Annotated in this window: 60 protein-coding genes and 1 pseudogene; 34 read left to right on the top strand and 27 right to left on the bottom strand. The window is 62.6% G+C overall.

Features of this window, described 5'->3' with window-relative positions; translation table 11 throughout:
- Window positions 1-197: 197 nt before the first annotated feature.
- The 6 genes from AC1MLZ_RS25065 to AC1MLZ_RS25040 all read left to right on the top strand — a co-directional run bounded on the left by AC1MLZ_RS25065 (window position 198) and on the right by AC1MLZ_RS25040 (window position 4,785).
- Complete coding sequence (locus AC1MLZ_RS25065; RefSeq protein ID WP_170271951.1) at window positions 198-368, top strand: hypothetical protein; 171 nt, start codon at window positions 198-200, stop codon at window positions 366-368.
- Window positions 369-504: 136 nt separating this feature from the next.
- Window positions 505-1,143 carry an RNA polymerase sigma factor gene (locus tag AC1MLZ_RS25060; RefSeq protein WP_480962523.1) on the top strand — a complete coding sequence of 213 codons (639 nt, stop codon included), beginning with the start codon at window positions 505-507 and terminating at the stop codon, window positions 1,141-1,143.
- Entirely contained in the window at window positions 1,140-1,661 is a 522-nt protein-coding gene (locus AC1MLZ_RS25055; RefSeq protein ID WP_480962522.1) for an alpha/beta fold hydrolase, read from the top strand. The genes AC1MLZ_RS25060 and AC1MLZ_RS25055 overlap by 4 nt, the downstream gene beginning before the upstream one ends.
- A gap of 102 nt (window positions 1,662-1,763) precedes the next feature.
- The gene (gene istA, locus AC1MLZ_RS25050) at window positions 1,764-3,272 is read left to right on the top strand and encodes an IS21 family transposase (RefSeq protein WP_151989758.1); all 1,509 of its coding nucleotides are present in this window, start codon (window positions 1,764-1,766) and stop codon (window positions 3,270-3,272) included.
- Complete coding sequence (gene istB, locus AC1MLZ_RS25045) at window positions 3,269-4,030, top strand: IS21-like element helper ATPase IstB (protein WP_159513485.1); 762 nt, start codon at window positions 3,269-3,271, stop codon at window positions 4,028-4,030. The genes istA and istB overlap by 4 nt, the downstream gene beginning before the upstream one ends.
- Window positions 4,021-4,785 carry an alpha/beta fold hydrolase gene (locus AC1MLZ_RS25040; RefSeq protein WP_480962524.1) on the top strand — a complete coding sequence of 255 codons (765 nt, stop codon included), beginning with the start codon at window positions 4,021-4,023 and terminating at the stop codon, window positions 4,783-4,785. The genes istB and AC1MLZ_RS25040 overlap by 10 nt, the downstream gene beginning before the upstream one ends.
- A gap of 103 nt (window positions 4,786-4,888) precedes the next feature.
- Here the strand turns inward: AC1MLZ_RS25040 and AC1MLZ_RS25035 are convergent, their stop codons facing one another.
- Window positions 4,889-5,431: a TetR/AcrR family transcriptional regulator gene (locus tag AC1MLZ_RS25035; RefSeq protein ID WP_480962521.1), complete on the bottom strand. Its 543-nt coding sequence runs from the start codon at window positions 5,429-5,431 to the stop codon at window positions 4,889-4,891.
- A gap of 76 nt (window positions 5,432-5,507) precedes the next feature.
- Between AC1MLZ_RS25035 and AC1MLZ_RS25030 the strand changes: the two genes are divergently transcribed.
- Together AC1MLZ_RS25030 and AC1MLZ_RS25025 are read left to right on the top strand one after the other, a co-directional pair.
- Window positions 5,508-6,692, top strand: a complete 1,185-nt coding sequence (locus AC1MLZ_RS25030; RefSeq protein ID WP_480962520.1) for a cytochrome P450 — start codon at window positions 5,508-5,510, stop codon at window positions 6,690-6,692.
- Between the two features lie 117 nt (window positions 6,693-6,809).
- Window positions 6,810-7,388 carry a DUF4142 domain-containing protein gene (locus tag AC1MLZ_RS25025; RefSeq protein WP_480962519.1) on the top strand — a complete coding sequence of 193 codons (579 nt, stop codon included), beginning with the start codon at window positions 6,810-6,812 and terminating at the stop codon, window positions 7,386-7,388.
- A gap of 64 nt (window positions 7,389-7,452) precedes the next feature.
- On the opposite strand, the gene AC1MLZ_RS25020 is transcribed toward AC1MLZ_RS25025, so the two are convergent.
- The 7 genes from AC1MLZ_RS25020 to AC1MLZ_RS24990 form a co-directional block, all read right to left on the bottom strand.
- Window positions 7,453-7,734 (bottom strand): hypothetical protein, encoded by a 282-nt coding sequence (locus tag AC1MLZ_RS25020; RefSeq protein ID WP_480962518.1) that lies wholly within the window; start codon window positions 7,732-7,734, stop codon window positions 7,453-7,455.
- Window positions 7,731-8,048 carry a DUF7673 family protein gene (locus AC1MLZ_RS25015; RefSeq protein ID WP_480962517.1) on the bottom strand — a complete coding sequence of 106 codons (318 nt, stop codon included), beginning with the start codon at window positions 8,046-8,048 and terminating at the stop codon, window positions 7,731-7,733. The genes AC1MLZ_RS25020 and AC1MLZ_RS25015 overlap by 4 nt, the downstream gene beginning before the upstream one ends.
- A 31-nt stretch (window positions 8,049-8,079) precedes the next feature.
- Window positions 8,080-8,733, bottom strand: coding sequence for a hypothetical protein (locus AC1MLZ_RS25010; protein WP_480962516.1), 654 nt, complete (start codon window positions 8,731-8,733; stop codon window positions 8,080-8,082).
- A complete protein-coding gene (locus AC1MLZ_RS25005) occupies window positions 8,730-9,647 on the bottom strand; it encodes an ArdC family protein (protein ID WP_480962515.1) in 918 nt (305 codons plus the stop codon). Before AC1MLZ_RS25005 ends, AC1MLZ_RS25010 begins: the two co-directional genes overlap by 4 nt.
- A gap of 329 nt (window positions 9,648-9,976) precedes the next feature.
- Complete coding sequence (locus AC1MLZ_RS25000) at window positions 9,977-10,267, bottom strand: hypothetical protein (RefSeq protein WP_480962514.1); 291 nt, start codon at window positions 10,265-10,267, stop codon at window positions 9,977-9,979.
- 204 nt (window positions 10,268-10,471) lie between these two features.
- Window positions 10,472-11,071 carry a thermonuclease family protein gene (locus tag AC1MLZ_RS24995; protein ID WP_480962513.1) on the bottom strand — a complete coding sequence of 200 codons (600 nt, stop codon included), beginning with the start codon at window positions 11,069-11,071 and terminating at the stop codon, window positions 10,472-10,474.
- The gene (locus tag AC1MLZ_RS24990; protein WP_480962512.1) at window positions 11,068-11,949 is read right to left on the bottom strand and encodes a DUF7146 domain-containing protein; all 882 of its coding nucleotides are present in this window, start codon (window positions 11,947-11,949) and stop codon (window positions 11,068-11,070) included. The genes AC1MLZ_RS24995 and AC1MLZ_RS24990 overlap by 4 nt, the downstream gene beginning before the upstream one ends.
- Before the next feature lie 92 nt (window positions 11,950-12,041).
- Between AC1MLZ_RS24990 and AC1MLZ_RS24985 the strand changes: the two genes are divergently transcribed.
- The 15 genes from AC1MLZ_RS24985 to AC1MLZ_RS24915 all read left to right on the top strand — a co-directional run bounded on the left by AC1MLZ_RS24985 (window position 12,042) and on the right by AC1MLZ_RS24915 (window position 25,435).
- The gene (locus AC1MLZ_RS24985; protein WP_480962511.1) at window positions 12,042-12,329 is read left to right on the top strand and encodes a hypothetical protein; all 288 of its coding nucleotides are present in this window, start codon (window positions 12,042-12,044) and stop codon (window positions 12,327-12,329) included.
- Between the two features lie 99 nt (window positions 12,330-12,428).
- Entirely contained in the window at window positions 12,429-12,824 is a 396-nt protein-coding gene (locus tag AC1MLZ_RS24980; RefSeq protein ID WP_480962510.1) for a hypothetical protein, read from the top strand.
- Window positions 12,824-13,510, top strand: coding sequence for a lytic transglycosylase domain-containing protein (locus tag AC1MLZ_RS24975; RefSeq protein WP_480962509.1), 687 nt, complete (start codon window positions 12,824-12,826; stop codon window positions 13,508-13,510). Before AC1MLZ_RS24980 ends, AC1MLZ_RS24975 begins: the two co-directional genes overlap by 1 nt.
- Window positions 13,507-13,881, top strand: coding sequence for a TrbC/VirB2 family protein (locus AC1MLZ_RS24970; protein WP_480962508.1), 375 nt, complete (start codon window positions 13,507-13,509; stop codon window positions 13,879-13,881). Before AC1MLZ_RS24975 ends, AC1MLZ_RS24970 begins: the two co-directional genes overlap by 4 nt.
- Window positions 13,882-13,944: 63 nt before the next feature.
- The gene (locus AC1MLZ_RS24965) at window positions 13,945-14,289 is read left to right on the top strand and encodes a VirB3 family type IV secretion system protein (protein WP_480962507.1); all 345 of its coding nucleotides are present in this window, start codon (window positions 13,945-13,947) and stop codon (window positions 14,287-14,289) included.
- Complete coding sequence (locus AC1MLZ_RS24960; RefSeq protein ID WP_480962506.1) at window positions 14,282-16,672, top strand: VirB4 family type IV secretion/conjugal transfer ATPase; 2,391 nt, start codon at window positions 14,282-14,284, stop codon at window positions 16,670-16,672. The genes AC1MLZ_RS24965 and AC1MLZ_RS24960 overlap by 8 nt, the downstream gene beginning before the upstream one ends.
- A gap of 62 nt (window positions 16,673-16,734) precedes the next feature.
- Window positions 16,735-17,400 carry a type IV secretion system protein gene (locus AC1MLZ_RS24955; protein ID WP_480962505.1) on the top strand — a complete coding sequence of 222 codons (666 nt, stop codon included), beginning with the start codon at window positions 16,735-16,737 and terminating at the stop codon, window positions 17,398-17,400.
- Window positions 17,397-17,702, top strand: coding sequence for a hypothetical protein (locus AC1MLZ_RS24950; protein WP_480962504.1), 306 nt, complete (start codon window positions 17,397-17,399; stop codon window positions 17,700-17,702). The genes AC1MLZ_RS24955 and AC1MLZ_RS24950 overlap by 4 nt, the downstream gene beginning before the upstream one ends.
- Window positions 17,703-17,730: 28 nt before the next feature.
- On the top strand, window positions 17,731-18,744 hold the full coding sequence (locus tag AC1MLZ_RS24945) for a type IV secretion system protein (RefSeq protein ID WP_480962503.1): 1,014 nt from the start codon (window positions 17,731-17,733) through the stop codon (window positions 18,742-18,744).
- Between the two features lie 414 nt (window positions 18,745-19,158).
- Entirely contained in the window at window positions 19,159-19,851 is a 693-nt protein-coding gene (locus AC1MLZ_RS24940; RefSeq protein ID WP_480962502.1) for a VirB8 family type IV secretion system protein, read from the top strand.
- Window positions 19,848-20,687: a TrbG/VirB9 family P-type conjugative transfer protein gene (locus AC1MLZ_RS24935; protein WP_480962501.1), complete on the top strand. Its 840-nt coding sequence runs from the start codon at window positions 19,848-19,850 to the stop codon at window positions 20,685-20,687. Before AC1MLZ_RS24940 ends, AC1MLZ_RS24935 begins: the two co-directional genes overlap by 4 nt.
- Before the next feature lies 1 nt (window position 20,688).
- Entirely contained in the window at window positions 20,689-21,885 is a 1,197-nt protein-coding gene (virB10, locus tag AC1MLZ_RS24930; protein ID WP_480962500.1) for a type IV secretion system protein VirB10, read from the top strand.
- Complete coding sequence (gene virB11, locus AC1MLZ_RS24925; protein WP_480962499.1) at window positions 21,882-22,895, top strand: P-type DNA transfer ATPase VirB11; 1,014 nt, start codon at window positions 21,882-21,884, stop codon at window positions 22,893-22,895. The genes virB10 and virB11 overlap by 4 nt, the downstream gene beginning before the upstream one ends.
- A complete protein-coding gene (locus AC1MLZ_RS24920; RefSeq protein WP_480962498.1) occupies window positions 22,885-24,687 on the top strand; it encodes a type IV secretory system conjugative DNA transfer family protein in 1,803 nt (600 codons plus the stop codon). Before virB11 ends, AC1MLZ_RS24920 begins: the two co-directional genes overlap by 11 nt.
- 1 nt (window position 24,688) lies before the next feature.
- Entirely contained in the window at window positions 24,689-25,435 is a 747-nt protein-coding gene (locus tag AC1MLZ_RS24915) for an LPD7 domain-containing protein (RefSeq protein ID WP_480962497.1), read from the top strand.
- A gap of 33 nt (window positions 25,436-25,468) precedes the next feature.
- On the opposite strand, the gene AC1MLZ_RS24910 is transcribed toward AC1MLZ_RS24915, so the two are convergent.
- From AC1MLZ_RS24910 to AC1MLZ_RS24865, 10 genes are all read right to left on the bottom strand, one after another.
- Entirely contained in the window at window positions 25,469-25,828 is a 360-nt protein-coding gene (locus AC1MLZ_RS24910; protein WP_480962496.1) for a hypothetical protein, read from the bottom strand.
- A 113-nt stretch (window positions 25,829-25,941) separates the two neighbouring features.
- Window positions 25,942-27,009 (bottom strand): relaxase/mobilization nuclease domain-containing protein, encoded by a 1,068-nt coding sequence (locus tag AC1MLZ_RS24905; protein ID WP_480962495.1) that lies wholly within the window; start codon window positions 27,007-27,009, stop codon window positions 25,942-25,944.
- Window positions 27,010-27,047: 38 nt separating this feature from the next.
- Window positions 27,048-27,572 (bottom strand): hypothetical protein, encoded by a 525-nt coding sequence (locus AC1MLZ_RS24900; RefSeq protein WP_480962494.1) that lies wholly within the window; start codon window positions 27,570-27,572, stop codon window positions 27,048-27,050.
- Between the two features lie 240 nt (window positions 27,573-27,812).
- On the bottom strand, window positions 27,813-28,835 hold the full coding sequence (locus AC1MLZ_RS24895) for a ParB/RepB/Spo0J family partition protein (RefSeq protein WP_480962493.1): 1,023 nt from the start codon (window positions 28,833-28,835) through the stop codon (window positions 27,813-27,815).
- Window positions 28,832-29,572 carry a ParA family protein gene (locus tag AC1MLZ_RS24890; protein ID WP_480962492.1) on the bottom strand — a complete coding sequence of 247 codons (741 nt, stop codon included), beginning with the start codon at window positions 29,570-29,572 and terminating at the stop codon, window positions 28,832-28,834. The genes AC1MLZ_RS24895 and AC1MLZ_RS24890 overlap by 4 nt, the downstream gene beginning before the upstream one ends.
- Before the next feature lie 3 nt (window positions 29,573-29,575).
- Window positions 29,576-29,773 (bottom strand): hypothetical protein, encoded by a 198-nt coding sequence (locus AC1MLZ_RS24885; protein ID WP_151992086.1) that lies wholly within the window; start codon window positions 29,771-29,773, stop codon window positions 29,576-29,578.
- A 295-nt stretch (window positions 29,774-30,068) separates the two neighbouring features.
- Complete coding sequence (locus tag AC1MLZ_RS24880) at window positions 30,069-30,389, bottom strand: single-stranded DNA-binding protein (RefSeq protein WP_480962491.1); 321 nt, start codon at window positions 30,387-30,389, stop codon at window positions 30,069-30,071.
- Between the two features lie 530 nt (window positions 30,390-30,919).
- Entirely contained in the window at window positions 30,920-31,891 is a 972-nt protein-coding gene (locus tag AC1MLZ_RS24875; RefSeq protein ID WP_480962490.1) for an RNA replicase, read from the bottom strand.
- Window positions 31,892-32,172: 281 nt separating this feature from the next.
- Entirely contained in the window at window positions 32,173-33,051 is an 879-nt protein-coding gene (locus AC1MLZ_RS24870) for a replication initiator protein A (protein WP_480962489.1), read from the bottom strand.
- A gap of 186 nt (window positions 33,052-33,237) precedes the next feature.
- Complete coding sequence (locus AC1MLZ_RS24865) at window positions 33,238-33,858, bottom strand: recombinase family protein (RefSeq protein ID WP_151992082.1); 621 nt, start codon at window positions 33,856-33,858, stop codon at window positions 33,238-33,240.
- A gap of 238 nt (window positions 33,859-34,096) precedes the next feature.
- On the opposite strand from AC1MLZ_RS24865, the gene AC1MLZ_RS24860 reads away from it, so the two are divergent.
- The 6 genes from AC1MLZ_RS24860 (at window position 34,097) to AC1MLZ_RS24835 (ending at window position 37,749) form a co-directional block, all read left to right on the top strand.
- Window positions 34,097-34,516 carry a LexA family protein gene (locus AC1MLZ_RS24860; RefSeq protein ID WP_480962488.1) on the top strand — a complete coding sequence of 140 codons (420 nt, stop codon included), beginning with the start codon at window positions 34,097-34,099 and terminating at the stop codon, window positions 34,514-34,516.
- 5 nt (window positions 34,517-34,521) lie between these two features.
- Complete coding sequence (locus tag AC1MLZ_RS24855) at window positions 34,522-34,686, top strand: hypothetical protein (RefSeq protein ID WP_480962525.1); 165 nt, start codon at window positions 34,522-34,524, stop codon at window positions 34,684-34,686.
- Window positions 34,620-35,081, top strand: a complete 462-nt coding sequence (locus tag AC1MLZ_RS24850; protein ID WP_480962487.1) for a DUF4113 domain-containing protein — start codon at window positions 34,620-34,622, stop codon at window positions 35,079-35,081. Before AC1MLZ_RS24855 ends, AC1MLZ_RS24850 begins: the two co-directional genes overlap by 67 nt.
- A 178-nt stretch (window positions 35,082-35,259) precedes the next feature.
- On the top strand, window positions 35,260-36,372 hold the full coding sequence (locus tag AC1MLZ_RS24845; RefSeq protein ID WP_480962486.1) for a hypothetical protein: 1,113 nt from the start codon (window positions 35,260-35,262) through the stop codon (window positions 36,370-36,372).
- Window positions 36,373-36,703: 331 nt separating this feature from the next.
- Window positions 36,704-37,210, top strand: coding sequence for a helix-turn-helix domain-containing protein (locus AC1MLZ_RS24840; protein ID WP_480962485.1), 507 nt, complete (start codon window positions 36,704-36,706; stop codon window positions 37,208-37,210).
- Window positions 37,211-37,212: 2 nt separating this feature from the next.
- A complete protein-coding gene (locus tag AC1MLZ_RS24835) occupies window positions 37,213-37,749 on the top strand; it encodes a hypothetical protein (protein ID WP_480962484.1) in 537 nt (178 codons plus the stop codon).
- Between the two features lie 372 nt (window positions 37,750-38,121).
- Here AC1MLZ_RS24835 and AC1MLZ_RS24830 read toward each other — a convergent pair whose 3' ends face one another.
- From AC1MLZ_RS24830 to AC1MLZ_RS24820, 3 genes are all read right to left on the bottom strand, one after another.
- Window positions 38,122-39,414 carry a Fic/DOC family protein gene (locus AC1MLZ_RS24830; RefSeq protein WP_480962483.1) on the bottom strand — a complete coding sequence of 431 codons (1,293 nt, stop codon included), beginning with the start codon at window positions 39,412-39,414 and terminating at the stop codon, window positions 38,122-38,124.
- A 2-nt stretch (window positions 39,415-39,416) separates the two neighbouring features.
- Window positions 39,417-39,674: a hypothetical protein gene (locus AC1MLZ_RS24825; RefSeq protein WP_480962482.1), complete on the bottom strand. Its 258-nt coding sequence runs from the start codon at window positions 39,672-39,674 to the stop codon at window positions 39,417-39,419.
- Between the two features lie 129 nt (window positions 39,675-39,803).
- Window positions 39,804-40,190, bottom strand: coding sequence for a DUF3768 domain-containing protein (locus tag AC1MLZ_RS24820; RefSeq protein WP_480962481.1), 387 nt, complete (start codon window positions 40,188-40,190; stop codon window positions 39,804-39,806).
- Between the two features lie 363 nt (window positions 40,191-40,553).
- Between AC1MLZ_RS24820 and AC1MLZ_RS24815 the strand changes: the two genes are divergently transcribed.
- Together AC1MLZ_RS24815 and AC1MLZ_RS24810 are read left to right on the top strand one after the other, a co-directional pair.
- Entirely contained in the window at window positions 40,554-40,829 is a 276-nt protein-coding gene (locus tag AC1MLZ_RS24815; RefSeq protein ID WP_480962480.1) for a hypothetical protein, read from the top strand.
- A gap of 260 nt (window positions 40,830-41,089) precedes the next feature.
- A pseudogene (locus AC1MLZ_RS24810) lies at window positions 41,090-41,491 on the top strand (hypothetical protein); the annotation flags it as partial.
- A 65-nt stretch (window positions 41,492-41,556) separates the two neighbouring features.
- On the opposite strand, the gene AC1MLZ_RS24805 reads toward AC1MLZ_RS24810, so the two are convergent.
- The 6 genes from AC1MLZ_RS24805 to AC1MLZ_RS24780 all read right to left on the bottom strand — a co-directional run bounded on the left by AC1MLZ_RS24805 (window position 41,557) and on the right by AC1MLZ_RS24780 (window position 49,496).
- Window positions 41,557-42,078 carry a Ros/MucR family transcriptional regulator gene (locus AC1MLZ_RS24805; RefSeq protein ID WP_480962479.1) on the bottom strand — a complete coding sequence of 174 codons (522 nt, stop codon included), beginning with the start codon at window positions 42,076-42,078 and terminating at the stop codon, window positions 41,557-41,559.
- Window positions 42,079-42,663: 585 nt separating this feature from the next.
- Complete coding sequence (locus AC1MLZ_RS24800) at window positions 42,664-44,511, bottom strand: ParB/RepB/Spo0J family partition protein (RefSeq protein ID WP_480962478.1); 1,848 nt, start codon at window positions 44,509-44,511, stop codon at window positions 42,664-42,666.
- 46 nt (window positions 44,512-44,557) lie between these two features.
- Complete coding sequence (locus AC1MLZ_RS24795) at window positions 44,558-44,749, bottom strand: hypothetical protein (RefSeq protein WP_480962477.1); 192 nt, start codon at window positions 44,747-44,749, stop codon at window positions 44,558-44,560.
- Between the two features lie 535 nt (window positions 44,750-45,284).
- Entirely contained in the window at window positions 45,285-46,781 is a 1,497-nt protein-coding gene (locus AC1MLZ_RS24790; RefSeq protein WP_480962476.1) for an efflux transporter outer membrane subunit, read from the bottom strand.
- Window positions 46,782-46,788: 7 nt separating this feature from the next.
- Window positions 46,789-48,345: an MDR family MFS transporter gene (locus AC1MLZ_RS24785; protein ID WP_480962475.1), complete on the bottom strand. Its 1,557-nt coding sequence runs from the start codon at window positions 48,343-48,345 to the stop codon at window positions 46,789-46,791.
- Window positions 48,346-48,347: 2 nt separating this feature from the next.
- Entirely contained in the window at window positions 48,348-49,496 is a 1,149-nt protein-coding gene (locus AC1MLZ_RS24780; RefSeq protein ID WP_066485706.1) for an HlyD family secretion protein, read from the bottom strand.
- Between the two features lie 140 nt (window positions 49,497-49,636).
- Between AC1MLZ_RS24780 and AC1MLZ_RS24775 the strand changes: the two genes are divergently transcribed.
- From AC1MLZ_RS24775 to AC1MLZ_RS24765, 3 genes are all read left to right on the top strand, one after another.
- Window positions 49,637-50,068 (top strand): MarR family winged helix-turn-helix transcriptional regulator, encoded by a 432-nt coding sequence (locus AC1MLZ_RS24775; RefSeq protein ID WP_051519962.1) that lies wholly within the window; start codon window positions 49,637-49,639, stop codon window positions 50,066-50,068.
- On the top strand, window positions 50,061-51,674 hold the full coding sequence (locus AC1MLZ_RS24770) for an ABC1 kinase family protein (protein WP_150412019.1): 1,614 nt from the start codon (window positions 50,061-50,063) through the stop codon (window positions 51,672-51,674). Before AC1MLZ_RS24775 ends, AC1MLZ_RS24770 begins: the two co-directional genes overlap by 8 nt.
- Before the next feature lie 98 nt (window positions 51,675-51,772).
- Window positions 51,773-52,637: MlaD family protein (locus AC1MLZ_RS24765; protein ID WP_480962474.1), on the top strand; the 865-nt coding region annotated here is incomplete at its 3' end.

Below are 52,637 nucleotides of genomic sequence, written 5' to 3'. Positions count from 1 at the left end.
CGACCAAATTGCCTGATTTCAAACCCTCGCCTGCTGGTCAACCAAGCGAGATCGAGACTCCTGCGGCGAAAAATGGATCGAAGCCATGAACAGCGTGTGCCGATCCCCGGCACGGTTTTGCTGGCGAGTGGTTCGACCCGGGATCGATGCGAGAAGGTGCTATTCCCGAACAACGGCAGCAACCATCGGAGTGATCGATGCCGAATACCGACCCAAAAGACAAAGCGGCGACACTCATCGCTGCGCTGCTCGTCCTCCTTGCGGAAGCCGATGCGTTCGGATTCACGCTACCGGCGATACAATTCGAAGCTGCGATCACAGCGTTGAGTGGGATTGGCGGCGTGGCTCAAATATCGACCAAAGGCTGACTCGACGGCATCCCGCGTCGATGCGTTTGCCCAGTCCGACCTCCTCTAAAAGGCCACAGAATAATGGGATCGCGTCGGCTTTCGTGGTTGGAGCGGTCTTCTCATCCAATTTGCATATTCTGCAAAGGTGACGAGGATGACACTTCCCGCCGCCATTGATCAGACTGATCCGTTTATAAGCCAGCGCGGTTTTAGCCATGCTGTGCGCAGGGTGATGCCAAACCTGCGGATTTATGCGCGTCGACTGACGCGTAACGAGGCAGATACCGATGACCTCGTTCAGGATACATTGGTGCGCGCCTGGGCCGCGCGAGAGCGTTTCGAGATCGGGACGAACCTTAAGGCTTGGCTTATGCGGATCGCACGGAACAGCTTCCTGTCTGGGAAGCGAAAGGATCGGCGCTCGGTATCGTGGGATCCGGCAATCGCAGAACGTCTTTTAATTGCCCCTGCCACGCAGGACGAAGGGATTTTCTCCAATGAACTCAACCAAGCCGTGTCGTCGCTTTCTGATGGACAACGCGTAGCCTTCGAGCTGGTGACACGAGACGGGCTGACATTCGAGGAAGCCGCGGATCGTCTCGGCGTACCGCTTGGCACCGTTAAAAGTCGCGTATCGCGAGCCCGTCGGGTGCTCGTTGACGGCTTTGAAACCGATCCGCCTCTCCTGGGCCAGCTACCAACGCTCCCCGCGCCCGCGTGCGAAGCTCCTGAAACAAGCGATGCTAACGTATACCGAAACTGGAAAAGATCCGGTTCGAGAACAATAGGATGAATACGCCGCAGCCTGGACAGTTCGGTTTCAATCGCGTCACGCCGGATCAAGGCCACATAATTGATTCAGTCAAAGAAAGGCACTGGAACACCATGCGTGAAATCCCGTCCGATATCGTACAGACGTGGGCGCCAGACCCTGCATACCTGCCCGATTGGTTTGTCGACGCGCTATCCGTGCCGCGGGAGGAAGGCTTCGTCGAGGTCTCTGGTGTGAGAATGCATTACTTCCGCTGGGGAGATCGTTCCGCGCCTCCTTTACTGATGACCCACGGCTTTCTCTCTCATGCACGGTGCCTGGCGTTCGTCGCGCCTTACCTAGCTGAAAATTACCATGTGATCGCCTACGACCATTCAGGAATGGGCGACAGCGACGTTCGCGAGAATTGTGACATGGTCGCGCGAGGACGGGAGATGATCGGGGTCGCGGAGGCCCTTGGACTTTTTGTGCTGCGCGGCGATGAAGGTGAGACAGCAGCGTCAATCAAGATGAGACTCCGTTTGGGGCTGTCGGCGTAGGGCGTAGCCCGGAGCCGACAGCCCCAAACGGAAGCCCTTTCGAAGGGCTTTGGTGGTCGTGACCGGCCTACATCTGGGCTTTTCCTTGGGGGAAGAGCGCAGGTGAGCGGTCGACACGTCAACGATCATCAAACGAGGCTCTTTATGAAACATCGTCAAAGCGACCCGGTGCCCGTGGCAGCGGCCAAGGCCGGTATCAGCCGGGCGACCGCCTATCGACTGCTCAAGGGCGGCAAACTCCCGTCCCAGAAGGCGGAGCCGCGAGGTCGGCGCCGACCAGACCCGCTGGCAGAGATCTTCGACACCGAGATTGTCCCACTTCTCCAGGCGGCTCCCGGCCTGCGGGCCGTTGCCATATTTGAGGAGATGCTTCGCCGGCATTCGGATCTGTCGCCCGGTATCCGGAGGACCCTGGAGCGGCGCATCCGGACATGGCGTGCGCGGCATGGTCAGGACCAGGAAGTCATTTTCCGTCAGACCCACGAGCCCGGCCACATGGGCCTGTCGGACTTCACCGATATGGGCGACCTCGATGTGCCCGTCACGGTCGCCGGCGAGCCGCTCAAGCATCTCCTCTATCACTTCCGGTTGGTCTGGTCGGGTTTCGAGCACGCCCATGTCATCCTCGGCGGCGAGAGCTATGTCGCCTTGGCCGAGGGACTGCAGAACGCCCTGTGGGCGGTAGGCGGCGCGCCACGCCTACACCGCAGTGACAGCCTGTCGGCCGCATTCCGCAATCTCGACGCTGACGCCAGAGTTGACCTGACGCGGCGATATGATGCGCTTTGCGAGCATTATGCGATGGAGCCGACGCGCAACAATCGCGGTGTCGCCCATGAGAACGGCGCTATCGAAAGCCCCCACGGCCATCTCAAATATGCCGTAAACGACGCACTGTTGATGCGCGGATCCGGCGACTTCGACGATTTGACCGCCTATCGCGCCTTCATCGACGAGATCGTCGCGCGCAAGAACCGACGCAACGCGGCTCGTATCGATGCCGAGCGCGCAACGCTGCAGCCGCTCCCGCAGCTTCGCACCGGCGACTATGAGGAGAGCATTGTCCCCGTCACCTCGACCAGCAGCTTCACGCTGAAGAAGGTCTTCTACACGGTCCCGTCGCGCCTCATCGGCCACAGGCTGAGGGTCCGCCTGTATGACGACCGCCTCGATATCTTCCTCGGCGCGACGCGTCTCATGACGCTCCGTCGCGGACGAACGCCCAGCGACGGCAAGCACGGACACGTCGTCGACTACCGGCACGTCATTCACAGCCTGCGGCGCAAACCTATGGCGCTGATGAACCTCGTCTACCGCGACCAGATCTTTCCGCGCGAAGCGTATCGCCGGACATTCGACCGTCTTATCGAACAACTGCCCGAGCGCGTCGCCTGCAAGATCATGGTCGAGTTGCTCTCGCTCGCGCATGAGCGGGGTTGCGAAGCAGAGCTGGCAGATGTTCTGGCAGCGGATCTGGACGCCAGGCGCCTGCCAGACCTCACGCAGCTACGAGCACGCTTCTCACCAGACCCGGCCAGCTTGCCGGTCGTCTCGGTGCAATTGCCCTCGCTTGCCGTCTACGACACTCTGCTGACGGGAGCGGCCGCATGAACCCCGCTGTCGACACCCAGCGCCTCGCATTCATCCTCAACGAACTGCGTCTGCCTGCCATCAAGCAGGCCTGGCTCCAGTTCGCTGAACGCGCCGACAAGGAGGCGTGGCCGGCCACCCGCTTCCTCGCCGCGCTCGCCGAGCATGAGATCGCCGAACGCGACCGGCGACGCATCGAGCGGCACCTGGCAGAAGCACGCCTGCCACCAGGCAAGACCCTCGACACCTTCGACTTCACCAACGTGCCGATGATCTCGAAGGCTCACATCATGGCGCTCTGCGCCGGCGACAGCTGGCTCGAGAAGGGGGCCAACCTCATCATGATTGGCGGACCGGGCGGCGGGAAGAGCCATCTCGCCGCTGCAATCGGCATGGCACTCATCGAGGCGGGCTGGCGCGTCCTGTTCACCCGTACCTCGGATCTCGTCCAGAAACTGCAGATCGCGCGCCGTGAGCTCGCCCTCGAAAGTGCGATCGCCAAGCTCGACAAATATCACCTGCTCGTGCTCGACGATCTCGCCTACGTCACCAAGGACCAGGCCGAAACCTCCGTCCTCTTCGAACTGATTAGCGCCCGCTACGAACGCCGATCAACCCTCATTACCGCCAACCAGCCATTCGGCGACTGGTCGCGCGTATTCCCTGACCCCGCCATGACGCTCGCCGCTGTCGATCGCCTCGTTCATCATTCCACCATCTTCGAGATGAACGTCGAGAGCTACCGACGCCGCGCAGCCCTCCAGCGACAATCAAGCTGAGACACCGTCTGTCGCGGAGCGGCGATCAAGACCAAAGTTGGCCTTGCATTGCCTGTCGCGCCGCGACAATCTCGCTCCCGTCACGGCCGCAGAGTCTCATCCTGATCGCCGCTACTGTCTCATCCAGATCGCCGCTCAATATTTTTGGCCACGAGCACAAGCCGATCATCGTCGCACACAGCTTTGGCGCGGCAGTCGCGCTCCAGGCGATCACGCTGGCGCCGGATGCCTTTGCCGGTACGGTGATTTGCGATCTGATGGTGCTGCGTCCGTCCAGCTTTGACGCCGTTTGGGGCGGCGGCCGCACCGGCCCGGGATCAGGCGACCCCGATCGCCCGCATAAGCGCTACCCCGATTACGCCAGCGCGCGCGAGCGGTACGTTCTATCTCCGCCACAGCCCGTTGGTGAGGCGTTCCTGATGGATTACATGGCCTATCACTCACTTCGACGCGAAGGCGAAGCGTGGACCTGGAAGTTTTCGCCATCAGTGTTCAAGCGGGATAATGTGCCCAGCGAATGGCTTGAAATGGGCAGAACGCTGGTCGAGGCACCAGGCCGCAAGGCGATAGTACACGGCGAGCAAAGCCTCCTTTTTACAAACGATTCCAGTGATTACGTGCGCGAGCTCGGCGGTATCGATATTCCGATCATCGCTGTACCCGAAGCTCGGCACCATCTGATGCTGGATCAGCCGCTGGCGTTCGTCGCCGCCTTGCGCGCGTTGCTGGCGGGCTGGAGCATCGAGCGTAATTAGACCGGTTTGATACCAGGCTATACGCCTGCGTCCGAGCAGGTTGTAGGGGAGCGTTTGGCACGCGTTCGCCAATCTTGGGAGCACACCGACCAGTACTCCGGTATTACGTCTGCGGCTTCACAAGAGCGCGTATCGTCAATCGTTCGATCAAGCTGCTGACGTCATCGGCTGAACTGGTCAGTCCCTCCGTCAACCACCAGCTTAAAATGGTGATTATTCCGCCCACTACGACGCGAACAGCGAGTCCGCGAGGCACGGATGAATCAAACGGGAGATCGAGCCCCTCTGCGTATTGAATGGCGCGAGCCGTCACTTCCTGTCGCACTGCATCGCCACCGCCAACCAGCAGAGCTGCCGACGCGTGCCGGTGTAGATCGACGAACTCCACGACCGATCGCACGGCGTTTCCCACATCTCCACGTACGAGAGCCGGGGCCACCTGCTTAACCAACCGTCCCATCAACTCGTCCGCCACGTCGAGCAACAGCATGTCGACGCCGGGATAATGGCGAAAGAAGGTCGCGTAGCCGACTCCGGCCTGGGCGACGATACGTTGCGCAGTGATCGAATGCGCGTCGCCGTCTTGCAACAGCGCCAGCATCGCGTCGCGCAGCAGCGAACGGGTTCGCGTGACACGAGCGTCCACGCCCTTTTCGCTATTACCCCTTTTATGAGCCACAGTAGATCATATATAGCGGACCTTGGAGTAAAGGAGCAAAGCGATGAGTTCGTATTCCACGCTATCGCGCAAACCGTCCAGCGGGGTCGACGATCTCCGTGACGATCGAAAAAGCATTCCATCGCAGCCCATGGGTCGCGGTTGCCCAGTCCAGTCTTTTTCAGAAGCACGCGCGCTACTCCGGGACGATGAGCTGCATCAGGCCAGTTTCCGCGCTGATCTGATGGCAAGGTTCAGCGACGAGCGCTTTGCGCCAATCATTTTCCAGCACGGTGAGCGCCATCGCCGTCAGCGTGCTGCGACCGCTCGGTTCTTCACCCCCAAAACCGTCGACACCAGCTACCGTGCGATTATCGAACGTGAATCCGATGCGTTAATCGGCGACATGCAGCGTCGCGGCCACGCAAAGCTTGACGACATGAGCATGCGGCTGGCGGTGTCCGTTGCGGCCGAGGTTGTCGGTGTTACCGATAGTAATCGCACCGGGATGGCGCGTCGGCTTGAACGCTTTTTTCAGGCTGGCAATGTCGCGCTCGGCAAGTCGATCCTCGATCTGCCACGCTTCGCGCGGGCTCAGATCCACATGCTTAATTTTTACGTTCGAGACGTGTTCCCAGCGGTTCTCGCGCGTCGCCGTGCCCCGCGCGAAGACGTGATCTCGCATTTGATCGCCGAAGGCTATTCGGACCGCGCGATACTTACCGAGTGCGTGACCTACGCTGCCGCCGGCATGGTGACGACACGCGAATTCATCACGATGGCGGGATGGCATTTGCTCGAGCGCGAGGAGCTTCGGAAACGCTTCCTTGCCACAGATGAGACCGGGCGGATCGCCATCTTGGAAGAGATCCTTAGGCTCGAACCTGTCGTCGGGGAGCTTTCGCGACGGAATCCAAATACGGGCCAGATTTTCAAAATCGATATTCGACAGGCGAACGCTGATGTTGCGGCGGTGGGCGCGTGTCCGCATGCAGTCGATCCTGATCGCGCCTTGGCAGCGCGGGTCGGTAGCGCGGGGCTTGCGTTCGGTGATGGTTCGCATCGATGCCCTGGTGCGAGCATCGCAATTCTCGAAACCGCAATCTTTCTCGATCGCCTGCTGCGCATTGCGGACTTAACGCTGCAAGCACCGCCGAAGATCAACTGGAACGCGTTGATCACAGGGTATGAACTTCGCGATTGTCGCCTTCGCATTGCACCCACAATCAGCTTGAGTTCCGGAACCTGACCCGGCGCTGCCGCATTGCTTCCCGCAGCCATCATATGGCTCGGTAGCCCCCCCTTGCCTGACGGAACCGGCAAGAATGACGAGACGTTCAAAAGAACATATTAACAGGAGAAAACGATGCTTCGAGCTCTTATACTTTCCAGCGCTGCCGCAATCATGATGGCTACGCCTGTCGTCGCTCAGGACATGATGGCTTCTACCGGATCCCTGACGCCGACAGAGGTGGGGGTGTCGCCCCTCTCGGCAACATCAGCGACCGACTATGTCAAATTGGCGGCTGACTCGGACAATTACGAAATTCAGTCCAGCCGTCTGGCTCTGACGAAAAGCAAGCGCGATGACATCAAGTCTTTTGCCCAGCAGATGATCACCGATCATACCGGCACGACGAAGGCACTGATGGCAGCGCTGAAGAATGACGACCGCACGATCGCACGGCCCTCGACAAAGCTGTCCGCGGCCAACGCGGCCAAAATCGCGTTGCTGAAAAAAGCGCCCAAGGCGACGTTCGATGATCTTTATCTGCAGCAGCAGGCACAGGCGCATCAGGCGGCTTGGGCTCTGCACAAGGGTTATGCCACTGACGGGACTGATGCTGCCCTGAAGCAGGTGGCTTCCACCGCAGTTCCTGTGATCGAACGGCATTTGCAGCATGCCAAGCAAATGCTGCCTGCGGGCCTGACGCCTGCGCAATAACGCAGTGCGTCCATCGTTTGTTTAGAATGCCCGCTCGGTTGTCTGTGAGGCAAAAGTTTCCAGGTTATTTCATGAGTGGGACGCCCAAGTCCCGGTTAACGCTATCGCGCCGCTCCCCCGCTTGCGGGGAGCGGCGCGACTTTAAGGGCGGTCGGCTATTGAAGGAGCCGAGCTTGCCACGGAACGCGCCGACGACGCTCCCCTGATCCCAATGGCCGGACAGAACGCCGCGCCGGGTGATGTTGCCGATCGGCTTTCGGCGCGCGGCGAGTAGCCGGGCGCGCCGGGTGTCGCGATCGACCGGCTCGCCGGTGATGAAGTGGATCGCGGTGCGCAGCGCGATCATGGCTCGCGCCACTGTTCGACTAGCGCCACCATCGCGTCGCGGTAGCCCCAGGCATCGGGATAGACGGTCGGCTCCTGCGCGAGATACGCCATGACGATCAGCATATCCTCGGCAATGATCGCGTCGCAGTTGCAAAGGTGAAGGACCGGGAAATGGCCGTTGTCGCCACCATTCCACCACGCCAACAGGAAGTCGGCCGCGCGCGCCGCTTGGCCAGCGTCGGACCCCGCGACGACGATCAGGCGGGTGATAGCCTCGCCTACCTCATCGAAGGCGACGGCGCGGATCGCGGGACGGCGTTGGGGTGGTGACATAGCGGCGGCTCCAACCGGCATCTTGGCGCGCTCATGCGGAGAAGGGAACGGGGACCAACAGCGCGTCCTCGATCGGCGCGATGTCGCGCAGCTCGACTTGCGCGATCTTCTCGGCGCGTTCCGCGCCGACCGGATCAAGATAGACGTAGGTGCGGTCGGCAAAGACGGGGCTGCACAAGCGCCAGATGACGCCCTTGCGCCCGACGCGGCGATCGGCGCGGCCATCATAGGAGGCGAACGAACCGACGATCCGGACGCGCTGCCCTAGCCGTAGCCAGTTGGCAGCACCGCTTATGACGGCGGCTTTTTCATCCTCGCTCAAGTCGGGGCGGCCGATGCCGAACGTCGCGCTGTGGTCGAGCGCGAACCGCGACAACTTCTCCTCGACGGGTTCGGGTTTCCAATCCGAGACCGGCCCCGGCTTCGCCTTGTGCATGTGCGTCGTCGACTTCGCGCCGAATAGATCGTGCTGCACTCCCACCAAGCGCAGGTTGAACATCGCCTCATGGTAGGCGCGCCGCCACAACGCGCCGGGGGTCGGCGGCTTGCGGCGCGCGCCGTCGCGCATAAGCGCGACCAGCTCGTTGAACTCCTCCTCGCTCACGGTAGCGAAGCTCGGGTCATAGATCAGTCGCCCCGCGACTGCCCGGCCCCCCTCGGGGCCGGGGTCGTCGGGGTCGGTCACGCCGCCTGCTCCATTTCGGCAGCGGTCTCGATCGCCATGCTGCTCAACAGCCAATCGGCTGCGGCCTGCGCCTGCGTCGCGGCGGCGAAGATCGCGCGCTTGTCGCTGCGGAGGGTTTGGAGCCAGTTCGCCAGATAGGCGGCATGGTCCTCGCGATCGTGAAGCTTGATCCCGGTCGCGCCGCTGATGAACGCGGCCCCTAGCTCGGCAACCAATTCCTCGCGGGCATAGTCCTCGCGCTTCGTGGAAATGAGTGACGGACGGGCAAGACGATCGACGTGGCCGGTCGCGTGGGTCAGCTCGTGCGCCAAGGTCGAATAGTAATCGTCGCTGGTGTGGAAATCGGCAAACTCGGGCATGACGACGTGATCGCCGCTCGGCTGATAATAGGGCTGCGAGCCGTGATGCTTGAGCGTGACGGGAACGCGACCGAAGAGCGCGTCTAGTTCGGCGTCCCGCTCGTCGGGATTGGTCGCGGTGATGATTGGCGCGGGAGCGGGATATTTCGCCTCGATGCCGTCGATCTGCTCGGCGTTGAAAACGGTATAGCGTTTCAGGAAGGGGATGCCGCGCTTGACCTCCTCGCCCGCATTGTTCTCTTCGGTCCGCTCGATCCGGTTGGCATAGACTACAACGGAACCCTTCTCGCCCTTGCGGACGCAACCGCCCATCGCGATCGCCTGCTTGAAGGTCAGCCAGTGCGGGGCGGCGTAACCCTTGGTCATGGCGGCAACCCAAAGGGTCAGGACGTTGATGCCACGGTAGGCAACGCCGGTGCTGCGAAGCGGGATATTCGGCGCGGTGCTGCCGTTCCACGATTTCGACCAAGGCCGGGTGCCAGCCTCGATCATGGCGATCATCTGATCGGTGATTTCCTGATAGACGTCAGCTCGGTTGTCGGTGATCCGTCCCATGATTTTGTCCTTCCTTTGAGGCAGTAAGCCGGTCGCAACAGCAACCGGCTCTGCCTTTCCGGCGAGGAACGGGATGGGGAGGGAGGGCGAGAATCTACCGCTGGCGCGGGCGAGCCGCCCTAGCGCGGCCGACGCCGGTAAGGCGTCGGGTGCCGCGCTTGGCGGATTACTCGGGCGGTCGATTGTCGTTCGGGAACGAAAGGGCAGCCGCCCTTGGTGTTCCCTCTGCGTCGATTGGCCTCCGGGGGAGGGCATTGGCGCCAACAGGTCCACGTCGCGCCCTGGGCGCGTCTGTAGGTGTGCCACGTGGCACACCCGCTACGCTGCGGTTAGATCCACTGCCTCTGAAGGATCTCGGCGAACTCCCATCCCAACACGGCAACGCCAGCGACGACCGCGGCGAGCGCGAACAGCGCGAACAGCGCGAGCCGCTTCGGCGCACGAAGGCGCGGGCTGCTGTCGCCGGTGATGATGACCGCCGCGCCGATCGCGAGTGCGAGGACCAGGCCGGGCCCCAACTCGTAGAGGACGAGGCCGGGCAGACGGTTCGGTAGCAGGTAGGGGAAGCGGCGAATGACGCGCCCGACGAGGACAGCGCCGATCACGAGAGTGACGGCCATCCCCCAGCGGCCGATCACGACCGCAATCGGGGAGCCGGGTTTAAACACCCGCATGATACCATGAACAGATTACGCCCGCCCGCCAGGGCGGTCCTCGCCAGCCTAGTCGATCGTTACCCGCATGGGCGGAAACCCGCTCGCGGGGTTCCGTGGAGCGCCGCGAAAGCGGCGCGGAATAGAGCGCGGGCCGAAGGCAGGCCCCGATCACTTCTTGATCGTGCCTACGCTGCACCCTTCCGGCACCTGGGCCTGTCGCACCGCAAGTTGTCGCATCCCTTCATAGTCAACGCCCCAAAGTCCTGCTCGCTGTGCTGCCGCCTTTCGCATCAAATCTACGTAAGCTCCGCCCGAATAGACTCGGTAATCGACTGCATATCCTTGAGCCACCATCGTAGCCCCGACACTAGCTTTATTGGCTAGAAACCGACACGCTAGGTTCAACCGTCCATAGCTCTTCGGATTAGTCCGGCACTGGTTCTCATGCCGCAACGCGTAATCGAACATCGACACCGAACAATCCATGCCACCATCGCGCAACGCTAACGCTCTCAACGCATCGCTCGACAGATTTTTCAGCAACGGCAAGTCATCATCTGGCGCATCAATGCCGACAATTCGCACCCGCCCATTCGTAAAATCGACCGTATCGCCATCGATAATCCTTGGATTCGCCGAAGTAAGCCTTGTCTGCGACGCTTCGACAATCGACTCCTTGTTCTGCGCGATCGAATAGACTGCGACGATTACGAACGTCGCGCCCATCATCCATCGTTGAAACGGCGTCGCTCCGGGAAAGAGCTTCATATTCCCCGGACCTCGCGTAACAGGTCATTCCAATCGCCTGCATGGGGCGGCAGCTTGCTGACGAGTTGGCGGCCGTTGGCCGTCAGGTGCGGGGTGGCGCGCGCGATAGCGCGCGTCGCCTCGCCCCCATGCTGGCTGTAGATCACGACGGTATGGATGCTCTCGGGGATCGCGACAGCCTGATACCGCTCGATCCCCAGCACGGGCCACACGAATAGCCCAGCGCCGAGCATGTTCATCACGCTCGCGGCGTCCTCGACGCCTTCGGCGAGACGCAGCACGCCGTCTGTCGGGATACCGCCCCATCGGACCGCGCCGCTGCCGGGGTTGCCAAGCATCCACTTTGGTTCGGGCATGTCGGCTTTGCCGCGCCCATCGGGCGCCAGGAAGGTCCGATGGATCGCGACCACGCCGGAATCTTCCTCGATCGGGACGATCAGCGCCGGCGCATACGCCTTGGCGGCGCCGGCGCCGAACTGGCAGCGTGGATCATAGCGAGCGTTGATGCCAGCGGGGATGATCGCGCGCGAGCGCAGATAGCGATCGGCAAGCGAGCCGGCGTAAGGTTCTGCGTGTCGCCAGACCGCCAACGCGACCTTGTTGTGGTCGGCCTTGCCCTCTTGCCGCTGGCCCGGGTCATGGTCGACGGGCGCGAGGATCTTGCCCGAGCGCAGCGCCGCCATGATCGCATCGGCCGTGCAACCGGCGAAGCAATGAAACAGCACCGCGCGCTCGCCGACGCGGACCGAGAGACTGGCGGTGCTGTCGGCATGGGCCGGGCACCGGCACATGGCAAAGTCGCCCTTCCACTTCCCGCCGAGCTGGCGGACGATGCGGTCAGCTTGCTCCTCGATCGTAGCCGTCTGCCGTCCCGCCATCTAAGACACTCCCGGTTCAAGACGCATACTTGCTATCGGGGAGCGGTGCAAAGCACCAGCGAAAAGCATAGTAATCACTGTTGGGGGAATGAATGGATTTGGAGCTGCTGCTCGAACGCGAATTGACGACGCTTCGGCCCCTTGGTGGGTCGATCACGGACGTCCATGTCTGCCAGCGCGACTGCGGGCGATGGTACATCAACGTCCGGGTTAGCTGGCGCGGGACAGCACTTTTCCACGTGGGGCTTTATGACAAAAAGCGTATCAGGCTGTATAAAAAGGCATCTTCGGCCATTCGCCATATCGTCCTTGGCTATGGCTACGATGACGTGATCCACCTTCATCCCTGCGCAGACGTGAGAGACCAAAAGGCGTTCTGACGCGCCAAGCCGTTGGGTCCAATGTGAAGTTTCGGTCATTTTCGGGCTAGGCAATCCCGTTTCAGCGATTTAGCTTGTTGTCACTCTAGGAGTGAAAACATGGCAAATCGCTTGTGTTCGTCTCTCTCGGTCGCTGCACTGGTAGCGACCTCCCTTGCGGCAGCGCCTGCTCGCGCTGAAAACACCTGGGCCTGTGAAGTTCTGCTCTGCGCGAGCAATCCGGGCGGGTGGATGCAGTTCAAGGAATGCGTCCCGCCGATCCGCAAGCTCATCACGCATCTCGGCCTCGGTGGCGGCTTTCCCACGTGTAGCGCGGGCGGAGTCAGCAAAGCGGACTATACCAAGCCGAAGAACGGTCGGCCTGGCTACGTCGTGATGACGATGCAGGATGGCACGCGGACCCGCTACACGGTCCCTACCAGTTCGCAGGTCGATCAGGCGGAGGCCACGGCACAACCCGGCCCGCTCGCGGGCACGCGAAGTTTGGAGCGGTAATGATGCTCCCCGCCGCAGTCGTCATGGGTCTCGCGGCGCAATGCGCGCCGAACGTGGCGCCTGCGACGATCGCGGCGATCGTCCAGACGGAAAGCCGCGGCAATGAGTTGGCGATCGGCGTCAACGGGCTCGGCAGCAAGGTCGCGCAGCCGACCAGCGTTGCGCAGGCGATCGAGGTCGCGCGCTTCTACGTCGCCAAGGGGTATTCGGTGGATCTGGGCCTCGGCCAGATCAACTCCCGCAACATGAAGGCGCTCGGCCTGACGTGGGACACGGTGTTCGAGCCTTGCACGAACATCGCCGCGGCCGGTGCGGTGATTTCCGGCAACTACCATAGCGTTCGCGCCGGGCTGCACCCCCAGCGCGCGCTTCGCATTGCCCTGTCCATGTATAACACCGGGTCGCAGTCGCGTGGCTTCAACAACGGCTATGTCGGAAGGGTGGTCGGCAACGCCGGCATATCCGACGGCATTCGACCCGTAGCGGTCAAGGTAGCCGCGTTCTCCGGCTCCAACGATTCCAACCCGGCGAGCGCGACAGCGCAGCTCGCCGCGCTGGTGGCAGAAAACACGTCCGTCGCGGGGCAGTTGAAAGCTGCGCCACCCCCACCGCCGCCAGCCTGGGACGTGTTTGCGAAGGCGGAATATGAGCGAGCGCGTCTCGCCGGAGAAGGAGAAGAACGATGAACCTCGCATCTTCGATCGGTGGGCCGGCGCTCGCCCTTCGATCCAGAGTGACCAACCGCGTGGAGGCGATGACGCCTCGCCAACGCAAGGCCGGCAAACTTCTGTCGATGTTCGGCATGGTGGGTCTGGCGACGCTGCTATCGGCCGAGCCTGCGTTCGCTCAGACCAATCTCGAGAGTTTCGGCACTGCGGTCCTAGGGCTTCTCAGCAACGGCCTTCTGCGCACCGTTGCCATCCTCGCGATCATCGCAGCGGGGTTCGGTTGGCTGACCGGCCGCGTCAACACCGGCGCCCTCGTCACCGTCATCATCGGCATCGCGCTGATCTTCTCGGCGCCGTGGATCGTCACCCAGCTCAGCGGTGGAGGCTAATGGTCAAGGGAGCGGGGCGCGATCCGCGCCCCGCTCCCGCTTTTCTCGTGTGGAGTATAGAACGTGGACGAAGATCGGGAGACAATGGCGCGCAACCCGCTGTTCCTGGCGGTGACGCGGCCCGCGCTGTTCGCGGGCATCCCGATCGAGGCGGCGGTGCTGATCCTCATCTCCTCGGTATGCATCCTGATCGGGTTCAACAATCCGGTCTATGCCGCGGTCAACGCCGGCGTGATGTTCGGCCTGTCGCGCCTGATCGTGCGGCACGACGTGAACGCCTTCCGGCTGATCTTCCTGTGGGGCCGCACCAAGGCGGCGAACCGCAACCGGGCATATTGGGGCGGTTCGAGCTACACGCCGCTCCCCCTCAAGGGCATCAAGCGCAAGGGGTTCGGCCGCAATGGCTAAGGCAAACCGCCTCTCCGACCAGGTGCCGTTAAAGGTCGCGCTCAAGGAAGTGCTGCCGACCAAGTTCCTGCCCTATGCACGGCACGTCAACGACGAGGTGGTGGCGCTCGATTCCGGCGCGATCATGCTGACTTTCGAGCTGCAAGGTCGCGCTTTCGAGACGGCCGATGTGCGCGATCTGAACGATTGGCACTCGAAGCTCAATGGGATGCTTCGCAACCTGCATGACGATCGCCTGTCGATCTGGACGCATCTCGTCCGCGCGCGCGTCGAGCAATATCCGGGCGGCAACTTCCGCTCGCGCTTCGCGCGCGATCTCGATGCGGCCTACTTCGCCCGAATGAATCGCGAGCGGATGTTCATCAACCGCTTCTTCGTGACGCTGGTGGTGCGCCCCGCGATCCACGGCGCCGACAAGCTGGTCCAGCTCTTCAAGAGCAAGGCGAAGGCAGGGGCCGAGGCCGACGAGGTCGACGCCGATCTGCTGGAGCTGCTGGAGGATAAGGCGCGCGATTTCGAGAAGCTGCTCGATCGCTGCTCGCCGCGCCGGCTGTCGATCTACGGGTTCAACGGCCTAAAGTTTTCCGAGACGATGGAAGTCGCGGAAATGGTGATGACGGGCCGGCATCGCCGCGTCCCGATCATCCGGGGCCACCTCGGCAGCGCCCTCTATCGCCAGCGCGTGATCTTCGGCGGAGAGACCGTCGAGGTCCGCGACGCCGATCGCAGCGCCTTTGGCGGCATCTTCGGCATCCGCGAATATCCGGCGTTCACGACGCCGCGCCAATTCGAGTCCCTGCTGGCGGTCGATTTCGGGTTCGTGCTGACGCAATCCTTCACCTTCCTCGGCCGCGCCGCGGCATCGGAGCGGTTCCGGCTTCGCCAAAAGCAGATGGAGAACGCCGACGATCGCGCCGTCAGTCAGATGCTCGATCTTGTCGACGCAGCGGACGATCTCATGTCCAACCGCTTCGTCCTGGGCGATCATCACTTCACGCTCGCGGTGTATTCGGACAGCCTCAAGGGGCTGCGCGACAACCTGTCGATCGCGCGTGCCGCGCTCGCCGACACCGGCATGGTGGCGGCGCGCGAGGGCGCTGCGCTGGAAGCCGCGTATTGGAGCCAGCTCGTCGGCAATTTCGCGTGGCGGGCAAGACCGGCGCCGATTACGTCACTCAATTTCGCGGCGTTCTCGCCGTTCCACACCTACCCTGCCGGCCTCGCTGCCGGGAATCATTGGGGCGATGCGATCGCGCTGATGAAAACGAGCGCGCGCAGCCCCTACTTCTTCAGCTTCCATAAGCGCGACATCGGTCACACGCTGGTTGTCGGCCCCACTGGCGGGGGCAAGACGGTCATCGTGAACTTCCTCATGGCGCAAGCCGAGAAGACGGGCGCGCGCCAGATATTCATCGACAAGGATCGCGGCGCACAGATTTTCGTCCTGGCCTCGGGCGGCACGTATCTGACGCTCGCCAACGGCACCCCGACGGGCTTCGCGCCGCTCAAGGCGCTCGAAAACAATGCGGAGGATCGCGCGTGGCTATCGCTGTGGGTGCGCCAGCTCGTCCGCGCCGAGCAGCGCCCGATCACGGTTCAAGAAGAGCGGATGATCGACGAGGGCGTGGCCGCCGTGATGCGGCTCCCCCGCGAAGATCGATCGCTCGATGCGCTGCGGACCATGCTCGGCATGGCGGACGCAGGCGGCATCGGCGCCCGTCTCGAGAAGTGGACTTCGCGCGGTGCGATGGGGTGGGTGTTCGACAACGCAGCGGACGAAATGACGCTCGATGCGCGGTTCATCGGGTTCGACATGACGGACTTTCTCGACAATGCCGAGATCCGCGCACCGCTGATGCTCTACCTGTTCCATCGCATCGACAAGATGCTGACCGGCGAGCGGACGATCATTGCCATCGACGAGTTCTGGAAGGCGCTACAGGACGAAGCGTTCCGGGGCTTCGCGCAAGACGGCCTGAAGACATACCGCAAACGCAACGCGATGATGGTGTTCGCCACACAGTCGCCGGCCGATGCGCTCAAGAGCGACATTGCGCACTCGATTCTCGAACAGGTCGCAACCCAGGTGATGCTCCCCAACCCCAAGGGCGCGCGCCGCGACTATGTTGAGGGCTTCTCGCTGACCGAGGCGGAATATCAGCTCATCCGCGAAGAATTGTCGCCGGAATCGCGCAAGTTCCTCGTCAAGCAAGGCCATGACAGCGTTGTGGTCGAGCTGGACCTGACCGGACTCGATGACGAGCTGGCGGTCCTGTCAGGGCGCGCCGAAACGACGTCGATCGCCGTCGCGGCAGCAGCGGAGTTCGGCCCCGATCCGGCGGCCTGGCTCCCCGTATTCCACAAACGTCGTCGTCCAAGCTGAGAAGGAGAAGGGACATGCGTAGCTTGAAGGTTTTCGCCCTCGCGCTGGCAGGATCAGCGTCCATGCTCGCCGGGTCGGCGCACGCGCAGGGCATTCCGGTCATCGACACGTCGTCGATCGTCCAGCAGATCGAACAGGTCCGGCAGGGCGTGCAGGTTCTCCAGCAGGGCGCCGCTCAAATCCAGGAAGCGCAGAAGCTCTACCAGGACCTCAACAAGGCGACCGACATTGGCAACATCGCCAACCGCCTGAAGAGCGACGTGCTGCGCACCAGCAACGTGTCGTCCAGCAGTCTTGATGGCTACGTGAACGGCAACGTCGACGTTGTAGGTGGCCTGCGTGGTAAGGCGAACGAGGTCTATCAGGAGCTGCTTGGCAAGGTTCCGCAGTCCGCCACGGCAGAGCAGCGCGCAGCTTATGAGGCCGGCGCTCGACAGGCGGGGGTCGCATCAGGTCTCGCCAGCAATGTCGGCGACGCGGTGACGAGCCGGCGCGAGGGTCTGGAAGAGCTGCGCACCCGCCTTAACGGGGCGTCGTCGGCCGCAGAGCGGGCCGACATGTCGGCCCGCCTACAGCTCGAACAGGCGCAGATGATGAACGATCAGATGGGGCTCCAAGCGATCGAGCTGCAACGCCGCGCCAAGGTCGAGGCTGACTATCAGCGGCACCTGGCGTTGAACCAGGCTGAGACCAATAAGCTACGGACCGAGGCTGGAGTTAATCCATGACCTGGGCGCGCTGGTCAGTCCCCTGCCTGCTGGCGCTCGCTGCATGTGGGACGAAGGAGTCAGGTTCGTCGGACCCGCAACTGCGCTCCGACATGCCGGCGCGGAGCGCCAGCTTCTACGTCGAGCATCGGGACGAGCTGACGGAGATGGAGACAGTCTGCGGTGCATGGCGGGCCTCGCAACGGCCCGCTGCTTCCTGGCCCTCCGTCGTATTTGGCAATTGCAACAGTGTGAACACCGCAAAGACAATGATTTCGAACGATGCCGAGACACAGAAGCTTCGGAAAGAGGCAGGCATCTAGTTCCACCTGAACATTCCGGGGTCGCGTGATGGGCTTTAATATTTACACGGAGATGTTCAATGCTCTCAACGGGGCATTAGCAGGGATAATAGCCGCATATGCGGGCGTCATCGGATGGATTTCCGGCCCTCTCCGTGTAGGTGTGACCATCTACATCATACTTCTCGGCCTCGCGATCATGCGCGGGGCTGTCGAGTATCCTTTTCGCGAGTTCGTATATCGGGGCATGAAGCTCGCGGCGCTCGTCTTCGCCGTAACGACGCTTTACGGCACCGCGGTCGGGCTGCTGGCCATGAACGGTTTGCCGAGAGAGGTCGCGAACGCGGTAGGCGCGCAGGATGTTAATGGCCTGGGAGGGTTCTTCGACGGCATCCTGAAAGGTGCCGTTCGTGCCATCGCGAACATTAAAGACATTGTTCATGCTCATACCGTCGAGGAAGGCGAGAATTGGGCTGGCATCCCCAATAATTGGGACGAGATTATCGCCAGCGAGATAATCAACATCGTCATCATGCTCGCGGCCCTTCTGGCATCCGCCTTGGGCTTCGCAATTTGCGCGTTCGCTTTGTTCGCGCTGGCCCTACTGGCGGCCGTTGGTCCAGTCTTTGTTGCGGCGCTACTATTCGACTCGACGCGATCGTTCTTTTTTCAGTGGCTCGGGAGCGTTGTGAATTACATAATCCTCGTGGCTTTCGCGCTGCTTGTGACTGTGTTCATCGCCAATACCGCCGACGCCTTCATCGACGCGATCACGTTGAATGACTCGCTGATCCTCGCGGCTGTCAAGGCGCTGGGGTTCTACGCTCTCGGTTTCTTCTTCTTCCTCCAAATCCCAAGCATGGCTGCTGGCCTGGGCGGGGGTGGCGCGTCGCTCGCGACACAGTTCGCGAACGCTTCAACGGGGAATATCGGGCCGATCATAGGGCGGGCGGTATCCAACGCCCCGTCTTCGGCCGTGGCGAGGGCGTGGCGGGCCGCTCGTCGTGGCGGCGGCGGGGGCGGTGGTGGCTCCGGCGGTGGCGAGCTGCGCCGCACCAGCTAATCAGGAGATTTGGAATGAAGTTCGGTTCTGCATTGGCGATTCTCGCCCTCGCGTCTCTCACGCCGACGATGCCCGCCACGGCAGCGAAGGACGACAAGCTTCCGCGCTGCAACGGCCGCCAGAAGCGTCCCGCCAATCTGTATGGGACGATTCTGCCAACGATCCCGGATCGTTCGGCTCCCGTAGCCGCAACCTCGTCAAGCGGGGCGGGTGTGCCACGTGGCACACCCAGCCCCCAAGCTGCGCCGACGCCCTCGGTCCCTCCCACGACCAACCTATTCCCGCCAGCGAGCGAGGCACCGGCCCCGCAAGGCCCGGACACATCGCAAGCCGGCAAGGTGCCGGCGATCGGCGCCATAGGGCCTGGAGCCGGCCCTACCGCGGCGCTTCCGACCTCATACGCGAGCTGCTGACATGGCGATCGGTGTCAAAGACAAAGAAGAAGACCTCAAAGCGTATTTCGCGGAAGCGGAAAGCTGGGATCGGGATCGGTTTGTTGCTGCGGCGCGCTCGCGGCGTATCGCGTGGATCGTGGCCGGTGTTTCGAGCGCGCTGGCGATCGTCAGTGTCGGATCGGTCATGGCGCTTTCGCCGCTCAAGACCGTCGTTCCCTACGTCGTCACCGTCGATAAATCGACCGGCGCGACCGAAGTCGCTCAAGGGCTGCGCGGCGATAAATCGATCACTTATGACGAGGCGATCCGGAAGTATTTCCTCGCCGACTATGTGCGGACCCGCGAGGGGTGGATTCCGCAAGCCCGGGAAGAGTTCTACCGCAAGGTGCTGGCTCTCTCGACGCGCGAGGAACAGAACCGTTGGACGGCCTTCTACAAGAAGGACAATCCGGACTCACCGCAAAACCAGCTCACCGCCAGCGACGCGGTTTTCGTGGCAATCCGCTCCGTCGCCTTCATCTCGCCCAACGTCGCCCAGGTGCGCTTCGTCAAGCGTTTGCAGCGCGACCAGCAGGTGATCGAGACGCCTGCCATCGCGACCATCACGTTCGATGTGCTGTCGAAGCCGGAAACGGAGTCCGGCCGGTATGCAAACCCGCTCGGTTTTCAGGTGAAATCCTACCGAGCTGATGCGGAGGTTCCGACCCGATGAAATCCATCTTGCTACTGGCCGCGGCGATCGGCGCGTTGTCGGCAGCGCCAGCGCTGGCTCAGACCCCGATCCAGCGCGGCGCTGATAACCGCATTCGCGAAGTCAATTATACCGACGGCAACGTGATCCAAATCCGCAGCGCCTTCCGGACAGCGACACAAATCGAGTTCGCTCCCGGCGAGGTCATCAAGTTCGTCGCGATGGGCGATACCGTGTCGTGGGAGGTCGCGCCCGCTGACAATTCGCTGTTCGTGAAGCCGCGCGAGCGTGCCGGGGCGACGAACCTGATCGTGGTGACGGATTTCCAAGGCACGAAACGTAACTACACCTTCGAGCTTTCGGCCGTTGCCGGCGCGCGCTCCCCTGGGACGTTCTTCAAGGTCCGGCTTCGCTACCCGGAGTATGAGGCACTGCAAGCGCGTCTGGCGCAGCAGCGCGCACAGCTCACAGCCGCCCTCGCCGCGCAGAACGGCGCGATCAAGGCGGCGCTCGATATCGGCGTTCTCGAAGGCAAGCGGAACCTGAACTACAAGGTTCAGGGCGCGACGGCGCTGCAACCCTCCGAAGTCAGCGACAATGGACAATTTACGGTCCTACGCTTCCCGAACCAACGCGAGATCCCCGCCATCTTCACCGTCAATCCCGACGGTAGCGAGGCGACAGCTTCGTTCGATGTGCGGGACGAGTTCGTAGTCGTCCACGGCGTCTACAAAGAGATGCGGCTTCGCCGGGGCAAGGTGGTGCTGTGCATCTACAACGAAAGCCCGAACTTCTACGGCCGCGATCCCAAGACGGACACGGCTTCGGAAGTCGTTGAACGCACGACGGAGAACTGACGTGTCCGACAAGAGATTCGACGTCGATGCGACGCCCGATATGGGTGAAATCGATCGCACGCCCGCGGCCGATCGGCCAAGCCGCATCCCGTCCCTCAATGCCTCGCAATGGGATAACAAGAAGGTGATTGTCGGCGCGGCGCTCGGCGCTGCCGGCATCTTCACGGTGCTGACGCTCATCACGGGCTCGGGCAATCAACAAGCGATCCAACCGAAGAAAGCGCCTGCTGCGGTCGAAGCGCCTTACGATCCCAATACAGTGATCGCCCCCACATTGGCGGCGGCACCGCGCGATCCCAACGCGCCGGTGCAGCTCGCCGGCGAGCAAGTTCCGGCAATCGGCCCCGATGGTCAGCCTATCACGCCCTACGGGTCGTCGACGGCACCGCAACAGCAATCCCGGGAAGCGACCGAAGCGCAGCGTCGCGCGAGCGACGCGCGAGCTTTGCGCGACAACGCGCGGCGATCGACGCTCATCGCCTACAACGGCGATCAAGGGGGCATTGGGCGCGTCCAAGGCGCCAGTGGCGGTGCCGGTGCTTCGCAGGGCGATGGCGAGAACGCTCCTCCCAAAGCGACAGCTCTCGATACCCTCAAGCAAACCTCGGCCATCGGCACCGCCACGGCGCGGATGATCGGTGATCGCAATTATCTCGTCACAGCCGGGGCGATCATTCCCTGCACCCTCCAGACCGCGATGGACAGCACCGTCCCCGGCTACACGACATGCGTAATCCCCCGCGATATCTATTCGGACAACGGCCGGGTCGTGCTGCTCGAGAAGGGCACGCGCGTCTTCGGCGAGTATCAGGGCGGATTGCAGCGCGGGCAAAACCGGCTGTTCGCGATGTGGACGCGGGCCGTCACACCGCGGGGCGTGGCGATCGACATTGGCTCGCCGGCCTCGGACTCGCTTGGCCGCGCCGGTATTACCGGCAAGATCGATCGGTTCTTCTGGCAACGGTTCGGGGCAGCGCTGTTGTTCAGCGTCCTCGATGCGGGCGGGCAGATCGCCGGCCAGGCTGTCAGCCCGCAGGGGTCGACCGTGTTCCGGACCCCTGGGGACACCACGTCCTCGGTTCTACAGGACACGCAGCAAATCCGGCCGATCGTTCGCGTCAATCAAGGGACCGAGATGGCTATCACCGTCGCCAAGGATTTCGACTTCTCGCAAGTTTACGGACTCGGTCTCCGATGACCGTCGCGGCCTTCCGCAACACGGCGATCCTCGATCATGCCGTGCGCCCGCTGCGCCGCTATCTCGATGATGAAGGGGTGACGGAAGTCGTCATCAACGAACCGACGCTTATCGGCGTGGAACGGCGCGGCGGGTGGACCTGGGAGCGCGAAGACGAGCTAACGCTCGATGCGCTCAACCAACTGGCGCGCGCCGCGGCTGCTTTCACGTCGCAGGATGTGACGCGCGAGAATCCGATCTGCTCGACGGTTTTCCCTACCGGCGAGCGCGTCCAGCTCGTCATGCCGCCCGTCGTGCCTGACGGCACCGTGTCGATCACGGTGCGGAAGCCGTCGACGAAGACGCTATCGATGCAGGATTTCGAGGCGAGCGGGCTGTTCACGGATACAAAGGTCGCGAGCAAGCGGGTCAGCACCGTCGAAGAACGCTTGCTCGGGCTGCTCCACGCCGGCCGGCATGTCGAGTTTTTCGAGATGGCCGTGCGCAGCCGGCTCAATATCCTCATTTCCGGCGCGACCGGCTCGGGCAAGACGACGTTCTCCAAGGGGCTGATCCAGCTCATCCCCGAAAACGAACGCCTGCTGACGATCGAGGACACGCGCGAGCTGGTCGTGCCGCACAAGAACGTCGTGCATATGATCTATAGCAAGGACGGCACCGGCACCGCCAAGGTGACAGCCAAGGAGCTGCTGGAAAGCGCCCTGCGCATGAGGCCCGATCGCATCCTGCTCCAAGAGCTGCGCGACGGCACCGCGTTCTTCTATCTGCGCAACGTCAACAGCGGCCATCCCGGCTCGATCACCACCATTCACGCAGACTCGGCTGAGCTAGCGTTCGAGCAACTGACGCTGCTGGTGAAGGAAAGTGAGGGCGGCGCGGACCTCGCCCGCGACGACATACGCTCGCTGTTGAAAATCCTCGTCGATGTCGTGGTCCAGATGAAGAAGGTCGACGGCGAGTTTCGCATGACCGAGATCTATTATGACCCTGCAGGGCGTCATGCAGCCTAAACGAGGCGCCATCCTCGCGGCCGGCATCCCGGTCGCGATCGTCCTCGCCTTCTTCGTCGCGAGCGTCGTCGCGTGGATCTATCTCGGGCTTCCAAGCGCGAAGTTCGATCCGTTAAAAATGCCGGCTTTCTTCTGGTATTATCGGCAAGATCCGGTCGTGTTGAAGGCGTTCGGCGCTGGCATGGTCGTCGGCCTGGTCCTGACCGGGATCATGCTGTGGTGGCTTCTGAAACAGAAGCCCCCGCTCCACGGGGCCGCTCGCTTCGCCAAGGAAGGGGAAATCCGTCGCGCCGGATTTCGCGCCGACAACGGCATCGTGGTTGGCAAAAAAGGCGGGAAGTTCCTGACCTTCGGAGGTAGCGAGCATTGCATCGTCGAGGCCCCTACCCGCTCGGGCAAGGGCGTCGGTATCGTCATCCCCAACCTCCTGTCGTGGCAGGCGTCCGTCGTCGTTCTCGATGTGAAACGCGAGAATTGGGACGCGACCGCGGGTTTCCGGAAAAAGTTCGGGCAGGCCGTCTATCTCTTCAACCCGACCGACCCGGAGGGCCGCACCGCGCGCTACAACCCGCTCGGGTATATCGATCGCACCGATCCCGACCAGGTGGTGATCGAGCTACAGAAAATTGCGACCATGCTATTCGTGGCACCGGAGCGGGGGGAACCGTTCTGGACGGACTCGGCGCGGACCGCCTTTGTAGGCGTCGGCGCCTACCTTGCGGTTGCCGACTTGCCGTTCACCATCGGCTCGATCTATCGGCTCATGACGACCGGCGACACGCGCGGCTATTTCCGCAAGGTTCTCGACGATCGTGCGCTCGATCTGTCGCAAGGATGCCGGAACGCGCTCGCCGACTTCACGTCGGGAGCGGACAACACGTTCGCCGGCATCGTCCAGACCGTCACATCGAAATTGAGCCTATGGCTCAACCCGAGGGTCGATGCCGCGACCGAGGAAAGCGACTTCGACCTGCGCGAGTTGCGCACCAAGCCCATGTCGATTTACCTGGGCGTGTCTCCCGACGAACTGGATCGCGTCGCGCCGCTTTACAATCTCCTATTTCAACAGCTCATCGACCTAAACGTGCGTGATCTGCCGGATAGCGAAACGCCGCTCCAAGTTCTCGTCATACTCGACGAGTTTGCCCGCATCGGCCGCGCGCAAGTGATCGCCAGCGCATTCTCCTACGTCGCTGGCTACGGCATCCGTCTCCTGCCGGTGATCCAGTCCAGATCGCAGCTCCGCGCGGTCTATGGCGAGCATGTGGCGAACGAGATCGTCGCCAACTGCGGCGTCGAGGTCGCGTTCACGCCGAAGGAGCTGCGTGTCGCGAACGAGCTGTCGGAGCGCATCGGCTATGTCGGGCAGGAATCCGTCACGAAGTCACTCACGATCCACGGCATCCTGGCAAACCGCTCCAAGTCCATGTCGGACCAGCGCCGCGCCCTCTTGCTCCCGCAAGAGCTGATGCAGTTTCCGGACGGCGAGCTGCTGTTGCTGCGAGGCGGCGTCCCGCCAATCCACGGGGACAAGATACGGTTCTATGCGGACGGGCTGTTTCGCAGCCGCGTCATGGCGGCGCCAGTGGTGCCACCTATCCCGAAGACGGTTCGCGATGACGAGGATCTTCCCGAGTGCGCGATGCCGACGTTCGACCAGCTCACTGATCCGGACCCGCTGTCGTTTGCGATGGATTGCGTCGTAACGGAAGACCATCCCGACATGCTCATCGACGTGTCGGCCGAGCAGCGCGGAAACGAAGTCGTTGGTGTAATCGAACAGGAGCGGTGACATGGTTGAGAAGGTCGAAGCTGCCGGCGCTGGCATCGAGGGCAGCAACAGTCGCAGGCGGCCGATGGAAGTGCCGGCCGATCTCGAGTCTCGCTTCCTGCGCGTCGGCAACAAGCTCTATCGCAGCGCGCACGACAAAGAGCCGATCGCGACGATAACCCCCGATCGCATCAAGGCAAAGGGTCCGGAGTCACTGCCTGACCTTGTGAGGCTCGCGAAGGAAAACGGGTGGACGTCGCTCAAAATCACCGGCGACGAAGAGTTCAAGCGCGCCGCCTACCTTGCCGCCTCGGCGCAAGGGATCAGGATCGACGGGTATCAGCCCGACGAGAAAACCAAAGCCGCTGCCGATCGCGAACAGTCTCGGCAGGCCGGGGTGTCGGGGGTGACGCAACCGACGCCCCGCACCGCTAACCAAGCTCGTGATAGCAAAGAACAGGTCGACCCGCGCGTCGATCTGGCCGAGCGGTTCCGTCGGCAGACCGACGTCCAGAACGCGAAAGATCCCGAGCTGCGCAAGGCGCAAAGCCACGTCGCATTCGCCACGACGGTCGCAGAAGGGCGATTCCCAGGCCAGCCTGTGAAGCAACGCGAGTTCGTGGCTGAGCGCAAAGAGGACGTGGCGGCTCGGATCAGTCGCGGCGAGCGGATCGCCGGCATCGAGGTGAAGCAGCAACAGGCGCAGCGTGTCCGCGAAATGGCGCAGGATCAGATATTGCAGAAGTCCCGCTCGATCGGGGGACGATGATGACGATGCGGACCGCGGTCGCGGGCGGCAAGGTTACTGACCGCCTAAAGCCTCAACCCCGTCGACCGGCGACCCAAGCCGCTCCCAGGCTTCCTCATACTCTGGAAGGGCGTAGGATTTCGGCTGAAGCCAATAGGAAACGGTGCCTGCCGCATTGACGCCGCGATGTGCGGCCGTCTTCACCTCGCTTAACGTCAGGACGTAGCACTTGGGCGTGGCCGTGTTCGCGTTGATGGTGATGATCCACCAATGCGAGCAGAGCCGATCGAGCGACCCGCCAAGCGGCACCGGCGCACGCTTCGACAAGGCTTTAGATTGGATTGGGAGAACGCGCAGCTCGTCGTTGCTCGCAGCGTAGAGGTCAGCGCCCCGCGCGTTGCGCACGGTCGGCATAACATGCCACCCTCTTCGCGATAGCTCGCGCGCAACATGGTAGAGGCCCGCATTGCCGGTGAGCTGCTGACGCATACGACCTTCTAGCAAGACCGGGTACACCTTCCCACCGATCAACGCCGTCTAGTGGGTGGCGGAGGTGTGCCACGTGGCACACCCCTGTCGGGCTGCTGGTCGGGCTTTGTGCGTGCCTGAGCGTCCCTGACACGCTTTTCCGCGTCTCGTAGCATCCGGTCAGGGACCGTCTCTATATCGGCGCGTTCTTGGATGAACTGCCGCACGTCGCGCGCAAGCCGACGATCATCCCGATCGCCGGTGCGGTCGAGCCGCTGGGCCGCTGCTTCATACTTCCGCTTGGTCTCTTTCCAGCGGTCGCGCGTTTTCGAGACGAATGGTGGTTGCTGCGCCTTGCCGAGCGCGATCTGCATGGCCTCGCGGGCTTGGCGTAGATCGGCCTCGGTCGGTTGCCGCGACGCTCCGCTGCGTATTCGCGCGCGCAATTGGGTGAGGGCCATGCTGGTCCCTGCCCTGCCCTGGCCGCGGGTGTAGCGGGGCGTCGCCTCTGCCTCGACGCCGCGGCTGCGTAGTGCCTCGGCAAACGCCTCGCGAAACCGAAACAGATCCTCGCGCCTCGGATCGAACCGCTTGCGGTCCAGGCCCTCGGCCTGAACGGTAAGGTGGACGTGCGGCCGATCGGTGTCCGTGTGGAGCGCCATGACATAATCGTGGTTGTCGCCGATCATGCGCTCGGCCGCTTCCCGCACCGCCTGCTTGACGGTTTCGGGATCGGTCCCGGCCGGCATCGAAAACACCATCGCCACGGCCGATACGGTGGTGCCTTGGCGCCAATAGAGCGCGTCGGACCATTCGTCCGCAATCCGCTCAGCGTCGGCCTTGGTGGTTATCTGCTCGCCGTCCCTCGTCTCAAGCGGGACATCGCCGTGGCGGCCGATATAGTCGAGGTGCGCGCCAAGATGCCCCGCGCCCTTCTTTCTGCCGGTGACTTTCACCACGACCTCGGGTGTACGCCTGACGACGCGCGCGAGGGTGGCCCTTGCGTCGTTGGCGATCGGCGCCGGACTGGAAGCAGAAGCGGCGAAGGGGCCGGTGCCGTTGACCAGGTGCCGGGCATATCTGATGTTCGGATCGCTTACGGTGCGAGGCTTGAAGCGTGGCTTCATAGCCTCCCAAAGCTCATCCTCGCGATCTCCGAACGGCATTAGTCGGCAACCCGCCAATATGCGGCGTCACCGCGTAGCGCGTCGCCTAGTGCCGCGATCTGCTCGTTGATCTCCTCCCGCATGTCGGTAATCCGGCGAAGCTCGCGGTCAATCTGTAAGCCGCTATCGGCCATCATCGCGGCGTTGCCAGCCTTCATCGCCTGATTGAGGTTCCGGCCGATGCGCTGAAGCTGCATCCGGATCGGCGCGACGGCATCACGCATCCCGTCGTCGACGTTTGCCTTCAAGGCGAGATGCCGGCGGACGAGCGCCTTGATCCAGCCGGCGCGATCGATGCCTCGATCGGCGGCTCGATGATCGAGAACAGCGGTCTCGGCGTCGGTGAAGCGAAGCGAGACACGATTGCCGGCGCTGTCTGCGCGAGGCGCAATCCGCGGCGCGTCTGCGACGTGCCGTAACGACTGTTGCAGCACAGTCCGGAGCAAGGCGCTCCGCCCTCCCCTGCCCTCCGCAAGCGCGTCGAACGCAGCCAGCAGCTCGCGATCGACGCGCGCCGTCAGCATCGCTGTCTCTTTGGTGGGGGATGCAAGCTGCGGCGCCGATGACATGCCCGGAGGGATAATGTAATACAACAAACGCCGCAATACCTATCCTGCCATTAAACATCCCCCACCTAAATCTGCATCCGAGTGTGCCACGTGGCACACTCGGATCTGTCCGGAAGCGATGAAGTCGCGGAAGGAAAGATTGGCCTTAGGTGCGAGCGTCGGTCATTGCCGACGATCTCCGCTGCGCCGACGCGATTAGCGCCAGCTCAAGATACGCGGCTGCTCTTCTCCGTCGAAGTGCAACAGCGCCTCAACGACCATTGCGCGCTTTCCGTCGATCTCGATCGTTGGGCGCTCCACCTTCGGTTTGCCGGGCTTCGTCTTGGGCGATGACCGTGGGGCAGGGGCGTCGGTCGCGATCGGCGCAACGCTCAACTCCGATACCGCGACTGGCGTCTCGGCAAGCGCGCGGTCCGCCTCGTCGTCCCTGATCTCGTCCGTCGTCGGCGCGGAAGACGGGTCCGCATCCTCGATCAACACGGGTTCGGTAGCGCCACCTGCATCTGCGCTGTCGGTCCTGATCGGTTCCACTGGCGAAGGGGCAGGGGGCGCGGCAGTCGTCTTTTTCGCCCCGACCTCACGCGCAAACCGCTCGCACGCCAGCACCGTCATGTCCTCGGCTGCGGTGTCCGTAACGAAGGCCCGGGTCGCCGCCTCGTCCGTTTTCGCGGCCTGGGTAAGTGCGACCGCGCTCCGCATCGAAATGTCGGCGAAGAGCGCGGTGATATAATCTGGCGCCTTGGCGAGACCTTGATAGCGGGTCAGCAACGTGCGGTTGCGCCCCGTCGCGCGCGCCAGCTCGGCGAGGGACCGTCCTTTCGCAACCTGCCCGGTGACGAACCGGATCATGTCGGCCGTCGACAGATCCTCGCGCTGATCGTTCTCGATGAACTGGTCGATGCGCACCTGCTCAATGTCGTCGGTCTTGTCGACGATCGCGCGGACCTGCACGCCGAGCTTGTGGCAGGCGCGCCAGCGCCGCTCTCCGAACTTGATCCGATAGCGCCCGTCGGCATCCCTAGGTGCGACGGTGATCGGCTGAAGCTGGCCGCGCTCCTTGATCGTCTCGGCCATCTCGTCGATTTTGGCCGGGTCGATCTCGCTGCGGACGTTCTCGGGATCGGGATACAGCAGCTCGGGATCAAGAAGCTGGACGCGATCGGCGTCCGCTACGGCCGCCTTCTCGCTGAAAACGTCAAAGCCGGAGAAGTCGGTCATACCTTGCTCCCGATGCGGGTCATCGCTTCCTCGAGGAACGCGCGCATTGGCGGAAGAGAGGTGCGCACGTCCTTGTCGAACCGCCACACCGGCACATGCTCTTGGATGGCCTGGCTGTAATGCGCGCGCTCGGGAAGGTAGGTCGAAAACAGATTGCGGCCGGTCTTGCTCTTGATCGCGGCGAGCATGTCCATCTGATGCCGATCGTTGGCGCGCACGCGGTTGGGGATCAACCCGACCATGTGGATGGGCGTGCGGCGCTTAGCGTTTACGGTCTGGATCGAGTCCGAAACCTGCTTCGTCGATGCGGGGCCGAACGGCCCCAGCTCGACGGGGACGATCAGGTGGTTGCACACCAACAGGGCCGCATAATTGATCCACGACCACGAGGGCGGCGTGTCGATGACGCAATAATCGAAGAGGCTATCGAGCACCGGGAAGTTGGCGTTCAGGTTGGACAGCGCGGGCGGATAGTTCGCGTCATATTCGCCGCCCATGCGGTTCGAGTAGATCGCGAGACGCGGGAATGTGGCGGGCGGTGTGTAGCCCGGCTCGAACAGCGGCTTGCAGCTCCCAAGGCTCTCGAAGTCGGCGAGCGCATCGGTCGCGTTGCACTGGCGGTCGAGGTCGAGGAACAGGACGCGGTGGCCGGCGTCGGCAAGATGCCATGCCACATGGCAGGCGATCATCGTCTTACCGGCGCCGCCCTTCTCGACGTTGATGGCGATAGTCTGCACGCTCTACCAGCCGCGATCGGAGCGGTTGTCGGTCCAGCGGTCATGCCCCTGATAGTTGGAGTCCGTCCGCGTATTGCGACGGCCTTCCTCGTCCGGGGTGTCGCCGCTCCACGTGCGCGCGCCGTTGTAGCCGGAGCCGCCCTTAGCGATGGCCCACACGATTAGGACGAAGAGCCCGACTACCAGCAGATTTCCCAACATGGCCTTTGCCTCCGTCGCCTTGATGAAAGGCGCATCCTGTAATATACGATACCGCTAATGCCGTCAATATGCGGTATCGGTAATTACTAGGGCATTGGATGACGTCTAGCAATATCCGGTCAGTCGGTCGCCCTCCAATGGAGGACCAAACGCTCGCGCGCTTTCCGAAAGGAACGCTTGGTCGCATCAAATCCGTCCTGCGGCCAGGCGAGAGTCAGGCTGACTTGCTGCGCGAGGCCGTCGAGCTGGAATTGCGAAGGCGGGAAGGGCCGCCGGTAGGCGGCCCCGACCGCGATTAGTCGCGGTCCTCCGAACCCTTGGCGAGGATAGCTACACCGTCGGCGATCAGCTCGACGGTGTAGCGCTTGCCCTCGGCCGCGTCGTAGGAGTTCTGCCGGACCCGGCCAGTGATATGCACCAAATCGCCCTTCTGCGACTTGCCGGCGCGCTCGATCAGTTTGCCGAACACCGTCACCTCGTTCCAGTGCGTGTCCGTCACCCACTCGCCATTCTCCTGGCGGTTGTAGTTGGCGGCGACGCTGACCTTCGTCACCTTGTCATGCTCGGTGATCTTGCCGACCCGGCCGATGATCCGAAACTCCGCGATGTTCTGCATGGTCCTGTCCTTCGATCGATCAGGCTAATTCCTGATGGGATTTGAAGGGGAGCGAAGGCGCCGCGATCAAGAGAAAAAACGGAGGGTCCGCGAAGCGGAAACCGTAGGCGAAGCCGGTTATTCTCTTGATCGTAGAAGGCGGCGAGCGCCCATTTTCCCATCGACATAGGAATAGCCAGACGAAGGACTCGGCCTGGGCCGTCGCGATCGGTGCGTTGTCGGCAGGCGCAAGGATCTCGGTATCAGGTAACGATCGGCGCAAGCTCGGCTCGGCCGCGGGGAAATTGGGAGTCGACCACGTGGAAAGGGAAGGATGCCGACGACAATCGCGCCGCCCTCGCTTGGGGCTTGGCGCTACGGCGGCGCTCAAGGACGAAAAACGGTTCGACCGGGCATCAGCTCAACCATTTGAGCGCAACAGAAGTCGCATGCTCCCCTCGGGAGCACCGCGCCGTAGGCGCGTCCGACGCTTCGGCTTGGTATTACCGGTTATTGCGTGGGTTTTGGGTTGGTCTAGGCGCTTCTCGCCGTCAGGCGCCAGAGCGTTGGCCGACTAGGCCAACTCCATCTGAACATAGAATAGATGAATCATGGAGCGGTTGACCATTTTTTTGAGACTCTCGTTCCTCGATGCCGATAGCGAGGCGGATCATGATGCTGCGCAGGCCGGCGTCATCAATATCCTCGGCCGCGACTTGGCGGGGGGAGCGCCATAGGCGCATCGCTTCGATCTCCTCGATACGGTCGGCTTCCCGCTGCACCACGTCATCGGGCAGGGGAGACGGACGGAAGCATCGCGGAAGGAAAGGGACAAGGCTGTTCGGGAAGCGCATCCGGTAGACGTTTGACGTCTGCTCATAGCGCGCCTTTGGGCGATCGGGGGTTGGTTCGACCGGGACGCATCGCCGCTGCCTGTCGAGCATCCCCATACTGGCGAGGATCTTGAGGCCGCGCCCGACGCTCGCGCGCGACAACCCCGTGTGCGTCTCGATCCATTCCCATGTCGGGAACACCTTGCCGGCGCATGTGCGGGCGAGCTGCGTTAGCTGCTCGAACACCCGCACGGCCGCGGGCGTAATCAGCGTGACGAGGCGTTCGGCCTCGGTGAGCTGACGGGCCTCGGCGCGGGCAAGGCGCCTGATCGCGTTCTTACGCTTCAGCAGCTCGACGGCGTTGCGATAGAGCCGGTCCGTCTCGCCCTTCGCATAGGTGTAGAAGAAGTCGTCCTCGAACGTGCCGGCTTTCCGGCTGTGAGGATGGACGTGAGCGCGCGTCGGGTTCGGGGCGCCCGATCGCGACCTGGCCCGCTCGTTCGTCACCCTTTCGAGCGCCATGAAACTCGCGCGCGCGATTGAAACAGCTCCCATCTTTCGTCCCCTTTCGGGGCTGGGACCAGGCAAAACTAGAGCGTGGCGCGAAGCGCGCTCCCTTGAACCGAGGCTCGGGAACGGGTATGAGAGAGGTGTCTTACGACCTGATCGATGCCGCCAAGCATCGCTCATCACGTTCCAGGGTGCCCGGCCTTCGTGCCGGGCATTCGTTTATGTGGTCACAGCCGCTCTTTCCTCGATCTTGCCGACGTGCTGCCGGTCGAGAGGATTTTGCAGAATTAAACGGCGACGCGGAAGCGCTGGCGGTTCGTGCTATCCCGGATCAATGCCGAAAATCGTTCGTGCTATCCCGGATCAATGCCGCTGGGATTCGTGCTTTCGCGGATCAATGAGGGTTTTGGATTCGTGCTTTCGCGGATCAATCGACCCGCGCGCTGCCCCCCTGCCGCGAATCAGGCGAGCGCGGATGCGCTCGCTAGCTTCATGACTTTCGGTTCGATCACGACTTGGCAGTATCCGGTCTTTCTACCGGGTCGAGGCGCTGTCTTCGCGCCGCTGGGCGGGGCGTCGCACAGTATTACCCGGTAGTCCGGTATGGCATCGGCCTCTAATATCGCCTTCAAAGCATGGCGAAAATGGGCGAGAGAGTTTTGATAGCCGAGCTGGAGACGTAAGTCGTCGAGGCTCAATTCGTAAGCGCCATCGACGCAAGCCGAACGGGCGATTTCATATAGGCGGCGCTCGACTGGACCGAGCCGGAAATAGGCGGGTGCATAGTCGAGAACCTGCCGGTCGCGCAGGATCGCCCGAAAGAGCCAATCGCACAGGCGCACCCGGACCGCTTTCAGACGCTTCTCTCCTGGGCGGTCACCGTTCTTCGTGTAATAAAGTTTCGCCTCGGAAAGCCACGAGAAATACCCCTCCTCGCCTTCGCCACCTGCCTCAATGTCGGTCTTGATCTGCGTACCCTGAAGCCGTTCAAGCGCTTGCGAGAGGCGAGTATAGGATCGCGCGGAAGGATTGTTGCCCGTCACGGTGAACAGGTCATGCGCGGTAAAATAGAAGTCCTGCGAGACTTCGCCGCCAGCTTCGAGCTTCGCAACCATCAAGCTGGCGATGTAAAGGACGATCTCCTTGTCATAGATCGTCGCAACGCCCTTTGCCGTAGGCACGATCTCTATCGAAACGCTGTCGGTCTTGTAGGAAAGCGTTTTGGTCCACTTGCCCTTGCTGAGTGCGAAGAACGGGAACGCCATCAAGGATCGCTCGCCTCGCACTTCGCTCATAAGCGGGCTGTCGAGGGCGAAAAGATCAGCTTGGGTTGGCGGCATCGGCCTCGTCTCCATCATGGCGCCAATGACGCGGTTCCATTCTCGCCCCCTTTGCATTGATCCGCAAAAGCACGAATCCAGCTCGGGGAATTGATCCGGGAAAGCACGAAGACAGAGGGCGGGCCTGTGGGGCCGTCCTTGTCGACGCCGCCCTAGGGGCTAGGATTCGTGCTTTCGCGGATAAACTCATGTGACGCGCTCGCCGGCGGGCATGTCGAGGCGGGCGAGGTTGTTGTAGAGCGTCGACCGGCTGACGCCGAATGTGTGCGCGACCTCGCGGGCCGTCACCTCTGGATCGTCCAGCAGCCGCTTGGCCTGGCGCAGTTGCGAGAGTGACAGGATCGGGGGACGGCCGCCATTGCGGCCTCTCGCGCGAGCGGCCTTCAACCCGGCCCTGGTCCGCTCGCTGTTAAGCCGGCGCTCGAATTGCGCCATGCTGGCGAAGATATGAAAAATCAGCTCGCCCCCGGCGCTGGTGGTGTCGAGCCGTTCGGCAAGGCTTTCAAAGCCGACGCCGCGCTTGGCGAGGGCATTCACCGTAGCGATCAGGTGGGGCAGGTTGCGGCCGAGCCGATCGAGCCGCGTCACCACCAGCGTATCGCCAGTGCGTAACGTGCGCAGCGCGTTCGCCAACTCGGGCCGGTCGTCCTTCTTGCCGCTGCCATGCTCCGAATAGATATCGGCGCATCCGCTGGCGCGCAGCTCGTCCAATTGCCCTGCTAGGTTCTGGTCGTCGGTCGACACACGCGCGTAGCCCACCCGCATCGGGCCTGCCTTCTTGATCGCCGCGCTGTCATTGTCCAGCATTCGAGTTCACCCGACGTTATCTAGACGCTGATACCTAGACTGAAAGGTGGACGGTCGCCAGCGCCAAAGCGCTGGGACGGTGTTCGCTGCGTCCAGCGTCTATACGGTGTCCAGAATACGACCGTTTTCCGGACGGCGCGTGCTTCAACACAATGAGCCAGACGGAGCATCTGCGTGTTCCCTTTCCGTTCCATCGGGCGCTACAAGGGGCGCGAAGGGAATCACTATGCTGCCACTGATGCAGCCGGTGCCGATCGCCGAGGTGCCGACGGGGATTCTTCTACGGATCGTCGGCGCTGCGGGCGCCGGCTTTCCAAGCCCTGCCCAAGATTGGCAGGACGACGCGATAAGCCTGATAGAGCTGTTGAGGCTCGATCTGGCCGCGAGCTTCGTGTTCCGCATCAGCGGCAGCAGCATGATCGAGGCCGGGATCTACGATAACGATGTAGTCGTGGTCGATCGCGACACCCGCCCTGCACAAGGGCATATTGTGATAGCGATCGTCGATGGTAGCTTCGTTTGCCGCCAGCTCGTCGAGCGACGCGGCGGCGCATTCCACGAGGCCCGTAACAGCCAGCAATGCTACGAACCGACGTCGGCCGAAGGCGTGGAAATATGGAGCGTCGTGCGGACAGGCGTCCGCGACTACCGGCGCTAGACGGTATGTCGTGGGCGATCGTCGACGTCTCCAACTTCTATGTTAGCGCGGAGCGCCTGTTCGATCCGAGCCTGTCACCGCGCTCGACGAGCTGCGCGAGGCGATGGCGCGGCGCGCTGCGCGAGCGGCCGAAAAGATACGAGCGCAAGGGCTGGCGGCGAGCCAATTGATCGCGTTCGCGCATGGGTCTCGATACCGTGCCAACCCACCATCGGCGTCGCGATCGGCGCGGCTATCTCCCCCAATCAACGATCCCCGCGTCATCATTGGGATCGCAGCGAAGATGATGGAGGCGATGTTTCAGCCGGGAGGCGTCTATACGAAATGCGGAGTGCTGCTGGAGGATCTGACGCCGGAAGGGCAGGGGCAGACTGACCTCTTCGCAGTGCCGGACCCAAAGGCACCGGCACTGCTAGCCGCGATGGACGGGCTCAACGACCGGTTCGGGCGAAACACCGTCATCCTTGCCGCACAAGGATGCGGGGCGCGATCGTTCGATACCAAGCGATCACAGAAGAGCCCGGCCTGGACAACACGGATCGGGGAGATACCGATCGCGACATAGCCCTTGCCGGCCTGGATGGATGATCCTACCTGTTAGCCGTGTCACCACCGTTGGCACGGCCGCTGCCTTGGCGAAGGATCTCATGGTCCAACGAGTTTTGAATGCTCCTGCGTCCGCACCCTGATCCGGCCGTTGGAGACGAGCAGCGCGTCTCTGTCTGGCCGAGAAGGAGATGCGTATGTATTCGACAATCGACGGTGCAAAACAGCGCGCCAATTCGCTCGATAGAATTATGAAAACCAGCGGTTTTGCGTATCCATTGCGCAAGTCGCAGCACGCCGTGGCCCGCGGTGGCGGTTTTCGGGACTGGCACGACATGACTAGCGCTCTCAAGAAACAAGAGCGCCATTGTGACCCGGAAACCTTCCGGCGCCGGCTGTTAGAAGCGTTGCCGGCCCCGTGCGAAGCTCCGGTCAGGGCTTGGCTCAATCGGGAGCCCAGGGAAGAAGCGCCTGCCGGCGATGTTCCCGCTGGATGGTATCGCTACGTCTTTCCCTATCAGTTCACGGCCGCTGCGATGCTTCGTCACGATCCGGCGATCCGACGAGGCTCCGGGCCGGGCCAACGACTGCGCGAGAAGCTTGTCCCGGGTGTGCTTCTCAACATCAATGGCGGCGAGCGCCCATATGCCCGGCTCGAACCCGACACGCTGGCGATGGTGTTCGAGGGAACGCCGGAAGAGGTGTTCGGCAAGGACGCGCTTCACCCGCGTTTCGCGGTCGAGTTGAAGACCCTTCAGGATGCCGGCATCATCGATGTGCGAGATGACCATGTCGCCATCGTCCCGCCCGATCGCGACGAAATCCTCGATCGCGTACTGCGCGATAAGATCGACAAGGTAACGTATTGGCTTAGCGAACCGGGATATGCCGGCGATGCGAGCAACGCGCTGCGTGACGCACTGGCGGCGATCGGGATCGACGATGCTCTCCGACTTGCGGAAACCCTCCTTCAATATGGTGGGGAAGCTTATATCTTGCCGTCTGGTCCCATAAAGGAAACCCTCCGGGATCTGGCGGCGGTTGGTCGCATTCAGGCATTCGCGCGCTTCTTTGATCTGTCGGCGACGATCTGGCCGAAGGACAAGGAGCTGATCCGGGGTATGATCCCGGCTATTATCCTCAACGCCTATTTTGCCGAGCATTTGGGCTTAGTGGGTTCGAGCCGGCTTATGGCCTGGACGGCGAACACCCCAGAGTGGGCGCATGATGTCGACGCTGCACTATCGACACCGGTCGTTTTCGAACGGGTCGTTCTCGGCATGGCCGAGGCGATACGATCGGTGCCTTGAAGCAGGAATGACGTTGGTGGGCCTGCGCCTGGCCCACCAACGTCGCAACGGAGGGGCAAAGAATCGATGGCGAGCTGCGCGATAGCGTACGTTTTCACGCTGACCCCCAGGTCAAACCTGACCAGGACCCACTATGTACTCTGATCGCGTTCTGCGCGATTGCATGCTGGATGGACACGCGTACTGCTTCGCGGGTCATACAGGTCCAGGGCTCAAGGGCAACGATGACCTGGGGGGCGGACACTAAAGTCCCGGGGGTCGACCCGCCGCGGACCTTTAAATCGTGCCGCGTACGAGGCATTTAGCCTCTATGAACGCGGAGATGCAAGCAATGTCGTCAGAAACTGAAAAGGTGGTGCCACTTCGGCCTGCCGCTCCAATTCCCCCTGAAGCCAAGAGCTTCGAAAAGCGGTGGACCAAGAAGGTGCTGGAGCCGGGATTCACCCTTATCCCGTCCGTCTTGCTGCGAGCGCTGGTACGTCTGCACGTCGGACCGATCGAGTTCAGCGTGTTGCTCCAGATGATCGATCACTGGTGGGAAAACGAGGATATGCCGTTCCCATCGAAGAAGCGATTGGGGGAGCGTATCGGCGTGTCCGAAAAGACGATCCAGCGTGCGGTAGGGCGACTGGAATCCGAAGGCCTTATCCGCCGTGTGGCACGCCACAATCGCCTCGGTGGGCAGACCAGCAACATCTATGATCTGGCACCGCTAGTCGAGAAGCTTGGCCCGATTGCCGAGGACATGATGAAGGCCCGCGAGGAGGCTAAAGCGGCCCGTCGCTCTCCCGAGCGACCGGGCCATCGCATTCGCGCGACCGCGAAGAAGGCCGGCTGATCTTGTCGTATTTTCATCCCCTTACCGTTGCTGGCCAAGAGATCGGTTTCGATCATCTCGAGCCGTTCAGCTTGGTGGTACCAACAGCCACCAAGGCAGCGGGCGTGCGTATCGACGTTGTGTTTTCGAACCACTGCTTCTCCGAAACGTTCGATGCGCAGGTACACCTTGGGGGAGATGTCGATGTCTGGGATCGCGACAAGCGTCGGGTATTCGACCAGGTGCGCTATGACCTATCCAAGGCATTGCCTGGGATCATACAGGGTCTGCCAACCTCGGCTGTATTCCTCACGCCGGAATCCAACTTCGTTCGCATCACCATGCCCGGGGGTACGGCCGGTGCCGATTATCGAATGTTTTTTAGGATTACTAAGGCCGAGAAAGGGTCTGGTTGCGATCTGCGGCTTCGGGTGGAAAGCGCTTATAGCCCTACGGTCGGCCAAGCTGTGCCCGAACGCGATATGACCAAGATCCGCTTCGTTGTCCTCGTCGACAAGACGTTACGCGGTGAGAAGGTGCGTCGGCAGTACAAACGATAAGGGGCGCCAGAGGCGCCCCTTAAGTTCACTCGATATCCGCTTAGGGTTGCCCCTATCTCGCATCACGCGTGGACCCTCTTGCGAGGGCGGGGGAACGCTGTCGTCACCTTTCAGCGACTCAACCGATCTGTCGTTCCAGGGGGTCATTTAAGACCTGGGGGTTAATGATTCAACCCTCAACATCGTGGCCCTTGCCCAACCTGATGTGCCATGTGGCACCCAACCCTTGCCAAATACCTACGTCATTGCTGATCCGCCACAGGTCAGGCACTCTCGCGGGATGGCAAACCCAAAGAACGATTTCGAGCAGGCAGCGCAGATCGTAGAGGCTTTCGCTGAAGCGGAGACCGACCGATAGGGCGTCTCCGTGCGCTAGCGGGTCCGATCGCGGCTAGGGGGCACGGGCGCTGCCGCCTGATCAGGGCCACGTCCGATCTCCGCATCGAGGGCACCGCCCGTCTTAATGCGATCGGCGAGGAGCTGGCGGGTCGAGTCCCCGATCGTGCTGACCATACGGACGCTCTCTCCCCGATCGCGCGCCGTCTTTATGGCGGCGTCGACGATCGCCTGGGCGGGCGCGAGACGCGGGTCCGCGTTGTTCTTTTCCGGGGTGTTCTTCAGGAACAGCTCGGCCAACCGCTCTTGTCCCGGCGAATGGCCGGGGGGCAGGGCGGGCCGCTCAAGGGAGCGGACCGCCTTTTGGAGCTGCGCCGGCTGCTGGGAGTTGATCTGCACGCCTAGCGCGGCTCCGATCTCCCGCACCCGCTCAAGCGGTGATTGCTCCTTTGTGATGACAGCATCGACCTGTCGAACACCGAAATAGGTGAGAAGGTGGGACTGATAGACCGGCCCCTTGGCGTGCCGGACGTAGGCAAGCTCGGTGCGCGCGTTCGCGATGGTCGCGGTCGGCGCACCGTCCTTTATCAAGCCGCGCAGCCGGTCGGCCGCCTGTTGGCGGGCGGCTGGCAGATAGCGTTCCAGCTCTTCGCGCACCTTGGCGAGCGTCATTCGGTAGCGTTGCCCTTCGGGCGGCGCGCGCTGGGGGAGCATGGCGATACCGGCGGGGCCGATGCGCGCCTCGGGCGCGAGGTCGCGCCGGATCGCTGAGCCGGCGAGGACCGCGGTCATCCCACGATGATCGCCGGTCAGAAAGCCATGCCGCGAAGCGTCCATCCATGCCGTCTTGTCGATCGATGCGATACGGATCGGATGGCCGGCATCGCGCGCGAGCTGCGCGGCGTGATGGCGCATCGTGCGACCATTGCCTTCGCGGAAAGGATGAATGGCGTTGATCTCGTTGATGTGGTTGCCGAGCCTGTCGAAAAACTCGTCTCGAGGAAGTCCGCGAAGGCCGTTCTTCGCCCCCACGTCTGCAAACAGCTTGTCGAGTTCGCGCGCGATGTAGGGCACGTGTGCGAAGCGCGCGCCGCCCTTGGCGGTGTCGACGGTGCGGTCCTGGCCCGCCCATTCGTAGAGGTCTTGAAAGAGATGCTTATGGAGGGCGCGGTAGCCGTCCGCCGTCGCCGGAAAGGTCAAGCGCGCGGCCTCCGCGCCGCGCGCCTGCGTAAGTCGCCGCTCGGCCTCGGCCAGCGTCTTATCATCGGTAATCCCGAGCCGATTACGGAGCGTGTCCGTGCCGGGGTAGGTATATGGATCGTTCGCCAAGGCTAAGCGGCGATCTGGCTGGTTCCCGGTTTGTAGAGGTCGAGGATGATCGACGGCATCAGCGCGGGAGGCACACCCTCGTCCAGCATCAGCGCGAACATCGCATCCTCGGCCTCGGTCGGCGTCATGTCCTCGATGACGAGGTTGGCCCGCGACTCTGAAACGTCGTCGCGCCAGAGGGCGATCTGCTCCGGAGTGCCACGCTCGAAGGTCATCGAGCGGATACGACCGCGAAGCGCTTCAAGATCGATGTCGCCCATCACGTCCTCTCCTTCCAACATTAACCCTACGCTTTCCGGCGTGATTTCTCAACAAATCACTGGCCCGCTGCAACCCCGTCATGTCGCGATCCGCGCTCCTGCGAGCGCGGATCGCACCAGATTCAAACCTTAATACTCACTCGCGAGCATGATCGTCAGCACGCGCTTGGTCCGCTGCTCGTCCCACGGTGCGTCACTGCCGAAGGTGAGGCTGTTATCGTAGTAATCCAGTTTCCAGAACACGGTCGTTGCAATGGTCTTCTCGTCACTCGGCCGCTGCTGCGTCCATTCCCCGGTCGCTATGCGGTAGATCGCCCCGAAGTCATGCTCCCCATAAGGGTCATTGTTGCCGTCAAATTGCGTGAAGCTCACAATCTGCGCGAGCGCGGCGAAGCGGTCCGCGTCGGGAAGCGATTGAAAGCCGATCGTCACGTTCGCGATCGATGCTGTGCCCGGCCTACTGCGGGCGGCGTCGTTCAGGCGACGGATGATGTCGAGGTGTTCGGGATTACGCATGACTGATCCTCCTTCTGGCATGGGCCGCAAGGCCACGGCCTGCGGCCCTGCCGTTCCGGCGAGGAACGGGATGGGGAGGGAGGGCGAGAATCTACCGCTGGCGCGGGCGAGCCGCCCTAGCGCGGCCGGTGCGGAGCGCCGGGTGCCGTGCTTGGCGGATTACTCGGGCGGTCGATTGTCGTTCGGGAACGAAAGGGCAGCGCCCTTGGCGTTCCCCTGCGCGCCGATCGTCGCGGCGATCGGGCGGCACAGAAACACCGTGCGGATCTCCGCACGGCATTTTCGCGCGCAAGCGCGCCCCCGTTACGAGGGCGCGTTACGTGCGTCGCGAGCAGCAAAGACCAGCTCGACGACACGTGGCTGATGGAACAGCTCGCCGCGCTCGATCGCGGCAATGCCCGGACCATCCAGCACGTCCCGGATGCGATCCTGCACGACGTCTTCAAGCTCGCCGGCGAGGACCCAAAAGTGAAGCGGGTCACGGTCGCGGCCCTCGGCTCGGAATTGGTCACTGTCGACGATAGCCTGTGCCAGCGCATTGATCGCGGCCATGCCAAGCGCGCGCTCGAATGCGAGCTGCTCGAACAAACGATGATGGGACATGGAAACCTCCGTGTTGCCGTGATTGGCGACACCTAGCGGGAGGGGCGCAGCGCGCCGGGTCACAGGACCGCGCAGCGGGCCGGCGTGCCGGGCAGCGGGGGAGCCGATTTGCGCAGCAAATTGGGGGGAACCGCCGATCCTTGAGGCGGCGCGCTGCGTCCCTCACGATAGGAAGAGACTGACGGACTGCCTCTAAAATCACGCCCACTCGGCACGGGTGGTCCGCTGATCGGAGTGGCGGATTGCGGGTCGATTTTCTGCTTCCGTTCTCGACTTGGCTGACTCATAGAATCGTCATGCCGATCATGGCCGAACATCGCTGGCTTTATCCAATCGATTGGCCCGAGCTGTCGAAGCTGATCCGCTTCGGCCGCGCCAAAGGGCGCTGCGAGCATTGCCAGCGTCCGCATGGTCAGCGGGTGTTCCACCTCGGCGATGGCCGCTGGTGGGACGCCGATCGCCGCCAGTGGCGCGACGGGCGGGGACGGCGCGTGCGAGCCCCTGACGCAGGTGTGGCGGCGATCGTGCGCGTCACGCGGGTCTACATCGCGTGCGCGCACCTGAACCATGATCCGACCGACAATACAGCCCGAAACCTCGCCGCGCTCTGCCAACGGTGCCACATGATCCATGACGCGGCCGAGCATCGACGTAGGCGCTGGTTCAACGCCTATCGCCGTCGCGCCCTGGGCGATCTGCTCGCCCGGCTCGATGCGGCGTCAGCGGGGTCAAGTGTGCCACGTGGCACACCGGCAGCGGGTCGTCAGCCCGTCGCCGAGACGCTGAGCTTGCGCCGGCGCGGCTTCGGCGCCGCTGCCTCAGGTGCTGGCGACGGGGGAGGCGAGGCCGGCTTGCGGCCGAGTCCGATCTTCTTCGCCATCGCGCGGCGCGCCTCGCTGTAAGCAGGCGCGACCATCGGATGATCGGGTTTCAGATTGTAGCGCGCGCGATACTCGTCGGGGGTGAGGCCGTGCGTGGAAAGGTGGCGACGAAGGGTGCGATACGGCTTGCCGTCGATCATCGATATGATCCGCTCCGGCGAGGCGAGCGACTTTCGGGCGGTGACTGCCGGCATGTGCTGGACGTCACCCTCGGGCGTAGCATTGGGCGCGGCCTGTCCCGATCCCGTGCCAGCGTCGAGTTGGACGATCGCGGCGTGGATGGCGGCGAGGAAGGCGGGCACGGCGTCGGCCTCGACGCGCGTGTTGGGGTTTCCGAGCCATGCGGCGGTTAGCTCGGTCGCCAGCTCGATCATGCTAATGCTGTTCTCGGTCTGCTCGCTCATTCTGTCCCGCCCCGTTTCAGGATGAAGTGCCATCCTGCTATTGGTTGTTAAGCCCGAAAGGCGTATATCGGAGTCGGTCTCGTATCGACGTTAGTCCGATGCACCATCCTGAGCCCGTCGAGCTGCTACTCGGCGGGCTCAAACTTTATGGTAGCGAAAAAAAGGGACGGGAACCCTGCTAGGCCCCCGCCCCCGTCAGGGTCGAATTACTTTTTCCCCAACGTGACGATCGCGACGACCAGCGAAATGCAGCCAACACGACCATGATGGTCTCGAATGTTGTCAATCCAATTCACCTCCTTTGACCGGCGAGATTGCGGGGGAGCTGCTACATCCGTCCACTGCCAGTCGAGGCCATTCTACCCGATCCCCGCACCGTCTGACGATAATTCCCTGACTCGATCGGTCACATTGTCGTGAAGTCGCCCAGGCGCCGCCCGGCCTTGGTCGGGCGGCGCCGCGCGGTTCCGCCAGGAAACGCAGGCGCGCCCGCCTGCAGAAGGCAGGGCGGGCGCGCTGGCGACGGGGCCGCACGTAGGCGTGATGGTGATGGAAGGGGGCCGATGAACACCGGCCCCCCAAACTTCACGCCATTTCGTCGTCGGCCATCTCGTCATTCTCGACACCCTCGATGCCGTCGCCGTCTATGTCTGGGTCGATGCTCTCCGGGTCGCGCTCGGGCTGGTCGAACGCACCGATCTTCATCGGGGCGGGAAGCCAGTTGCCGGGAAGTCGTCCCGACACGTTGACGGCAAGGTCCGCCTTTTTCTTGATGCTCGCGCAATTCTCGGCGCTGGGGGCACCGCATTCCTCGCGCAACAGGTCAATCATCGCCGCGCGACGCATCTTGTCGAACAGGCCGATGGGTGCGGACCAACGCGCGGCGATGTCCACGCCGCTCGCGCGCGCGATCTGCTCGAAATGGTGATGCCGGGTCCCGGGGGAACCGCCCGCGAACACCGTGCCGTCCACGGTCATCGCGACAAGCCCGGCAAGCAACGCCATCTTGTCGTCGGCCTCCATGCTGCGGATGGCCTCGAACCGGCCTTCGGCGGGGATGGATGCGAACCGGGTCGCCATCATTTCCTCAACCGGACGAACATCGCTTGTCGCCATAAGCTCGTCGGGAACGTCGGTCGCAACCGTCTTGGCCTGAACCTCAAGCGCCATCTGGAAGTTGTGCGCGCCGTGGAGCAACTGGCCCGCAAGGCTGTCCAGCATGATATCCAACGCCAGCGCCGGGTCGGCGGCAACGGCTTCCTGCACGATCTGCGTCTTGATGCGCGACAGGTCCGCGAACAGGCTGTTGCTGTAGAGCGGAGCCGGGCCGTCGCTGGTGGTCTTGGGCTTAGGCTCGGCCTTGGCACGATAGAAGCTCCTGCCGAGCGAACCGTCGTGGGAAACCCAAAGCGCCACGCCCCCGATTGCCACCTGTTCGGCATTGAAGCCGCGAAGGCCTCCGGTGATCGCGTCCCGCTCGTCGGATAGCGGTTCGATGCGCTCGCTGTCCGCGCCCTCGGCCTCGGCAATGGCCTCGATCTCGGTATCGATCGCGGCAAGCCGCTCGGCCTCGGCCTCGGTCGGCTCGCGGGTCGCCGGATAGATGCTGCCCTTCATGTAAAGGTCGTGGGGCCGGTCCAGTTCGGCGCGAACCTCGTGCCAACCGATCGCGCGATATTCGGCGGCGATGCCGTCCAGCATTTCCTCTGCCAGTTCCTGCACCAGCTCGGGCTGGTCGGCATAACCGGCGTCGCCCTGCGAAAACAGGTCTGCCGTGATGGTCCCGCCTTTGGCCTCATAGGCTTCGCGTCCGACGAACAGGAATGCGCCGTGGGTGGTCGCGACCTTCTCGGTGGTGAGCATCCGGCGGATGGTATGGGCTTGGCCGTTCGCCGCCTTGCAGACCTTGATCTGCTGGTCGTGATCGTCGGTGAGGGTAAGCGCGCGCGCCGCGTCGAGCGATAGCTGATCCTTGGCGATAAGGTCGATCAACGACGGTGCAAGCGCGGAAAGGCGAAGCATCTTATAGACGAAGCTGACCGCCACACCGGACCGGGCGGCGATATCCTCGGCGGACATGCCGGTATCGCGGAGCGCTCCATAGGAGCGGATACGGTCGGCGGGGTGCATGTCTTCGCGTTGCTCGTTCTCGATCAGAGAAAGCTCGATGGCCTCGCTCTTGTCCCGCACCTCGACGGGAAAAGTGTCGCTGTTCTTGATCCGCTTGCGCTTCGCCAACAGCTTCAAGCCCCGGTAGCGGCGTCCTCCGGCAAAAACCCAAAACAGCCCGTCCTCTTCGTAGGCGACAAGGTTCTGAATGAGGCCGTGCGCGTCGATATCGTCGGCCATGCTCTCGATGGCGGACGGCTTCACGCAGCGCTGATTGAGCGGGGAAAGGCGAAGCTGCGACAGTTTGGGATAGGTGATAGCCATGATTGAAAACTCCTGATCTGAGTTAAGTTCGGTGATGGGGAGGGGGTCAGCCTTCGAGGGCTGCGAGTTCGTCAAACTCGACCGATGCGCGTGTCGCGCCGTCGCCCGCGTAGGTCGCGCCGGTGCGCGGGTAGAAGAAAACACGTTCGCCCTTGGCGTAGGGAATGCCGTCCGCGCTGGTCCCGTCAGTCTTCGCGCGCTTCCAATACGGGTCGCCCTTGTATCGAGTGTAAGTCATTGTCCTGTCTCCTTTCCTTCGAGGCTGAAAGCCGGTTGCCGCAGCAACCGGGTCTGCCTCTCCGGCGAGGAGCGGGATGGGGAGGGAGGAGGAAAATCGACGGCCTGGTGCGGGCAGGCCGCCTAGCGCGGCCGACACCCCATAGGGTGGCGGGTGCCGCGCTTGGCGGACCACACGGGGCTGTCTATTTTCCTTCGGGAACGAAAGGGCAGCAGCCCTTGGTGTTCCCCGCGTCGGATGGCCTCCGGGGGAGGGCGTCGACGCCAATCGAGGATCGTTCGCGCCGTGCGCGTCCGCGGGTGTGCCACGTGGCACACCTCACGCGAGGATCGTCACCCCTCAGGGCCGAGACGCCGGCACGGTGGCTTGGTCGGCGCAATCGCGCCGATAGAGCCGTGCCCGGCAGGGTCGCGCCCTAAAGCTGAAGACCCGTTTGGCGAAAGGTGAAGCAAGGCGGCTGGCACCCCGCTTGTCGATGCCGACATTCCTGTACGTCAGCAATACAAGGGCCGCACGGGCGGGATTGGCTGATGAACTACTTGGTTGTTCCGAGAGACCTGGGCGAGGCATCGGGTGCCAATCCTTGATAGGTCGATTCCTGCCACCCGAGTCCTAGTGATTTTTGGATGGCGACATAACTTGCCGTAAGAGCCGCAACAGCGCTTTGAAGGTTTGATGCAGCAAGCACTTTCTGACGACCGGACTCGAGTGCGTCACTGCGGGAAATCACCTGTCGCTGGAAGCGTTGTTGTGTCAAAATGTCTGACTCGTCGGCCGATCGCTTGATCTCGGCGAGCGCTGCCACATTGCGACGTTGCTGTGCAAAGCGCGCGAGCGAATTCTCGGCGTCTTGGAACGCACCTAGAACGACCTGTCGATACTGTGCCTCAGCTTCGTCTCGTCCAGCGCGCGCTTGCGTTATCTGGGCCGAAGTTCGTCCAAAATCGAGCAACCCCCATTGTAGCTGGGGCACGGCAATGTTGGAGATATTTCCCAGATCGACCAGGTCTCCGACAGACGTTCCGCCGATGCCTAGGATCCCCATAAAGCTGATCTTGGGAAAACGCGCTGCTTCAGCGACGCCAATCCGGGCGGTCGTGGCCGCCAGATTGCGCTCGGCGGCGCGTATGTCGGGTCGACGGCGAAGTAGAGAGGCGGGATCGCCGATGGCGACGACCTGTGGTGGCAAGGGGACGTCACGCGGGATAGCCAGCAAGGAATCGAGCCTCCCTGGCGCCTCCCCTGCAAGCACGGCGAGCGCATTGAGATAAATTCCGATCTCCGCCTCAGCCGTAGCGAGATCGCCGTTGGTAGCCTGAATGGCGCGGTTCGCCTGACCAATGGCAAAGGCCGGCACCGTGCCCTGCTGAAAGCGTTGCCGAGCGAGGCCTAGCTGCTGCTTCTGCAGGTCCAGCCCCCCACGAAGTGCAGCGGCGCGCTGCTGCCGGTCCCGCAGATTCGTATAACTTTGCGCAACGTCGGCTGCGAGTTGAACGTGTGCATCTGCCGCGTTGTAGGACGCCGCTGCGGCTAGTGCGTTAGCGGATTCTATTTTTCGGATCTGGCCTCCCGCAAAATCGATTTCCCAATTTGCGTTCAGGCCGAGATTGAAAAACTGGAGAGAGGAATCCGCGTCCTGGGAAGGGGGCGTTGCGCCGTTCCCCTGAGCTGACTGCAGATCGATCCCGGGAAGGTCGGCGAAGATTCCGGTCGCTTGTGCCCCAGCTTTCGGAAAGCGGTTAGCGCGCTCCTGGCGCACGGATGCACGCGCCTGACGGAGTCGCGCCTGGGCGACATCGATCGACGGATTCGCTGCAAGTGCGCGTTGCTCAAGCTCGTTCAGGACCGGATCTTGAAGGGCCGTCCACCACTCAGCAACTGCGGGGTCATTGGTGCTCGTACTCGCGGTCTGGCGCACGAACTTGGATTGGGGGGCGGCGCGATCCAACCCCGGCGGTCCGGCGTAGTCCGGGCCAACGACACATCCGCCGAGCAGCAAGGGGGCGAGAACGAGACCTCTGAAGTTTATCATCGCAGCCTCAATGCATCGCCATGGACTGCCCTTTAGGCAGCGGGCGCAGGAACAAAACGAGTGGAAGCGTGGCTAGTGTCGCAAGCGCCATCGCCAGGAAAATGTCATTGTACGTCATGATGAAGGCCTGCTGCTGAATGGTCCCGGCAAGCGACTGAAGGGCGGCGTCCATCTGGCCGAACGTCCTGGTCATGCCGGCGAGATAATCCTGCAACCTTGGGTCGTTTGCCCAAAGGGTCTCTTCCATCCGTCGGCTATGGAGCGACATTCGCTGGTCCTGAAAGGAGGCCAGGGCGGCCAAAGCGAACGACCCGCCGAGATTTCGTGCGGCATTGAAGATGCCTGATGCATCACCGGCATCCTCCTTGCTGACCGAAGCGATAGTGGCCTGGTTCAGGAACAGCATGGTGAGGATCATGCCGACACCACGCAGTAACTGTCCGGCGGTAAAGGCTTCTCCGGCAGATTCCGCGGTGAGGCTGGTGTTGACGAGGCAGCTGGCGGCCATGAGCGCAAGGCCTGTGCCAACGGCGATCCTGATATCGACGACGCGGATAAGCAGCGGGATGACGGGCATCAGTAGGAAGGCAGGCACACCCATGAGGAAAATCACCTGACCCGTCTCAAGGGCGTTATAGTTAGCGATCAGCGCGAGGAATTGCGGGATGACGAAGGTCGAGCCGTACATCACCATGCCCAGCGCCAGCGCCATGACGACGACGCTGCCGAATTGTCGATTCATCACGATCCGCAGCTTAAGCACAGGCTTGGCGGCCCTGAATTGTCCGATACCCAGCATGACAAAACCAATCAGGGTCATGATCGTCAGCCGGACGATGTACGTCGATTCAAACCATTCTTCACGGTGCCCTTCCTCAAGCACGACCGTCAGTCCTCCCAGGCCGAGGATCATGCCGACGATCCCGAACCAGTCCGCCTCGCGGAAATAGACCCAGTTCGTTTTCTCGTGCGGCAGGCCGAGCAGCAGCAGCAGCAAGAGCAGACCGCAGACCGGCACGTTGACGAAGAAGGCATAATGCCAGCTCAGATTTTCCGTGAGCCAGCCTCCGAGCAGGGGGCCAAGAACCGGACCCAGAATGACGGTCATTCCAAAAAGGGCCATGCCGATCGGCTGTTGCGATGGCGGGAGGCGCTTTGCGACGATCGTCATCGCTGTCGGGATGAGCACGCCGCCCGTGAACCCCTGACCCGCCCTTCCGACGATCATTGTCATCAGATCCGTAGCCGTGCCGCACAGGACCGAGAATCCTGTAAAAGAGGTCACCGAGATGAGGAGAAGTGTCCTCAACCCTAAAAGCCGTTCCAGCCACGCGCTCAGCGGTATGATGATGATCTCGGCAACGAGAAAAGCCGTGGCGATCCACGTTCCTTCCGTGCCGGTCGCTCCGATCTCCCCTTGGATAGTCGGCAGCGCCGAGTTGACGATCGAGATGTCGAGTGTCGCGAGCAGCGCGCCCAGCGCGCCGGCCGCGACCGCGATCCAGGCCGTCGAGTCGGCTCGCTCGGCGCGTAACGTCCCCGCAGATGCAGCAACCGTCGCCACGCTCAGCGCTTCCGACTTACGGCCTGCCGGATTCTCTCCAGGTCGCCTTTCGCCGAACGGGTATCGACAGTAATGCCGACCGACATTCCGGGAACCAGAAGGGGCCTGACTTCGGGCGGCGCATCGATCGCGATACGGACGGGCACGCGCTGAACGATCTTCGTGAAGTTGCCGGTCGCGTTTTGCGGCGGGAGCACGGAGAACTGGGCACCTGTGCCCGGTGCGAAGCTGGCAACCCGCCCTTTCAGCTCGACCCCGGGGAGCGCGTCGACGTCGATGCTGACGGGCTGGCCGACTCGCATGAGACCTAGCTGCGTCTCTTTAAAATTGGCCTCGATGAAGAGGCGCTCCACCGGCACCAGCGTCATCAGGCGCGTTCCGGGCTGTACGAACTGCCCTACCCGGACAGCGAGATCGCCGACGCGACCATCGATCGCTGCCTTGAGCAACGTCGATTCGGTGTTCACACGCGCGGCGGAGAGCTGAGCGCGAGCGGCTTCGGCTTGCGATTGCGCCTGTCGTACCTGCGCACCAAGCGTGCCAACGCGCCTTTCTGCTGCGGTAAGGCCGGCCTGAGCAGCATTGGCGCGCTCATCTGCCTGTCGTGCCTGCGTCTGAAGCTGAGCAAATCGCTCGCCTGGCTCTGCGCCAGACGCCGCCAGCGGCTGATAGCGCGCAACCTGCTGCCGCGCGAAGGCGGCCTCGGCGCGCGCCGAGGCCGCCTGAGCACGCGCCTGGACGATTGTCGCCTGCTGTTCAGCGATCTGCGAACGGCTCGTCTCGACCGCAGCTTTCGCTGTGTCGATCTGGCTGGTGATCTGCTCGCTTTGGGCTCGATATTCGCGAGGGTCCAGTTCTGCCAACTGCTGCCCTTTGCGGACCGCTTGGTTCGCGCTGACAAACACGCGCTCGACATATCCGGCAACTTTCGGGGCCACCACGACAGAGTCCGCCGCCACATAAGCGTTGTCGGTTTTCTGCATGAACTTGCCGCGGTTCTGATGGTCAAAATACCATACCAACCCCGCTCCCACGATCGCGATCGCGACAATCAATAGCGCCAACCGAACCCGTACCGACTTGAGCGGACCGGCGGGCCGCTCACCGACATCGTCATGGTCGCCTGAACCGACTGGGGGATCTTCCACCATTCTATTCCCGATCAACTATCGATTCAAAGAACCGGGGGACTTGCCACGGCGGCCGAGCTTCGGCAATACCACATTATATGGAACCTCACCAATCGGGTATACGTGGGATCGCAACCACCTTCGGCTGGACCTGGTACAGGATGCGGCGACTGATCGACGCCTATCTTGCCTGTCAGGGTGCATCGATGGCCCAACTAAAACTGCTCGCGTATCTCGCGGAACAACCGCGCCGCTCCACCGACATTGCGAGCTTTTTCGATCAGGCGCCCCGCACTGTCACCCAGGCGATCGACGCGCTCGAACAAAATGGTCTCGTGTCACGATCGCCTGCTCCGGACGATCGCCGGTCCAAACTGGTGCAGATCACAGACGCCGGCCGGGCCACGTTGGGACTGGCCATGCCGCTCTACGACGACATCGTGGGGCAGACCTTCGGAAGCCTGACAGCGGATGAACTCGAGGGCCTCGACGCGGCGATCAAGCATTTGAACCGGCTCGTCGACCATCTGGAGACGAAGGCCAGCGTTCCCGAGACCCAAGTTCCCGCCCCGAAAAGCCGGGCGCATGATTGATCGAGCTCCTACCGATGAAGCCGATACGACTGCTCTAAAAGAAAGGGAGCGGTTCGCACAGATTCTCGTCCTGTTCGGGCGGCACGGTCTCAAGGGGCTGGCCGCTCGGCTGGGTCTGGGGGTGGGGGGGGACGAGCCGCTTGAAGATACCCGGCCGGAAGCGATTGTCGCGCTTTTGCGGGATATCGGTCCTGTCGCGGTCAAATTCGGACAGATCCTCGCGATGCGAAGCGACCTTCTGGAGCCGGCATGGGTCGATGCACTTTCAAAACTGCAGGACCGCGTTCCTCCGCTTCCATTCGCGGCCGTGCAACCGCTGATCGAGGAAGCGATCGGCGGCCCAATCGAAACAAGTTTCAGCCACTTTGACACCGAAGCGCTTGCGGCAGGCTCGATCGCTCAGGCGCATGCGGCGACGCTGCTCGACGGGCGGGACGTCATCGTCAAGATTCGCCGCCCAGGCATCGAGCGGATCGTCGATGCCGATCTTCGGCTCTTGCGAAGACTGGCCCGGGTCGCGGAGCGCCGTATCCCCGAGATCGCAAGACTGAAGCCGGACGAGCTGCTGCGCCATTTCGCCGAGAGCCTCGCCCGGGAGATGGACCTCAGCGCAGAAGCGCGCGCCAGCGACGCGATCGGTGAATATCTTAAAAACTACGGGGTTCGGACCGCGCGCTTCGATTGGGAGCTTTCGGGTAGGCGAGTGAACATCCAGGAGCGGCTCCGCGGATTTCCCGCAAGCGATCTGGATGCGGCACGCCGGAGCGATCTCGATCTGGCTGCGCTCGCCAGCACATATGCGCAAGCGATCCTGCGCATGATCATCATCAACGGTCACTTCCACGCCGATCCGCATCCCGGCAACGTCTTCTTTCTTGAAGACGGGACGCTTGGCCTGATCGATTTCGGGGCCGTGGGCACCCTCCTGCCGAGACGCCGGGAGGAACTCGTTCGGCTTGGCCTCGCGATCGCTTCGGAGGACACCGGCGGTGTCGTCGATATCCTTATGCTCTGGGCCGGTGATCCGGACGTGGACCGGGTCCGGCTTGAAGAGGCAATGGCCGAACTGATCGACCGCTTCAGCAACGTCCTGCTCGATCAGATTGACCTCGCCGACATTTTTCAGATGGTATTCGCGATTCTGCGCGACTTTCATCTCGCGCTTCCGCCTGACCTCGCTTTAGTGCTCCGGACCTTGCTGACCGCCGAGGGGTTCGTCCGGCGCATCGATCCGGCATTCGACATTGCTCGCGAGCTTGCTCCCATAGCAAAGGAAATGATGCGGGAGCGGGCGAGCCCTGCCCGGCTGCGCGGCGAGGCGGGCAAGCTGCTCGCAGCGCTCGGACGAGCGGTTCTGTCAACGCCGAACCTCGTCGGACAGATCGAGAAGGTTGCGCGAACCGGCTCGATCACCGTCAGTATCGCGCCCAAGGACCTTGAGCGTCTACGCGGAAGAGAGCGTGCCGGCAGGGGTACTCCGCAGCTCTATCCTGCCACCCTCGCGATCTGCGCCGCGATAGTGTTTTCCTCGCAGCCTCTCCTGGCGGGACTGTTGGCTTTCGGCGCTGTTGCACTGGCCGTTTTGGAAGGTGTGAGGCGGCGATGAGCGCGGCGCACGCAGAGCTGACCGCAAAGCATCGCGCCTGGCGCGACAGGTCTCGGGATTCCTAGCTCCCGATGGAAACGCATTCAAACTGGTTGAAGGTGAGCCTGATCGTGGGCCTGCTCATGGTCACTGCGATCGGATTCGCTTTGTGGCTTCTCCAGGCGAGCGATGCCAAGGGGCCGACGTACGAGATACGATTTGAACAATCCGTCGATGGCCTGCAACCGGGGTCGGCCGTGAACCTTCTCGGCGTTGCCATCGGTCGCATAACTGAGATCAAGGTTCAGCCCAAAAATCCAGATTTCGTGACCGTGCGGTTCGTGCTGACCAGTGACACGATTCTTCATCGAGGTGTGACAGCATCGATCGAACGGTCGTTATTTGATGGATCGGCAAAACTGAGCCTGAGCGGCGACAACAATCGCAACCCGGTGCTCGCGGCCCGAGAGGGGCAGCAGTTCCCGATCGTACCAGCAAAGGGCGGAGGACTCTTGGGCGGCGGTGGTCCAGCAGACCTCATTGCGAAGGTTTCGTCGAACGCTGAAAGCGTGTCTAAAAAGCTCGATCCCGTTGGTTTGCGTTCGATAGAGAAGCGTCTCGACGAACTCGCGCGCAACTCGCAGAGCTGGACTGGCAAAGTCGGTCAAGTGGCGGGACGGTTGCCACAGACGGACAGGCTCGATGCTTTTGCAAAGCAGATCGCCAATACAGGGGATGGTGCAACGAGACTTCGCCGACGCATTGAAGCGTCACGTGGAGGATTTCGTGAGCGTATTTCTAGGTCGCTGGACTCGGCTGACAAATCAGCCGTGTCTTTTGGGCAGTCGGTTTCGCGCGCACGACCTCGGATGAGGCAGTTGGAAGCGGATGCCCGCCAGGTCACTGAGACCGTTCGATCGCTCCGGGGACCAGTCGGTCGTGCCGGCGATGTCGCCAAGAGAATCGAACAGGGGGGCTTGGGAT

This window comes from Sphingomonas sp. PEI4 (assembly GCF_056679955.1).
The sequence above is the reverse complement of the archived record's forward strand: the minus strand, read 5'-3'. Positions and strand labels throughout refer to the sequence as shown.

Bases quoted from the DNA above. Each gene is read 5' to 3' on its own strand.
- AC1MLZ_RS25065 (WP_170271951.1), top strand. From the start codon at position 198: ATGCCGAATACCGACCCAAAAGACAAAGCGGCGACACTCATCGCTGCG.
- AC1MLZ_RS25060 (WP_480962523.1), top strand. From the start codon at position 505: ATGACACTTCCCGCCGCCATTGATCAGACTGATCCGTTTATAAGCCAG.
- AC1MLZ_RS25055 (WP_480962522.1), top strand. From the start codon at position 1,140: ATGAATACGCCGCAGCCTGGACAGTTCGGTTTCAATCGCGTCACGCCG.
- istB (WP_159513485.1), top strand. From the start codon at position 3,269: ATGAACCCCGCTGTCGACACCCAGCGCCTCGCATTCATCCTCAACGAA.
- AC1MLZ_RS25030 (WP_480962520.1), top strand. From the start codon at position 5,508: ATGAGTTCGTATTCCACGCTATCGCGCAAACCGTCCAGCGGGGTCGAC.
- AC1MLZ_RS25025 (WP_480962519.1), top strand. From the start codon at position 6,810: ATGCTTCGAGCTCTTATACTTTCCAGCGCTGCCGCAATCATGATGGCT.
- AC1MLZ_RS25020 (WP_480962518.1), bottom strand. From the start codon at position 7,734: ATGATCGCGCTGCGCACCGCGATCCACTTCATCACCGGCGAGCCGGTC.
- AC1MLZ_RS25015 (WP_480962517.1), bottom strand. From the start codon at position 8,048: ATGTCACCACCCCAACGCCGTCCCGCGATCCGCGCCGTCGCCTTCGAT.
- AC1MLZ_RS25005 (WP_480962515.1), bottom strand. From the start codon at position 9,647: ATGGGACGGATCACCGACAACCGAGCTGACGTCTATCAGGAAATCACC.
- AC1MLZ_RS25000 (WP_480962514.1), bottom strand. From the start codon at position 10,267: ATGGCCGTCACTCTCGTGATCGGCGCTGTCCTCGTCGGGCGCGTCATT.
- AC1MLZ_RS24995 (WP_480962513.1), bottom strand. From the start codon at position 11,071: ATGAAGCTCTTTCCCGGAGCGACGCCGTTTCAACGATGGATGATGGGC.
- AC1MLZ_RS24990 (WP_480962512.1), bottom strand. From the start codon at position 11,949: ATGGCGGGACGGCAGACGGCTACGATCGAGGAGCAAGCTGACCGCATC.
- AC1MLZ_RS24985 (WP_480962511.1), top strand. From the start codon at position 12,042: ATGGATTTGGAGCTGCTGCTCGAACGCGAATTGACGACGCTTCGGCCC.
- AC1MLZ_RS24980 (WP_480962510.1), top strand. From the start codon at position 12,429: ATGGCAAATCGCTTGTGTTCGTCTCTCTCGGTCGCTGCACTGGTAGCG.
- AC1MLZ_RS24975 (WP_480962509.1), top strand. From the start codon at position 12,824: ATGATGCTCCCCGCCGCAGTCGTCATGGGTCTCGCGGCGCAATGCGCG.
- AC1MLZ_RS24970 (WP_480962508.1), top strand. From the start codon at position 13,507: ATGAACCTCGCATCTTCGATCGGTGGGCCGGCGCTCGCCCTTCGATCC.
- AC1MLZ_RS24960 (WP_480962506.1), top strand. From the start codon at position 14,282: ATGGCTAAGGCAAACCGCCTCTCCGACCAGGTGCCGTTAAAGGTCGCG.
- AC1MLZ_RS24955 (WP_480962505.1), top strand. From the start codon at position 16,735: ATGCTCGCCGGGTCGGCGCACGCGCAGGGCATTCCGGTCATCGACACG.
- AC1MLZ_RS24950 (WP_480962504.1), top strand. From the start codon at position 17,397: ATGACCTGGGCGCGCTGGTCAGTCCCCTGCCTGCTGGCGCTCGCTGCA.
- AC1MLZ_RS24945 (WP_480962503.1), top strand. From the start codon at position 17,731: ATGGGCTTTAATATTTACACGGAGATGTTCAATGCTCTCAACGGGGCA.
- AC1MLZ_RS24940 (WP_480962502.1), top strand. From the start codon at position 19,159: ATGGCGATCGGTGTCAAAGACAAAGAAGAAGACCTCAAAGCGTATTTC.
- AC1MLZ_RS24935 (WP_480962501.1), top strand. From the start codon at position 19,848: ATGAAATCCATCTTGCTACTGGCCGCGGCGATCGGCGCGTTGTCGGCA.
- virB11 (WP_480962499.1), top strand. From the start codon at position 21,882: ATGACCGTCGCGGCCTTCCGCAACACGGCGATCCTCGATCATGCCGTG.
- AC1MLZ_RS24920 (WP_480962498.1), top strand. From the start codon at position 22,885: ATGCAGCCTAAACGAGGCGCCATCCTCGCGGCCGGCATCCCGGTCGCG.
- AC1MLZ_RS24915 (WP_480962497.1), top strand. From the start codon at position 24,689: ATGGTTGAGAAGGTCGAAGCTGCCGGCGCTGGCATCGAGGGCAGCAAC.
- AC1MLZ_RS24910 (WP_480962496.1), bottom strand. From the start codon at position 25,828: ATGCCGACCGTGCGCAACGCGCGGGGCGCTGACCTCTACGCTGCGAGC.
- AC1MLZ_RS24905 (WP_480962495.1), bottom strand. From the start codon at position 27,009: ATGAAGCCACGCTTCAAGCCTCGCACCGTAAGCGATCCGAACATCAGA.
- AC1MLZ_RS24900 (WP_480962494.1), bottom strand. From the start codon at position 27,572: ATGCTGACGGCGCGCGTCGATCGCGAGCTGCTGGCTGCGTTCGACGCG.
- AC1MLZ_RS24895 (WP_480962493.1), bottom strand. From the start codon at position 28,835: ATGACCGACTTCTCCGGCTTTGACGTTTTCAGCGAGAAGGCGGCCGTA.
- AC1MLZ_RS24885 (WP_151992086.1), bottom strand. From the start codon at position 29,773: ATGTTGGGAAATCTGCTGGTAGTCGGGCTCTTCGTCCTAATCGTGTGG.
- AC1MLZ_RS24880 (WP_480962491.1), bottom strand. From the start codon at position 30,389: ATGCAGAACATCGCGGAGTTTCGGATCATCGGCCGGGTCGGCAAGATC.
- AC1MLZ_RS24875 (WP_480962490.1), bottom strand. From the start codon at position 31,891: ATGAGCGATGCTTGGCGGCATCGATCAGGTCGTAAGACACCTCTCTCA.
- AC1MLZ_RS24870 (WP_480962489.1), bottom strand. From the start codon at position 33,051: ATGCCGCCAACCCAAGCTGATCTTTTCGCCCTCGACAGCCCGCTTATG.
- AC1MLZ_RS24865 (WP_151992082.1), bottom strand. From the start codon at position 33,858: ATGCTGGACAATGACAGCGCGGCGATCAAGAAGGCAGGCCCGATGCGG.
- AC1MLZ_RS24860 (WP_480962488.1), top strand. From the start codon at position 34,097: ATGCAGCCGGTGCCGATCGCCGAGGTGCCGACGGGGATTCTTCTACGG.
- AC1MLZ_RS24855 (WP_480962525.1), top strand. From the start codon at position 34,522: ATGTCGTGGGCGATCGTCGACGTCTCCAACTTCTATGTTAGCGCGGAG.
- AC1MLZ_RS24850 (WP_480962487.1), top strand. From the start codon at position 34,620: ATGGCGCGGCGCGCTGCGCGAGCGGCCGAAAAGATACGAGCGCAAGGG.
- AC1MLZ_RS24845 (WP_480962486.1), top strand. From the start codon at position 35,260: ATGTATTCGACAATCGACGGTGCAAAACAGCGCGCCAATTCGCTCGAT.
- AC1MLZ_RS24840 (WP_480962485.1), top strand. From the start codon at position 36,704: ATGTCGTCAGAAACTGAAAAGGTGGTGCCACTTCGGCCTGCCGCTCCA.
- AC1MLZ_RS24825 (WP_480962482.1), bottom strand. From the start codon at position 39,674: ATGGGCGACATCGATCTTGAAGCGCTTCGCGGTCGTATCCGCTCGATG.
- AC1MLZ_RS24820 (WP_480962481.1), bottom strand. From the start codon at position 40,190: ATGCGTAATCCCGAACACCTCGACATCATCCGTCGCCTGAACGACGCC.
- AC1MLZ_RS24815 (WP_480962480.1), top strand. From the start codon at position 40,554: ATGGAACAGCTCGCCGCGCTCGATCGCGGCAATGCCCGGACCATCCAG.
- AC1MLZ_RS24805 (WP_480962479.1), bottom strand. From the start codon at position 42,078: ATGAGCGAGCAGACCGAGAACAGCATTAGCATGATCGAGCTGGCGACC.
- AC1MLZ_RS24800 (WP_480962478.1), bottom strand. From the start codon at position 44,511: ATGGCTATCACCTATCCCAAACTGTCGCAGCTTCGCCTTTCCCCGCTC.
- AC1MLZ_RS24795 (WP_480962477.1), bottom strand. From the start codon at position 44,749: ATGACTTACACTCGATACAAGGGCGACCCGTATTGGAAGCGCGCGAAG.
- AC1MLZ_RS24790 (WP_480962476.1), bottom strand. From the start codon at position 46,781: ATGATAAACTTCAGAGGTCTCGTTCTCGCCCCCTTGCTGCTCGGCGGA.
- AC1MLZ_RS24780 (WP_066485706.1), bottom strand. From the start codon at position 49,496: ATGGTGGAAGATCCCCCAGTCGGTTCAGGCGACCATGACGATGTCGGT.
- AC1MLZ_RS24775 (WP_051519962.1), top strand. From the start codon at position 49,637: ATGCGGCGACTGATCGACGCCTATCTTGCCTGTCAGGGTGCATCGATG.
- AC1MLZ_RS24770 (WP_150412019.1), top strand. From the start codon at position 50,061: ATGATTGATCGAGCTCCTACCGATGAAGCCGATACGACTGCTCTAAAA.